Genomic DNA, 50953 nt, shown 5'->3' on the forward strand with positions numbered 1-50953 from the left:
GCGCGTGGGCGACTTCGTCAGCGCCGCCACGGAGCTGACCAGCGTGGCGCAGGCGGACGTCCTCGAGGTGAGCGTCTCCGTGCCGTCATCCCGCGCGCGCTCGATGAAGCCCGACACGGTGCTGGAGGTCCTCGACGCCCAGGGCAGGGTGCTGCTCACCAGCACCGTCTTCTTCATCGCGCCCCAGGCGGACCCGCGCACCCAGTTGGTCGAGGTGAAGGCAGCCTTCCACAACACCATGGGCCTGCGCCCCAGCGAGCTGGTGCGCACGCGCATCGTCTACTCCCATCGTGATGCCTTGCAGATTCCAGCGCTCGCGGTGGTGCGCCAGAGCGGCCAGCCCTTCGCGCTGGTGGTTCATGAGGAAGGGGGCAGGACGGTGGTGGCTCGCCGCCCCATCACCCTCGGTGCGCTGGGGGATAGGACCTACGTCGTGGAAGGAGGCCTCAAGGCGGGAGACCTCGTGGCCGTCTCGGCCATCCAGGCGCTGCGCGACGGCATGCCCGTGAAGGTGAAGGCCACCGCGTCCGCACCGCGCGCGGAGGCCCCGAAGAACGCTCCGCACGAGCGCCGTCGCTGAACCCAGGGGACCGAGCACGCCATGTTCATCGACTTCTTCATCCGCAGGCCTGTCTTCGCCATCGTCTGCTCCATCCTGCTGACGCTCGTGGGTGCCATCGCCATCCCGACGTTGCCTATTGCCCAATACCCGGACCTGGCACCACCGCAGGTGACGGTGACGGCCACCTACGTGGGCGCGAGCGCCGAGGTCGTGGAGAGCGCTGTCACCATCCCCCTGGAGCAGGAACTCAACGGCGTGGAGGGCATGCGCTACATCACCTCCACCAGCAGCAACGACGGCTCCAGTCAAATCACCATCACCTTCGAGTCCACGCGCGACATCGAGGTGGCCGCCGTCGACGTGCAGAACCGCGTCAGCCGCGCGGCCTCGCGTCTGCCCTCGCAGGTGAACCAGACGGGCATCGTCGTCAACAAGGCCTCCAGCCAGATTCTGTTGTCCGTGGCGCTCTTCAGCCCGGATGACCGCTACGACGTGAAGTTCCTCAGCAACTACGCCGACGTGAATCTCAAGGACGCCATCAAGCGCGTGCGAGGCGTGGGCGAGGTGCGCATCTTCGGTGAGCGCAAGTTCTCCATGCGCCTGTGGTTGGACCCGACGGAGCTCGCGCGCCGCAAGCTCACCCCTCAGGACGTGACGCGGGCGTTGCAGGAGCAGAACCTCCAGGTGGCCGCGGGCCAGGTGGGCCAGCCTCCTTCCGCGGCGGACCAGCCCTACCAGCTCGCGGTGCGGGCCCGGGGGCGACTGGTGGAGCCGGAGGAGTTCGGAGACATCGTCCTGCTGCGCCAGCATGACGGCAAGAGCGTCCGGGTGAAGGACGTGGGCCGCGTGGAGATGGGCGCGGAGAACTACAGCACGCTCTTGCGCTTCGACGGGAAGCAGGCCGTGGGAATCGTCACCTTCCAGTTGCCCACCGCCAATGCGCTGGACGTGCGTGACGCCGTCTTCAAGGAGCTGGAGCGGCTGTCCGCGCAGTTCCCTCCGGGGATGACGTATCGGACGGGCACGGACACCACGCTCGCGGTGCGCGCCACCGTGCACGAGGTGCTCCGGACGCTGGTGGAGGCGATTGTCCTCGTCATCCTCGTCATCTTCCTGTTCCTGCACGGCTGGCGCAGCGTGCTCATCACCGCCCTCACGCTGCCCGTCTCGCTGGTGGGCACCTTCGCCTTCGTGCGGCTGATGGACTTCTCCATCAACACCCTCACCTTGTTCGGCCTCACCCTGGCCACGGGCCTGGTGGTGGATGACGCGATTGTCGTCATCGAGAACATCGAGCGGCTCATGGTGGAGCGGAAGCTGTCGGCCGAGGAGGCCGCTCGCGAGGGAATGAAGGAGGTGGCCGGCGCGGTCATCGCCATCTCCATCGTGCTGGTGGCGGTGTTCGTCCCGGTGGCGCTCTTTCCTGGCACCACGGGCGCCATCTACCGCCAGTTCGCGCTGACCATCGCCGCGTCGGTGGCGCTCTCCACCTTCTGCGCCTGCACCCTCACTCCCGCGTTGAGCGCGCGGATGCTCGTGCACCACTCGGGCGCGAAGTGGGTGGTCTTCCGCAAGGTGGACCAGGTGCTCGACGGAGTTCGGGTCGTGTATGGCCGGAACCTGCGCAAGCTGCTCCAGCGGCCGGTCATCATCCTGGTGGCGTTCTTCCTGTGCATCGGCGCCACGCTGGCGCTCGTCCGGGCCACGCCCAAGGGCTTCATTCCCGACGAGGACCAGGGCTACCTCCTGGTCTCCGTGCAGGGGCCGGAGGGGACGTCGCTGGCCGAGACGGAGAAGGTGATGGAGCAGGTGGAGGAGATACTGAGAGCGCAGCCGGAGGTGCGCGCCATCTTCGCCAACGGTGGCTTCTCCTCCCATGGCACGGGCCCCAACATGGCCAACATCTTCGTCCCGCTGAAGCCGTGGGACGAGCGGCCGGGGAAGGACCAGTCGGTGGCCGCGCTGGTGGAGCGGCTGCGCGGACCGTTCGGGCGCATCGACGGCGCGCGGGTGATGCCCTTCCAGCCTCCGGCCATCCGGGGCGTGGGCAGCGTCGGCGGCTTCCAATTCATGGTCGAGGACGTCGCCGGCACCTCCTCGCTGGACCAGCTCGCCGCCACGGTCCAGGAGTTGATGACGCGGGGCAACGAGGAGGGCCAGCTGCGCGGCGTCTTCACGGGCTTCAACGCGGACACGCCGCTGTTGGACGTGGAGGTGGACCGGCAGAAGGCCAAGGCGCTGGGGGTCCCCATCGAGCAGATCTTCAGCACGATGCAGGTCTACATGGGCAGCCAGTACGTCAACGACTTCAACTACGCGAACCGCGCGTACCGCGTCTATGTCCAGGCCGAGCAACAGTTCCGCGACAGCCCGAATGACATCGGCGCCTTCTACGTGCGCAGCGACAGCGGAGACATGATTCCGCTGGAGTCACTGGTGAAGGTGGAGCCCATGGTCTCCGCGCAGGGCATCCGTCACTACAATCTCTTCCGGGCGGTGGAGCTGAGCGGCCAGCCGGCGCCGGGCGTGTCCTCCGGCCAGGCCATGGATGCGATGGAGTCACTCGCCGCACAGGTCCTGCCGCAGGGGATGAGCGCGGAGTGGACGGGCATCAGCCTGGAGCAGCGGCAGAGCGGCGGCGAGACGCTGGTCATGTTCGGCCTGGGGCTGCTGTTCGTATTCCTGGTGCTCGCGGCGCAGTACGAGAGTTTCAGCTTGCCGCTGGTCATCATCCTCTCGGTGCCACTGGCCATCCTGGGGGCGCTGGGCTTGCAGTGGATGCGAGGGTTCGCCAACGACGTGTTCTGTCAGTTGGGGCTCGTCATGCTGGTGGGCCTGGCGAGCAAGAACGCCATCCTCATCGTGGAGTTCGCGGAGCAGCTGCGTGAGAGCGGCAAGAGCGCCGTCGACGCGGTGGTGGAGGCGGCGGAGGTCCGCCTGCGCCCCATCCTCATGACGTCGTTGGCCTTCCTCCTGGGCGTGGTGCCGCTGATGACCGCCGAGGGTGCGGGCGCCGCCTCGCGCAACTCGCTGGGGACTGCCGTGTTCGGCGGCATGCTCGTGTCCACGGTGGTGAACTTCGCCTTCATCCCTGGCCTGTATGTGCTGATGCAGAAGCTGCGCGGCGAGGCGCGGCGCCCCGTCGGTGATACGGGTGACAAGTCTCGGCAAGAGACGAGGTGGGTCGAGGGACAGGGCTGACTCGTGGACAGACGCCAGCCATTGTTCATGGCGCGCTCCTGGTTCCTCGCCTTGGTTGAAGGCTGCTCGCTGGCATATCGTCCTGGGATGGTCTGGCCGTGGTCTCGTTCGAAGCGGATTCTGGGGAAGGCGCAGGAGGCGGAGCTGGTGGATGCCATCCGCCGCGCCGAGGCTGGCAACCGGGGGGAGGTTCGCGTCCACCTGGAGCACACCTGCGAGGGCGGCAATCCCTTGGCGCGTGCCAGGCTCCTCTTCGCGCAGCTGGGCATGCGCCACACCGCGAAGGACACGGGCGTCCTGCTCTACGTGGCCGTGAAGGACCGCAAGGCCGCCGTCTACGCGGGCCGGGGTGTCCATCGCGCCGCGCTGCCGGGCTTCTGGCAGGAGGTGGTGGACCTGGTGGCGAAGGGCTTTCGTGAGGACGCGGCCGTCCCTGGGATGGTGTCGGCGGTGGAGCGCATCGGCGAGCTGCTGCGCAAGTCAGCCCCGGGGCTCGATGTCGCGGGGAACGAGCTGCCGGACCAGGTGAGCCAGTCATGAGCACGTCGCAGCGCACCCAAGGGGCGCCGCCGACACACGTGGCCTATGACGACGTCAACGAGCTCATCGCCACCGCCACGCGGCTGATGCAGAAGGACGCGGCGCCGGAGACGCTCACGGCGGAGGACCTGCGGCGCATTGGCGCGGAGCTGGACATCCCCGCGCGCTACGTGGACCAGGCGTTGGAGACCCTGGCGCGTCGTCGCGAGGAGCAGGTCCAGGAGGCTCGCGCCCGCGAGGAGCAGGCCCGGCTTCGGTCGGTGAGGCTGCGGCGGGGTGCCTGGGTGGGGGCCGCGTTCATGGGGCTGCTGGCCATGTCGGGGCTCGTGGTGCGCAACGGCCTCACGTCCTCGCTGTCGGAGGTGGCGCGGCAGCGGGCCCAGGTGCGCAACGTCCTGGAGCGTCGCGAGGCGCTGCGCGCGCGACAGGACACAGTCACTCCCGGACCCGAGCGCGACGCGGAGCTCTCCGGCGCGGACAACCGCGTGTCCCTGGAAATGCGCCGGTACGACGAGCGCGCCGCGAATTTCAATGCCTCCATCGCGTCATTTCCCACCGGCTGGGTGGGGCGCCTGAGCGGCCTGCCTTCCGTACTCCCGCTGTCGTCGGAGCTCTCCACATGGTGAAGGCCGCCCTGCTGACGCTGTTGCTGCCCGCCGTGCTGCTGGGCGCCCTTCCGAGCATCGAGCGGCCCGTGACGGACACGCACGGGATGTTGAGCGCCCAGGAGAAGGAGGCCGTCGCCCAGTCCTTGGTGTCATTGCGCTCCGAGCAGCAGGTGCAGCTCGCCGTCCTGCTCGTGCCGACGACGGAGGGCCAGCCCATCGAGGACTTCGCGGAGCAGGTCTTCCAGACGTGGAAGGGCGGTGAGGCGGGCCTGGACAACGGCGTCCTGCTCGTCGTGGCGCGCGACGACCGGCGGATGCGCCTGGAGGTGGGCTACGGCGTGGAGACTCGCCTGACGGATGGCGAGGCGCGGGCCCTGTTGGATTCGCAGGGGCCGCTCATGCGCGAAGGCCGGCTCGCGGATGCGCTGTTGGCCATCGTCTCGGGGGTGCGGGAGGAGGTCTCGGAGGCGGAGCCGCTGGCACCCGTCGAGGATGCGCACGCCGGACATGTCCATGAATCCGAGCCCGCTGACGCCCGCCCGCTCGTCTACGGCATGCTCGTGGTGAACCTCGTGTTGGGCGGACTGCTGGCCCGCGCGAAGCTCGGTTCCATCCTGGTCCAGTGGAAGGAGGCGGGCGTGCGGCCTGGATGGACGGCCTTGAGCCCCGAGGACCGAAGAGTCGTCTCCCAGGGCGCGACGTTCGCGGGGGGCGCCATGGGCCTGGCTGGCGCGCTCGCGGCGGCCCAGGGGCTCTCACCCATGGGAGCGATGCTCGGGTGTGTGGTGATGCTGACCCTGGTGTCCTGCGGGTGGCATCAGTGGCTGTGGGGCTCATGGCCCTGGGGCATCTCGCTGCTGCTCGCGCCCATCAGTCTCGTCGTCGTCAACGAGTCGGAGAAGTTCCCCCTCACCGACCTGCTGGGGCTGCTGGGTTGGGGGTTCATCCTGTCGATTTTCGCCGCGACCCCGTTGCTCGTCGGCACGCACATGCTCCAGGGAATCATCGAAGGGCTGGAGCCGCACCTCCGGCGGGCGGCCCGGGTCTCCTCGGGACATCGTCCCGCCTCCTCCAGCGGGAACCCACGGTCCTCCAAGAAGAAGCGCTACAAGAAGGGGAAGCGGCGCGCTGGCTCGGGGAGAGGACAGCAGTTCCAGGGCGCGGAGCCGTCCCGCCCCGTCGGCGGGAGCAGCCGGCCCTCGTTCCTCTGGGCCTTCTTCTCCTCCCTGTTCTCGTCTTCGGGTTCTTCTTCGTCGTCCTCGTCTTCCTCTTCGTCGTCCTCCTCGTTCAGCAGCAGCTCGTCGTCCTCCTGGTCCTCTTCTTCCTCCTCGTCCTCCTCCTGGAGTGGCGGAGGTGGCTCTTCGGGCGGTGGGGGGGCGAGCAGCTCCTGGTAGTCGCCACCAGTTCTTCGCCGCGGCGAGCGCGGTGATTCAAATCAGCGGCGTGCCGCACTAGAAGGTGTTCCAGGAGTCCCCACGCATGCAGCCCACTGAACCCCGACGTCGTCGAGAGCAGCACCGCTCCTGGTGGTCGCGGTTCCTGGACTTCATGGAGCTGGAAACACCCGAGGGCCGGTGGGGCCTGGGGCTCGTGGTCGGCCTGCTCGTCATCGGCTTCTGGCCGCTGTTGCTGCTGGCGGTCCTCGACGTGAGCGGCACGCCGCGCAAGCTGCTGGTGGCCCTGGGGCCCGCATCCATCTGCCTGGGGTTGGCGCTCCTCATCCTGGTGTGCGGCCACCGGTATGGAGAGTCGCTCCGGTGGTCGCGCCGCCAGACGTGGGGGCTCGCCGCGCTGTTCCTGGGCCTGGGCCTGCTGGGCGGCCTGGGCCTGTGGTTCAGCGAGAGTTGAAGGCGAAGCGAGGGCGCGCTCGCGAGCCGCGCCTCGGCCTCAGCCTTGCTCCGCACCCTCGAAGGTGACCTGCGACTTGTTCATGACGTACTCCACGGCGAGCAGGTACCAGGCCAGCTCGGTCAGCCGCTTCGTCGTCTCCGGCGACTCGCGCAGGGCGGCGTGGACGTCCTCCGCGGTGAGCCCGAAGGGCGCCGTGTGGTCGCGGACAAGCTTCTCGAGCTTCTCCGGCGTGAGCTGAAGCTTCTCCGCCTCGGTGACGGCCTTCAGCACGACTCCGATGTGCAGCCGGCGCTCGGTGTCCGCGCGCGTAAAGGGGTCCGTGAGCCAGCCCTGGAGCGCCTCGCGCTGCTCATCGACATCGAACTGGTACTCGACCATGGCCTGTCCCTCGGCCTGGACCCAGCGGCGCCGCAGCTCTTCGTCCACCAGCGCGCGGGGCAGCTCCACCGGCGCACGCCGGGCCACCTCGTCCAGCACCATGTCCCGGGCCTGCACCCAGAGCTCCGCCGCGCCCTCGTCCTCCAGCTCGTCACGCAGGCGGAGCATCACTTCGTCCAGGGTGCCGCCCATGCCGAGCTTCTCGAGAAACTCGGGGCTGCTCTCCGACAGCATCGTCACCTCGTGGGCGGCGATGATGTCCACGAGGAAGCGCGCGGGTTTCCCCTGGAGCGACTCCACCGGGTAGATGTCCGGCAGCTCCAGGGCGATCTGCATGGACTCGCCCACCTTCCCGCCTTCGGCCACGGCCTCGCAGAACCCGGGCAGCGCCTCGATGGGCGCCAGCTCCGTCTTCATGCCGAAGCGCGCGGAGAAGGGGATGAGATGTCCATCGCAGTAGCCCACGATGTTGAGCTGCACGTCGTCGCCCAGCTCCAGCGACTCGCCCGGTTGACGCTCGCGCGTGGTGGCCAGGGCCCGGCGCTTCTCGTGGAAGGCGCGCAGGAGCTCTTCTTCCGTCAGGTCGTCCGGGGTGGGGACGAGCACGGAGATTCCCTCCAGGGAGGGGGCCTCCACGCTGGGGAGCTTGAGGGCCTCCTCGGAGACGGTGCTCACCACCGGGCTCATCTTGAGAAGGCGCTCGACTCCGCGACCAGGTCCTTGCGTCCGTTTCTTGCTGCTCACGAATGCTCCCGGGAGATAGGCGTGCCAGCGTCCGCGCCAATGGGGGGAAAAGCGACGGCTCGGCATGGACTAAGGCTTAGTCCAGCCGAGCCGCTCTGACAAACCCCGAAGGGAGGTGCGCTGATTAGAAGAAGGCGCCCACGATGCTGGACACCGTGGAGATCGCGGCGCCCACCTGGCTGACGATGGGGATGTTGGTGGCCGCGGCGATGGAGCCCACGGCGGTGATGACGGACGTCACCTTCTTGCCCGTGCTGGCGTTCTTGTCCATCAGCGTCGCGCCCGCGTTGGCCACGTCGATGGCCGCGATGGCCACGTTGACGCCCGGAGCGAAGCGGCCCAGCGCCTTGGCGGCGGTGGTGCCAGCGGCCTTCGCGCCCTGCTTGAGGGCGGCCTCGCCGACCTCCGTGCCCACCTTGGTCAGCGCGGCCTTGGCGGCCTTGCGCGTGCCGGTGCCGAGGATGTTCTCGGCGATGGTGCCGCCCGTCTTCGCCACGTCGAGCGCGGCCTCCTTGGCGCCCTTGGTGATGGCCTTCGCCGTGGCGCCCTCGAAGACGCCCTTGGTGGCGACGTTCTTGACGGCCTTGAGCACGTCGTCGCTGGCGTTGGGGAGCGTCTTCTTGAAGGCGTCGACCGCCTTCTTGCCGGCCTCCAGCTTGTCCTTGAAGACGGTGCCGCCGAGCACGCCGCCCATCACCTTGCCGCCGAGGATGCCGCCCGTCGCGGCGGTGATGCCGGACTTGGCCGCGTCGAGGGTCGACCGCGTGGCGGAGATGATGTCGTCCTTGCTACCGGTGCGGATGGCCTGGCGGATGTCCTTGACGGCCGTGGAGCCGGCCATGACCGCGCCGGGGATGCCCGCGTAGCGCGCGAAGGACTTCATGCCCGCGCCCAGCTTGGTCAGGCCCTTGAACTCGCCCTTGCCGTAGGTGGGGTTGCTGACGAAGTCGAGGTTCTTGCCCGTCAGCAGGCCCTCGGCGCCCTTCTTGATGTTCTTGATCTGCTGGAAGGCGTCCTTGCCGAAGCCGAAGGCCTTCGCGCTCTGGGTCGCGACCGCCGTCCCACCCTTGATGAGCTCCTTGTTCTCCTGAACGGTCTTCTGGACGGTGTTCTGGACGTCCTGAACCTTCTTCTGAACGGTGGCGCGGGCGGTGTTGAGCGTCTTGCGGATGTCGAAACCCATGGGGGGCCTCACGAATGATTGGATGGAACTTGCCTGGATTATCGCGATCACCCGGTGTGAGTTGCGTCCGACATTCCTTCTTTTCGGCAAAAGCCGAGACAGAGCGGATGACGCATCAAGTCATTGAAATCATGGGGGTTTAGAGGGGCTGGCCGCGTCGAAATTGACCGCGGAAGGCCTCAAGATTATGAACGCGTTCAAATTTGAACGTGTTTAATATGTCCCTGCGCGAGCGAGCCAAGAGCGAGAAGTGGGAGCGGATCCGCGCCGCGGCGAAGCGGCTGTTCGTGGAGCGCGGGTATGCGGGCACGACGGTGCGAGCCATCGCCGAGGAGGCGGGCGTCGCGACGGGCACGGTGCTGGTGTACGGCGAGACGAAGGACGCGCTGCTGCATGAGCTGTGGCGCGCGGAGGCGATGCCGCTCGTGGAGCAGGCCGTGTCGTCCCTGCCGGACGGGGCCTTCGTGGACCGGTGCATGCACCTGTTCGCGCCGCTCCTGGCGCACTACGCCTCGCAGCCGGAGCTGGCCCGCGCCGTGGTGAAGGAGCTGCCGTGGCTCACGGGCGCCGCCGAGGCGCTGCACCGCCCCGCGCTGGCGAGGCTGCTCGGCGCGCTGGCCCGAATCGTCGACGAGGCGAAGGCGAGCGGAGAGCTGCGAGCGGACGTGGAGCGCGAGCTGGCGGCGGAGCTCGTCTTCTCCGTGTACCACGCGGCGGTCCTGCGGATGCTCTCGCCGCTGACGAACCTGACGGCGGCCGAAGCGCGAGACGTCCTGCGCCGCACCCTGGCCATGCTGCTCGTTGGACTGGATTCCAGGAGGTCGTCGTGAAGGTCTTGATTGCCGGCGGTGGAATCGGTGGGCTCGCGCTGGGCGCGGCCCTGGCGCGTCGCGACGTGGAGGCCGACATCATCGAGCGGCGGCCCGCCTATGGCGACGAGGGCGCGGGCATCGTGCTCGGTCCCAATGTGATGTCGGTGATGAAGGGCCTCGCGTTGCACGAGGCCGTCGTCGCCGCCGGGCATCCGGTGGGCCTGGCCCGAATCACCGACGCTTCGGGACGCGTGCTCCAGCAGACGGCGTACTCGATGCCGGACCTGCCGCTCCCGGCGACGACGATTCACCGCAACCACCTGCTTCGTGTCCTGCGTGCCGCGTCTCCCGCGCCGCGCCTCGGCGTCGCGCTCGCGAGCCTGGAGCGTGGCGCTGACGGTGTGGACGTCGCGTTCTCCGACGGCACCACGGGCCGCTACGACGTCGTGGTCGGCGCGGATGGCATCCGCTCCGCCGTGAGGAGTCAGGTCTGTGGCGCCGAGGTGTCCTCGCGCTACTCCGGTTACACCTGCTGGCGCGCCGTGGTCGACGGGCACTTCGGGGACGCCGTGGTGGAGATGTGGGGTCGTGGCCAGCGCGTGGGCGTGGTGCCGCTGGGCGAGGGAAGGTCCTACGTCTTCCTCACGCTCAACGCTCCCCGTCGCGCGCCTCCGCCGTGGACAGACCTCGCTGGCTTCCGGGCCACCTATGCGGGGTTCGCGGACCCGGCCCGCTCCGCGCTCGCGGCGCTCGAAGGCCTCGGGGGATTGCTGCACAACGACATCGAGGATTGCTCCGCGCCGCGCTGGTGGGTGCCCCGCGTCGTGCTGCTGGGCGACGCCGCTCACGCCGTGACGCCCAACCTGGGGCAGGGGGCGGGGCTGGCCATCGAGGACGCCGCCGCGCTCGCACAGCTCCTCGCGACGCTGGGCCCCACGGACGCGGCGCTGGCCCGCTATGAGAGCCTCCGCCGCCCGCGCGCCGAGCGGATCCGCGACCGCTCGTGGATGCTCGGGAAGGTCGCTCAATGGGAGAGCGGCCTCGCGCGCCGACTGCGCGATGTGGCGATGGCGTGGACGCCGGAGTCCGTGGCCCGCGCCGAGATGGAGCGGGTCGTCCGCGACATGCCCGGTGTGCCCGTCGGCTGATCCGTTCAGGTCCCCTTGCAGGATGGGCGTTCAATGCCTAACTCCTCCCGGCATCCAGGAACCTGGATCTTCGTACCGTGAGCGGGAGGCATCTTGTCGAGTCGCGACCCCGAAGAGCTCTTGACGCCGACCGAAGCCGGGCATGTCCTGGGCCTTTCGTCCGACACGGTGCGCGTGCTCTGCGACAAGGGCCGCCTGCCAGCGCTGCGCACCATGAGCGGCCGTCGTCTCGTTCGCCGTGCTGACGTCGAGCGCCTCGCTGAAGAGCGCCGCCGCACTGTTTCGCCTTCGGTGCAGGGGCGCGGGTCGTAAGACCCTGGTTCACGTCACCGCGAGGCGCAGCGGGGCGAGGACGCCGGCCGAAGGTAGCGACAGCGGATTGGCTTGGGGCTGCTCTCATGGGCCCGAAAAGGATGGCCCGTGAATGTGAAGAGTGAGCGGCCTCAAGGGACAGAGGCAGTCGAGCCGCCCGATTGTGAGGCCGCGGTGCTGTTCGAGGTCCTCTGGGCGGCGCTGGTCGATCTCCTGGGGACCTCGGCCACGGCGACCCTCATCCGTCGCAGCCTGAAGCGCGCCGCGCAAGCCATGCCTGAACTCGAAGGCATCTCCGTCAGCCGGGAGCGCTTCGACTATCGCCTGGTCCTTCCCCCCGAGTGGAAGGCGGGCACCACCGGAACGATGGATGGCCTGCGCGAAGTCGCACGTGAACTGCAGCCTCTCCTGCGGGAGCTGACAGGGCCCGTGGTCCTCCGCCGGCTCCGCGGGATTCCCGAAATCGAGCGCTGTCGCCTGTTCCCTCCAGAGGATGCGTCATGATCGCCAAGAAGACCTCTCTCGAGTCCGAGACCACGGGTGATGAGGCACTGGACCGGATTCTCGGAGGGGGAATTCCCTCCCGCTCCATGGTGGTCATCGCCGGTGAGCCCGGGTCCGGGAAGACGGTCCTGACGCTCCAGATGCTCTTCCATGCGGCGCGGCAGGGAAAGAAGTGCCTCTACTTCACGACGCTCTCCGAGCCGGCCCTCAAGGTCATCCGCTACATGCAGCTGTTCGACTTCTTCGACGTCGAGCTGCTCGACAAGCAGGTCATCTTCGTCGACCTCGGCTCCTGCGTGCGCCAGGGGGCGGAGCAGACGCTCGCGGAGATCGAGGCGCGCGTGGAGAAGCATGAGCCGGGCTTCGTCGCCATCGACAGCTTTCGCGCCATCGGCGAGCTCCTCCAGGGCCAGGGCGGAGGGGCGCGTCCCTTCATCTATGACCTCGCGGTTCAGACAGCGAGCTGGGGCGCGACGACGCTGCTCGTCGGCGAATACACCCGGGACGAGTTCCCGGTCTTCGCCGAGTTCGCGGTGGCCGATGGAATCATCCGGCTGGGCAGTGAGCGGCAGGAACTCACCTCGGTGCGCGAGCTGGAGGTGCTCAAGCTGCGGGGCGCGGGCTACACGTCCGGCCGGCACTTCTTCGACATCAGCAAGGCGGGCGTCGCGTTCTATCCTCGCGTGAGCACTCCCGAGGACATCCAGGTGCAGCCCAGCGTGGACACCGGAGCGCGCGCCACCGTGGGCGTCGAGGGCCTGGATGACCTGCTCGGGGGCGGGCTCCCGAGCGGAAGCGCGACGGTGGTTCAGGGCGGAACGGGAAGCGGAAAGACGTTGCTCAGTCTCCAGTTCCTCCTGGAGGGGGCACGCAAGGGAGAGAAGGGCGTCCTCTTCACCCTGGAGGAGACCCCCGACCAGCTCCGCTCGATTGCGCGCAGCGTGGGCTGGGACCTGGCCGCGCTCGAGGCGCAAGGCAAGCTGGTCATCAAGTACACCTCACCGGTGGAGCTGTCGACGGACCGCTTCCTCTATGAGGCTCGCAAGGAGGTGAGCGCGCTGGGGGCCACCCGGGCGGTGTTCGACAGCCTGACCACCATGTCCCTGGGGATACCCTCGGACCGTCGCTACAAGGAGATGGTCTACGCCATCGCGAAACACATGCGAGGCGCCGGAGTCACGCTCCTGATGACCGTCGAATCCGAGCAGCTGCTGGGCACCGCGACCATCTCCGGTCACGGTGTCTCCTTCATCGCCGACAACCTCATCCAGCTGCGCTACGTGGAGATGGGGAACAAGCTCGAGCGGGCCATCTCGGTGCTCAAGGCGCGCGGCATCAAGCACGACTCCGAGCTCCGGTCGCTGACCGTGGGGGCCGACGGCTTGAAGGTGACCGCGGGGCGCTTCAAGGACCTGCGCGGCGTGCTCACGGGCCTGCCCACCCGGGAGCCGAGGGACACTCCATGAGCGCCGACTACGAAGCCGAACTCGGTCGCATCGCGCGGACCCTCTCCGAGATTGCGCGCACGCTCGAATCGGCCGACGGGGCCGAGGAGCGCGTCCAGCGCACGCTGGAGCTGACGCGGGAGCTCGTCCCCTATCGGCGGGTTTCGCTGCTGAGGGCGTTCTCGGGCACTCCGTACACGCTGTTCGTCGTCCCCGAGCTGCCCGCCCCGGAGCGGGGCGCGCTGCTGTCGACCCTCATCCGGCTCTTCCGTCTCATCGCGCACTCCGACGAGATTGGACGCTCGTCCGACGCGCATCCGCACCTGACCTTGCCGTTGATGGGGCTGGACGAGGTCATCGGGCTGGTTCGCATGGAGCCGTCAGCGAACGTCTCCTACGACGTGCAGCATCTTCGACTGCTCTCGGTCATCGCGGCGCAGCTCGGCGCCTATCTGACGATGATCAAGCTGCGCGACGAGGACGCGCAGCGGACCCGGGAGCTCGCCGCGGCCCATGACTTCCAGCAGATCCTCGTGGGAGTGGTGAGCCACGACCTGCGCAATCCGCTCTCGGTCATCACCACCGTCGCCTCCCATCTGTTGCGCAAGACGGAGGACCCCCAGCGCGCGAAGGCCATCGAGCGAGCCCTCCGGAGCGCGGAGCGAGCCAACCTCATCATCAACGACCTGCTGGACGTCACCCATGCGCGAGTGACCAGTCACCTGCCCGTGTCCCGGCAGCGCATCGACCTCCTGGCGCTCCTCCAGGAGGCGCTTGACGACCTGAGCCTGTCCAATCCCGGGCGGGAGATTCAGTTGGTGGCGGAGGAGGAGGGGGTCCTGGGCGATTGGGACCCTGGCCGCCTCATGCAGGTGGCGACCAACCTCATCACCAACGCCCTGCAGTACGGAGCGGCGCGGACGCCCGTTCGGGTCACCCTCCAGGCGGACGACGACGAGGTCGTCCTCTCGGTGCACAACCGAGGGCCCGCGATTCCCGAGGAGCTGGTGCCGGTGCTCTTCAATCCCTTCCGACAGGGACAGCACGCGCAGCAGCGGGTGGCTGGCGGAGGGTTGGGCCTCGGGCTCTACATCGTCGAGCAGATCGCTCGAAGCCACGGAGGCAGGGTTTCCGCACGCTCCTCCGAGGCGGAGGGGACGACCTTCACGGTGGTGCTCCCACGGTCCGTGACGAGTCAGCGTGCGCGTGAAGACGCTCCCCAGGAGCGCGGTGCTCGTGGACCCGTGCTTGCGTCCACGGAGCGTGGGAATGCCGTTTCAACCACGGTGATGGTGGTCGAGGACGAGGAGGATGTCCGACTCGGCATTTCGGAGATTCTGGAGGGCAGGGCCTACAAGGTGATAGCCGCGTCGAATGGCCAGGAGGCGCTCGAGTTGCTTCAACAAGGACTGCGCCCCAGCCTCATCCTCTTGGACATCCGAATGCCAGTCATGGATGGCGAGACGTTCTACCAGGCCTGCCGTGATGCCCCGGAGCTCTCCTCGATTCCGCTGCTGATCCTCTCCGCGGATGCCGCCACCGCAGTGAAGCTGACTCGAAGTGGGGCGTCGGGCTACCTGCCGAAGCCCGTGCAGCCGGAGACCTTGCTGCGCGCCATCGAGAGCTTCGCGCAGTAGCTCTTCGCCTCGAAGCTCACGGCTTCGAGGCGAGTCCCGCACGGCCTACTGCTGCGGCGCGACGGCGGCGGGGTCCATCCAGAAGCTCTCCCACTGGTGGCCGTCCAGGTCCTCGAAGCTGCGCTGGTACATGAAGCCCTGGTCCATCTTCTCCTTGGACTCCTTCGCGCCCGCCGCCAGCGCCTTCTCCATCAGCGCGTCGACGGCCGCGCGGCTGTCCACCGTCAGCGCGATGATGACCTCGGTCGACTTCGTCGCATCGGAGATCTCCTTCTTGATGAAGCTCTTGAAGAAGGGCTTCACCAGCAGCATCGCGTAGATGTCCTCGCTGATGACCATGCACGTCGCGTTGGCGTCGGTGAACTGGGGGTTGAACGTGTAGCCCAGCTTCGTGAAGAACCCGACCGCGCGCTCCAGCGACTCGACGGGGAGGTTGACGAAGATCTTGGTGCCCATGGTGTGTCTCCTTCGAAAGGTTGGAAGAGGTGAACGTCGCCTTCAACCTCACGACGAACGGGTTTCGGGGAGATCGACACGGGATTTATTTTTTTGCCGAAGGCCGCGCGCGCCGCTCCCCTTGACGTTCTAGGGGAGTGGCCGGTACTGTCCCCTAGACACTCTAGGGGACTCGATGCAAGTCGACTTGCTGCAGGGGACGCTGGACATGCTCGTCCTCAAGACGCTCACCGGCGGGCCCATGCATGGCTACGCGGTGGCGAGCTGGCTCCAGCGCACGACGGACGACGCGCTGCGTGTGGAGGAGGGCTCCCTGTACCCGGCGCTGCACCGGATGACGCGGCGGGGTTGGGTGAAGGCGGACTGGGGTGTGTCCGAGAACAACCGCCGCGCGAAGTTCTACACGCTCACGGCCGAGGGACGGCGACAGCTCAAGGAGGAGTCCTCCTCCTGGGAGCGGCTGACTCAAGCCGTGTCCAAGGTACTCCACGCGCAGCCGGCGACGCAGGGCGCGTGAGCGCGAGGACCCACGCCCATGCGCTGGATTGAAGACCGCTACCACGCGCTGCGCGCCCTCGTGCGGCGCGGGCAGTTGGAGGCCGATGTCTCCGATGAGCTGGAGTTCCACCTCGCCATGCGCGCCGACGAGTACGTCGCGCGTGGGATGACGCCCGAGGCGGCGCGCGCGGAGGCGCTCAAGCGCTTCGGCAGCGTGGAGGCCTATCGCAAGGAGACGCGCATGATTGACCAGGGCATGGCGCGCGAGGTGCGCCGCACGGAGCTGTGGGACATGGCACGGCGTGAGACGCGGCAGGCGCTGCGCTCGCTGGCGCGCAGCCCGTCCTTCGCCTGGATGGCGGTGCTCACGCTGGCGCTGGGGCTGGGCGCGACGACGGCGCTGTACTCGGTGGTGGACGTGGTGGTGCTGCGCCCGCTGCCGTACGCGGCGCCGGAGCAGCTCGTCTGGCTCGACAGCCCGGTGCCCAAGCTGGGACCTGACGCGAAGTGGGACTTGTCCGAGGCGGGCTTCCACCACTTCGCGAAGGAGGCCCGCGCCTTCGCGTCGCTGGGGGCGTTCGACCAGTACAACGGCAGCCTCGCCGCCGACGACGGCGCGACACGGGTGGACGTCGCGACGGTGTCGGCGGGCATGATGGACGTGCTGCGCGCGCGCCCGGCGCTGGGTCGGCTCATCACCCCGGACATCGACACCCCCGGCTCACCGCGTGTCGTGGTGCTGGGCCACGACTTCTGGGTGCGGCGGTACGGCGCGGACCCGCGCGTGCTCGGCACGTCGATTCGCCTGGACGACGAGCCCACGGAAGTCATCGGCGTCATGGCGCCGGGCCTCCATCTGCCGGATGACACCGTGGACCTCTGGGCGCCGCTGCGAATGGACCCGGCGAGTCCGCCGGTGAACTCGCACTGGGTGCGCGCCATCGGCCGACTGAAGGAGGGCGTCACGGTGGAGCAGGCCCAGGCCGAGCTCACCGGGTTGACCGGGCGCCTGACGGAGCTGTTCCCCCGGGCGTACCAGGAGAGCTTCATGCGCGAGACGGGGTTCACCACGCGGGTCGTGCCGCTTCCGCGGCACGTGGTGGGCGACGTGGGCCGGGTGCTGTGGATTCTGCTCGGCTCGGTGGCCCTGGTGCTGCTCATCGCGTGCGCCAACGTGGCCAACCTCTTCCTCGTGCGCGCGGAGGCGCGCAGGCGCGAGCTGGCGGTGCGCTCCGCGTTGGGGGCCGGGCGCGGGGACCTGGCCTGGCATGCGCTCACGGAGAGCCTGCTGCTGTGCGGAGTCGCGGGCGCGCTGGGACTGTTCCTCGCGCACGGGGCGCTGCGCCTGCTGGTGTCGTTGGAGCCGACGGGGCTGCCGCGCCTGCGGGAGGTGGGGCTGGGCTGGCACGGCGTCGTGTTCGCCGGAGGGCTGGCGCTGCTGGCCGGGGTGGTCTTCGGACTCTTCCCGCTGCTGACGGGCAACAAGGACCTGGCGCGGTTGCGCGAGTCGGGTCGGGGGCTGACGTCCTCGCGCCGGAGCAACCTGGTGCGCGGGGGGATGGTGGTGGGGCAGGTGGCGCTGGCGGTGGTGCTGCTGGCCGCCGCGGGGCTGATGCTGCGCAGCTATTGGACGCTGCACCGCGTGGACCCAGGGCTCGACGCGAGGAACGTGCTCACGTTCGACATCGTGCTCCCGCGCACGCGTTATACGAACTACGACGAGGTGAACCGCTTCCACCGCGAGATGCTCGCGCGCATCGAAGCCCTGCCGGGCGTGACGAGCGCCAGCGTCTCCACGCACCTGCCGCTGCGTCGCTTCGGAGGATGCGCGGCCATGGCCGCCGAGGGTCAGACGACGGAACCCAACAAGCAGCCCTGCGTCACGTTTCCGGGGATGGCACCCGGGTACTTCGCGGCCCTGGGCATCCCGCTGGTCCAGGGGCGCGAGTTCACCTGGGATGACCTGGAGCAGAAGGCGGATGGCGTGCTGGTGACGAAGGCGCTCGCCGAACGGCTCTGGCCGGGCGAAGACGCGCTGGGCAAGGGCATTCGGGGCAATGGCCTCGGGCCGCCGTACTACCGTGTCATCGGCGTGACGGGGCCGCTGCGGGCCCATGGGTTGGACAAGCCTCCTTCGGAGGCGGTGTTCTTCCCGCTCGCGCCGGCCGAAGGACTTCCGCTGTGGGGGCCCCGCCGTTCGCCCACCGTGGTGGTGCGCACGGCGACCTCGCGCCCGGAGCTGCTCACGCCCGAGGTGCGACGCATCCTGGCGGAGCTGGACGCGACGGTGCCGATGGCCAACGTGGAGACGATGGAGCGCGTGGTGGCGAGGTCGCCGTCCGTGGCGCGGGCGTCCTTCACGCTGTTCCTGCTCGGCATCGCCGGGGGAATGGCGCTGCTCCTGAGCGCGGTGGGACTCTACGGCGTCATCGCCTTCATCGTGGGGCAGCGGCGTGGAGAGCTGGGCATCCGCCTGGCCCTGGGCGCCCGGGCGACGCAGGTGGCCGGCATGGTGGTGCTCCAGTCGCTGCGCTTCACGGGGCTGGGCATCCTGCTCGGATTGCTGGGCGCGCTGGCGATGGGACAGGTGCTCGGCGCGCTGCTCTTCGAGGTGAGCGCGACGGACCCGCTCGTCCTGGCGGGGGTGTGCGGGCTGCTCGTCACCCTGGCCGTGCTTGCCAGCTACGGGCCCGCGCGCCGCGCCTCACGCGTGGACCCGGCCGAGGTGCTGCGCTCGGAGTAGCGGGGCGAGTGAGTGGCGGCTCGTACTCATGCGCTCGCTTTCACCCGGAGCCATGACAGGGCCTGGAGCGACGAGAACCAGGCTCCCGCGACCAGGAGGTGGCGCAGGTGGTTGAGCCGCGCCCAGAGCATCGCGCTCTCCACGGACGCGGAGGTGTCGGGCGCCTGCATCAGCCGCACCATGGTGGGGATGAAGTACGAGAAGGTGACGAGCCTGTCCACGAGCGCCACCAGGGCGGCGGCGAGCCACCAGAAGCGCAGCGGCCCCGTGGCGCGGGTGGCGAAGTAGAGGCTCGCCAGCGTGAGCAGCGTCAGCGGCCCGGTGCTGACGAAGGCCCAGAAGCGCAGCCCCACGTTGTCCTGTCGCGCCGCCTCCGCGAACCAGTGCGCGTCCGTGGCGTCGAGCCACCTGGGGAGCAGGATTCGGTGCTCGTAGAGCCCCGCGCCGAACGAGACGCCCAGGTTGAGCACGAAGAGCCACAGGAAGATTTCCGCCGCCGACGGCTTCAGGTTCATCATGCACGCAGGATGCGTCCTGGGCATGTGAGCGTCTTTCGTGCCCTTGTGCTGTTTTTCTGAATCCTGCGGTGTTCCTCATGGGTCCCCGACACTCACTCCTCGAGCAGATTGGCACCGACATCGTCCGCTTCCAGGAGGCCTCCGCGGAGTTCGACGCGGCCGTCGGGGAGGTGCTCGCGCTCGGCCGCGCGGAGTTGGTGTGTCTGGCGCAACTGCACTTCGGCGGGCCCACGCCCTTGAGCGCCGTCGCGCGAGGCACCGACGTGGCGCGACTCGAACTCGCTGGCTACGTCCGACGGGAGGCCGCGGGAAGTGGCAGGCGGCTCGCGCTCACGGGGCATGCGCGCGAGTGGATTGAGGCGCTCTGGGGGCCCCTCCGCGTGGACGGGTTCCAGTTGATGTCCTCGCTGCCGGACGCGGACCTGAAGGTCATCGCGGCCTTCCTGACCGCGGCCCGTGCGGCCCAGGACCGCCATGCCTCCCGTGTGGCGAAGCTGCTCCAGGCACCTGGAGGTTCGAGGGCGGCGCGACGGCGGGGTGGTCTCTCCGCCGCGGCGCTCCACCGCGTGCAGCTCTTCATCGAGGCGCATCTCGCGCGGAAGATTCGGGCGGAGGAGCTGGCCCAGCGCTCGGGGTTGAGCGTCTTCTACTTCACCCGCGCCTTCCGGCAGTCCACGGGGATGACGCCGCACGCCTATGTGCAGCAGCGGCGGGTGGAGCGGGCGCGCGAGCTGCTGAGCCGCACGTCCCGCTCATTGGGGGACATCGCGCTGGAGGTCGGCTTCAGCTCGCAGAGCCACTTCACCACCGTCTTCCGCCGACTCACGGGGCTGACTCCCGCTGTCATCCGGCGAGGAGGAGGGTGAGCCGCGCCGGGAGGGGAGTGCCCTCGCGGCGCGGCCTGCCCCGACGAGCGGGCGCTGCCCGGGCCTAGGTGGCGTGGGGCCTCGTCGCTGACATGGGTTCCTCCTGAGCTCGCTGACGGCGTTGGAGGTGCCGCAGGGAGGTCAACGTCACCACGGCCATGAGGGAGGCGTACCCCACCAGTGGCCACGCGGTGTCACCGTCGAGCGTGACGACCATCAGCGTACCGACGACGCCGACGATGAGGCTCTGGATGCAGAAGTAGAGGGCGACGGCCGTTCCCGCCATGGCGCCAAAGGCCTGGAGTGCGCCATTGGCGGTGACGGAGGCGGCGAACACGATACCGGCCGCGATGACCCACATGGGCGCGACGAACGTCCAGAATGACGGGGCCGTGAGGAGCTGTCCGGCTGTCAGCAGCGCCGCGCCGAGCAACAACAGGAGCATGCCCCGGGTGAGGCTTCCCGCGAGCCCCCACGTCGCCACGAAGCGCTTCGCGAAGCGTGTCGCGAGAATCATCGCGAGCGCGGCGGTGGCGAAGGCCAGGCTGAACCCGAGCTCCGAGAAGCCGGCCTGTCCGATGAGGACCCGGGGCGCGGTGGAGAAGAACACGAAGAACGAGCCCATGGCCGCGCTGAAGCCCAGGGTGTACGTCCAGAACGCGGCGCTGCTCAGGATGGGCTGGAACGCCACGCGGTGATGAGGCCCGCCGGATGGGCGTGTCTCGTGCCATCGCGGCAAGGCATTCAGCAACGCCGCTGTCGCCAGGATGCCGAGCGTGACGAAGATGGCTCGCCATCCGAAGTGCTTCGCGAGCACGGCCCCGGCGATGGGTCCGAGCGCGGGAACGAAGGCCAGCATGGCGCTGAACAGGCTGTAGATGACCGCGCTCTCGGGCCGGTCCGCATAGACATCACGGACGGTCGCGAACGTGGCGACGAGGGCCGCCGACGCTCCCATGGCCTGCAAGAGCCGGAGGCCGACGAACATCGCGGCATCGGAGGTGCCCGCGAGCAGGAACGAGGTGGTCGCGAACACCAGCGCGCCTCCCAGCAGGACTCGGCGCCGGCCGATGCGGTCCGACACCGGGCCGAACACCACCTGCCCGAGCCCGAGCACGGCCATGTAGAGGCTCAGCGTGAGCTGGATGACGGCGGGGGAGGTGCTGAGGATTCCGGTCATCGCCGGAACCACGGGGAGGTAGATGTCCATGGCCAGTGAGGCCAGGAGGTCGAAGGGGGCCATCAGCCACAGCGCTGCTGGCACGGAGTGCTTCCACGACAGGGTTTTGGGGTCAGGCACGATTGCATCCGCACAAATGAGGAACATCTGGCGGCGCTCTGCCTCTCCACGGGTACCGGGATGAGCTGGGACAGAGGGCCGCGGCAACGGTTGACGTGTCGCCGCGGCTCACTCATCTGCGGATTTGGTGGTTCCCATCCGGTGTGGCTCCTGTGGGCATCGTGTGCACGCACGAAAGCCGGGTGCGGGTATAGCAACCGCGACCGTGCTGCTCAATCACCCAGCCAGGGGCTCAGCCACAACACCATCCATGCCGAACGCAGGTCAGAAGCTCCCCTCGACGAAGAAGAGGGTGACGCCCGCGGCCGCCGCCACGCCCGCCACGCCATACAGGACGTTCGCCGTCCGCGACTTGCCTTGCGCCGAGTCGCGCAGTGTCTGGACCTTGGCTCGTTCGTGCGCACGACTGGTCAGCTCCCGGGCATCGGCGCGCGCCATGCTCCCGAGCAGCACCGCCCCCGCTGTCGCGGCTCCGGTCACCCCAGCGGCCACCCAGGTCCAGGTTCGTCCCCGCGATGGCGCTTCGTCCGTGACGACGGGCACCGGTCCGGCGGCCACCGCCGGTGTCGGCGTGAGCACCAGCTGCAACTGGACGGGCTCGCTCGCGCGCACCTCCAAGCCTCGCTTCAGGGACAGGTGGTCTGGCAGGGTCAGCTCCAGCTCGTGTCTGCCCACCTCCACCGGCTCGCTCCAGGGCGTCCGGCCACGGGCCTGACCATCCAGCAGCACCTGGGCTCCCGAGGGCTCGCTGGTCACCGTCACGAGCGGCCGACGCGCGGCCTCGAGCCGTGTCTCCAGGTTGGTGATGAGGTTCTGGACCCCCTCGCGGTCCCGCGCCTTGGGCTCCAGTCGCAGATACTCGCGATAGGAGTTCAGCGCCTTGTCCAGCGCACCGAGCTTCTCGTAGCACTGGCCAAGGTTGTAGAGGACCACGCCGTTGGGCACCCGGCCATAGGCCTCCTCGAAGGCCGTCGCTGCCTCGGCGTAGCGGGCCTGGTCGTAGAGGCGGGTTCCTTGCTCGAAGGCACGGCGTGCCTCGGTCCGAGCCGCGGCATTGGCCGCGAACGCCGCCGTGCCCGTCAGGGTCAACAACAGCGCGAGGAGGACGCGAGACGTGGCTCTGGAAAGGCAGATCATCATCGGCTCAGAAGGGGTTGGGCTTGAGCTCCCGCACCTTCTTCAGCTCGGAGGCGGGAGGTTTGGGGGCGCGCGGCGCGGGCAGCTTCTTCAACGTCACTTCCACCTGTCCGCTCGGCGGCAGGCGTTCCACGGAGGCCGGAGCATGGCCCGCCAGCGAGAGGCCCCACGGCCCTCCATCCTCCGTGCTGTCCAGCTCCAGTGGCGTCGTCCCGAGGACACGGCCTCCCACGCTCACCGTGGCGCCCGGAGGCGCGGAGACGATGGACACACGAGCCCGAGGCGTGGGTGTCGGAGTCGGAGCCCGCACCGGGGCTGACGGCGCGGGAGTCGGAGGAAGAGGGCGCGCGGCGACGGGAGGCGTTGTCGCCGGAGCTGTCTGCGTCGCCGTCATCGGAGGCTCGCGGTGGGCGAGCAGCCAGGCCGAGGTGACGAGCAAGGCCAGCGCTCCCCCCGCCATCACCCACCGTGAGGCCCGCTTCGGGGACGAGGTGCGCGGAGGCGCCGCCACGGGGACCCGGGACGACGGCCCCGTCATGGGAGCGGCGGCCACGGCCCACCCTGTCACCCGTTCGAGAGGCCGGGTCTCCGACGCGAGCGCCTCCAGCTCCGCGCGGAAGCACGCCATGGAGGGGCGTGCTGGGGGCTCCTTGGCGAGCGCTCTCAGCACCAGCTCATCCAGCGCCTCGGGCAGGCCCAGGTCCGGGCGTCGCTGGCTGGGAGGCTCCACCTTCGCCTCCAGGTGCTGGAGCATGGTGGCGAAGGAGTTCTCCCCATGGAAGGGCGTCGTGCCGGTGAGCAGCTTGTAGGCGAGGGCGCCCACGGCGTAGACGTCCGTGTGCGGACCCACCGCGCCTCCAGAGACCTGCTCGGGCGCCATGTAGTCCGCGGTGCCCAGGATGGCGCCCGTCTGCGTGAGCTTCTCTCCCTCCGGCAGGTTCATCTTGGAGATGCCGAAGTCCACCACCTTGACGAAGTCCGGCCTGCCTTCGCGCGACACCATCATCACGTTCTGCGCCTTCACGTCGCGGTGGATGATTCCGCGCGCGTGAGCCGCCTCCAGCGCCCGGCATATCTGCGCGAGGATGGGAGCGGCCCTCGCCAGCGGCAGCACGCGCTCACGCCGCAGCAGCGCACCCAGGCTCTGCCCTTCCAAGAGCTCCATGACATAGAAGAGCTCGCCGCTGGTGGTGCGCCCCAGGTCCGTCACGTCGACGATGTGCTCGTGGCCAATCTGGCTGGCGGCAATGGCTTCCAGCTCGAAGCGCCGGCAGAAGGTGGCATCGCGAGACAGCTCGCCCCGCAGCACCTTCACCGCCACGCGCTTGCCCAGCCCCATGTGCTCGGCCAGGTAGACGATGCCCATGGCCCCCTCGCCGAGGGGAGACAGGAGCCGGTAGCGCCCCTCCAGCATCATGGGCAGCAATGCGTCGCCGTCCTGGGCGCAGTAGACGATTCCCTCCCCATACTCGCTCTGGCACCTCGGGCACCGCGGCATCGTGAAGCGGGACGTTAGCACGCGGGATGTTCCTCGCAGGGGACTCAGCGCACCGCGTGTTTGCGCAAGAGCTTGATGACGTGGGCCCGGTCCACCTCGGCTTCGCGCGCCATCTGACTCACATTGCCGCCAGCGGCGCTCAGGCGCTGGCGCAGGTACGTCTCCTCGAAGTGGGCCAGCCAGGCCTCCTTCGCGTCCTTGTACGGGAGGTCCACGCGCACCGAGGGCAGGCCCTGCGCGGAGAGGGGTGGGGCCAAGCCCTGGACGAACGCCGCATCCAGCGCGCCGGACATGGCCACGCTGCGCTCCACGAAGTTGCGCAGCTCGCGCACGTTCCCTCGCCAGGGCAGTGACATGAGCTGGTGCAGCGTCTCCGTGCTGGGGGGCGTGTAGGGGCGCGGCGGCAGCCCGAGCGTGTGGAAGGTCTCCTCCCACAGGTGTCGGAGCAGCAGCGAGAGGTCCTCCAGGTGGGCCCGCAGCGGAGGCACGGCCACCATGCCCACGGCGAGGCGGAAGTACAGGTCCTCCCGGAACTCGCCCCGGTTGACGCCAGCGCGCAGGTCTCGATGGGTGGCGGCAATGAAGCGCACGTCCACGGGCCGGAAGGCATCCGCGCCCACGCGCTTCACCTGGCGGCGCTCCAGCGCGCGCAGCAGGCGGGGCTGCACCGCGAGGGGCAGCTCGCCAATCTCGTCGAGGAAGAGCGTCCCGCCTTGCGCGGCCTCGAATGCTCCGCGCCGCTCGTGGGTGGCGCCGGTGAAGGAGCCCTTCTCATGGCCGAAGAGCTCGCTCTCCACCAGCTCCGAGGGGATGGAGCCGCAGTCCACCACCACGAAGGGGCCGGAGGCGCGCGGGCTCTGCTGATGGAGCGCCTCGGCCACCAGCTCCTTGCCCGTGCCGCTCTCGCCCTCGATGAGCACGGTGGCGTCCGTGACGGCCAGCCGCGCGAGCCGCGCGAACAAGGCCCGCATCGCCGGGCCCTCTCCCACCAGCCGGCCAAAGCGTGGCTCGGGGTGGAGCGGCACCACGTCCTGCTCGGCCACCCACGTGAAGCGCACCGTGGTGTTGCCGAAGGCCAGCGTGGAGCCATCCACCACAAAGGCATCCATCGTCCGGACGTGGTCCACCCGCGTGCCGTTGGTGCTCTCCAAGTCGCGCAGCCGATAGCCGCCGCGCTCCCTCACGAGCTCCGCATGGAAGCGGGACACGGTCGGGTCGCTCAGCGCCAGGTTGTTTCCTGGCGCGCTGCCGATGGTGAGCGTCTCGGAAGACGAGGACACCTCGGCGCCAGCGTCCGGGCCCGAGGCGACCTGGAGCCGCACCCGCCGGACCGACAGCCCTCCCGTCGGGGACTGGGAGGAGATGACCTCGGTATGGCCTGACATGTTCGCGCTCATCCCCTCATCACGGCGCGGAGCGTGTCCGACGCCAGCTGAACCCGCCGCTTCATGACTCGTCCTCGCGCAGCTCGAGCAGGGCGGCCGAGAACGGACCTCGGCTCACGGCCCCACGAGCGTCACCGGGCGCCGAGGCCTCCGAGGCGAGCGTCTCTGTCACCACCTCCGCCACGCGCCAGGGCTGCTCACTCTCTTGCGCTCCGTCCACTGTCGCCAGCGCTCGCGCCATCTCGCCCGCGGAGGTGTAGCGCTCCGCGGGATGACGCCGCAGGGCACGCAGCAGCACGTCCGCCAGGGCGGGGCCGGCCGCGCGCCGCAGGTCCTCCGTGGGCGCCAGCCGCGCATCACGCACGGCGAGCAGGAGCTGCGCGTCATTGGTGGCGGAGAACGGCCCCTGGCCCACCACCGCCTCATGGAGGAGCACCGCGAGCGAGAAGAGGTCCGCGCGGCCATCGAGTGGCCCTCCCTGGACCTGCTCGGGGGACATGTACCGGAGCCTGCCGCGCGTGCTGCCTGGCGCGGTGTGCGAGCGTGTCCGCAAGCCCTTGGCGATACCGAAGTCCGCCAGCTTCACATCCCCGGTGCGGCCGAGCAGCACGTTGGCCGGGCTGATGTCCCGATGGACGATGCCGAGCAGCTCGCCCCGGGAGTCTCGCAAGCCATGCACGTGCTCCAGCGCATGAAGCAGGCTCAGTCCCACGTAGCGCACCAGCGGCGGCGGCAAGGCGCGCCTCGCGGCGAGCACGCGCCCCAGGTCCACGCCGTCCACGTATTCCAGCACCAGGTAGGGGCTGCCGTGCTCCACGCCATAGTCCAGCGCGGAGACGACATGCCCGTGTCCGAAGGTGGCCATGAGCCGGGCCTCCTCGGCGAACATCTGTCGGTAGGAGTCCTGGGCGGCGAGCTGCGGCAGCATGCGCTTGATGACCACGGGCTTTTCGAAGCCGTCGGGCCCGGGGAGCACCGCGAGGAACAGCTCCGCCATTCCACCGCGCGCCAGACGTGAGCACAGCCGGTATCGGCCGAGAATCTCTCGTTGCTCTCGAAGCTCCGCCACGCCCACAGCCTACCTGATGCACGCGCACTCCAGCCATGCCGGACACTGGCCTCAAGGGGAAACTCTTCATGTTCCCAAGAGCAAGGTCCGGGCCTGCGCGCAAAGGCGCGAAAGGGCGAGCCTTGCCCACCCGGGCCTGTAGGCCGTGGACTACAACGCGCGGCGGAGTTGATGTCTGTCGCCTGCAATGAGCAGGGGCGTTGCGTCCAGGACAGTCGAACGTGCTCGCGTGGGCCTGGCCTTGTCTTCCATTGGTGACAGAGGCGTCCTGAGCGCCGCCAACCCCACTCAGGAGTTCCACATGGTCCGTCTGGAAGACGCGCGTCGCATCATCGCCGCAGCCGAGAAGAAGGCCCAGGAGCTGGGCCAGCCCATGAACATCGCCGTCGCGGACGAAGGCGGCAACCTGGTCGCGCACGTGCGCATGGATGGGGCGTGGCTGGGCAGCGTCGACATCTCCATCAAGAAGGCCTTCACCTCGCGCGCCTTCGACATCTCCACGCAGGACCTGGCGAAGAACGCCCAGCCGGGGGGCCAGTTCTATGGCATCCAGGTGTCCAACCACGGCCAGGTGATGATCTTCGCGGGGGGTGTGCCGCTGAAGAAGAGCGGCAAGGTCGTGGGCGCCGTCGGCGTCAGCGGTGGCTCCGGCGACCAGGACCATGCCGTCGCCACCGCGGGTGCTTCCGCCTTCTGAGTCAGCGCGGGTCGATGGCGGTACACGAGGCCGCGCGTGCACCGCCAGGGCCCGTTCTATTTCGCCGGCTGGAACGTCTTGGAGAGGGCATCGAAGATGTTGCTGTCGATGGCGAGGCCCAGGAACAGTCCTGGGCGCATGCCCGTCCAGGTCTTCTCCGTGGGGATGTCTCCATCGCCCGTGAAGCCGGCTCCTACCGCATAGCCCTCCGTCAGACGCTTGTTCTTGTGCAGGCTGAGCCCCGCCGCCAGGGAGAGCGACCCCGTGGGGGTCAGCGCGAGGCCCACCACGGCATCTTCCGTGGGCGAGGTGGGCTTCACCGCCACGAAGAGATTCAGGAAGTAGTTGTGATCGCTCATGGCCTCGTAATCCACGCCACCTATCATCCAGACAGCGCCGACATAGACCGCGAGGCCCTCCCGGTCCTTCACCTCCTGGATGATGTCGGACGCGTCTGTCTCGAAGCGGCGGTGAGTGGCCGTGTCGAACCCCAGCATCGCCGTGGCGGCGAGGTGGTAGCGCGGGCGCACGCGCAACTCGTGAGCCTCTTCCTGGGCGGAGGATTCCGTGACGGTGATGACGGAGCCTCCCTTCTGCTGTTGCCCTCCTGCTACGTAATGGGCAAGGGGGTGCAGTTGATAGGACATCTTGCCAGCGCCGCACCGGAACATCTCTCCCACGGCGACCAATTTGAACTTGTCCCCCGCGAATGATTGTTTGTTCTTGGGGCGCTTACCATTGGACTTCACGCCGCTCGTTTCGACCAGTTGCGCTGGCTTCTGGCGGAACGTGTGGATGACCTCGCAGTCCTTCCTGGTGACCGTGGGCAGGCGCTCTTCGCTCTCGGGGAGGAGGACGGCGACCTGAATCCACTTCCCCTCCGAGACCGAGTCCTTCGTGGGAGCGGCGACCGCACCCGATGGCAGGTGAACGCGCAAGACGAGGTCCTCGCCACCCAGAATCGCCGAGCGCGATTTCCATCCTTGATTCGTGGCCTCCAGCTTCGAGATCAGCGTCTTCTTGAGGTTCTCATCGAGCGTCTTGTCTATATTCGACCAGTAGTCGAGAGCGCTTCCGTCAGCTGGGGCCGCGTTGGAGGCGGAATGGGTCGCGGCATCGAAGAAATCCACCGAGTTCCCCGGCGCGGTCGTGCAATCGAAGAGCGGACTCAGCGCGCCCGCTGTATTCAGCTGGACCTGGAGGATGGCGGGCTTGATATCTCCGAATCCCTCGCGGTCGAGGGTGAGCACCACCGGGCCGCCAGCCGCCACTGGCTGGATCATGTCTTCCTGAGGGAAGGCGACCGCCTCCGGTGGGGTCACGGACTTGAGCAGGGAGGCACTCTCGAGCGTGGAGCCGTTCGGAAGGGTGACTTCGATGCGGAGCTGCCCCGTCGTCGTGGCCTCTCCTTGCTGGACCTGCGCACAGGTCGGCGTGCCTCCTGTTACATCGACTTTGTATGTGTATGGCTTCTCCTGGGCCCGTGCAGGGAAGGAGAAGAGGAGCACGCATCCGGCTGCTGCGAATCGATTCCAATGCATCGAAGACCCTCTCTGTGCGGATGACCCGTTGAGACACGACGCGGTGGTGCCAGCTCCCCCCGACTGCCCAGCACCACCGCGCCGACCCCCGGACCGTGGGTTGGGGGCGCTCTCGGGTTGAGCAAGCCGCGTGCCTGGGTCGTCCAGCAGTGGACAGCCCTTCGTCCACGGCGCGTTACCTCGGTTCCCGCCGAGGGGGGTGTCCAATCGCCTTGAATGAAGAGGTGTTGATGCGTCCACCGGGATGGACAGCCACGAGGACCCGTGCCTCGTGACAGGGGATGGCGCGCGAAATGCTTCGGTTCACCCCGCCGTCACTGTCACGACGGTGGATGTAGACCGAGAACGCAATTCATGGACGCAGTGATGGGAGGAGAAGAAATGCCAGACTTTCCCAAGGCTGACTCAACCAGTGCATTCGGCGCCGCTGACACCAAGCCCAAGGCAAGTGCCGAGGAGCTGAAGTACTGGTGGCACCGGAATACCATCGGACCCAGGTTCCATCCCTACATCGTCAAGCGGGTCCGCGAGGAGCGGACCGACGAGGGCCTGCGGAATTTCTACTTCCAGCTGGTGCGGATGGAGGCCTGGAAGGAGCCCGGGGATGAGACCCCGCTGAAGACCTTCCATGTGGAGCTGACCTCGCAGTATCAAATCTGCTGGCCGGACCTGCCGTCGACCGCGCCGCTCGCGACCGACGACAAGCCTTATGGCTTCCTCATGCTGTCGGAGAGATGGGAGGCCAACGCGAACGTCGGGCTTCGCGCGGGGCTCAGTGTCACCAGTCTGCGGGAGACGGGGAACAAGTGGCCCATCGCCGCGACGCCCCGGGCTCTGCTGCGGTCCCTGAGCGAGGACAAAGCCCTGGACGACATGCCGGTGCTCGATGCCCTCAACCACATCTTGAAGGCCCTTCGCTAGTGGAGACCACGCCCATGGAAACCCACCTCACGGTCATTTCTTATACGCGGCTGCTCGAGTCCCTCTTCGAGGACATTGATGACGTCGTCAAATTGAAAGGATGCCCCCCACAGGATGGCATCGAGGCGCGAGGGTCACTCTCCTCGACGTATGCCCTGATCGAGCGCTGCCAGAAGTGGCAGAACCTTCCCAACATCGCCCTGAACGTGGGCCGCCCCATCGACCTGCTCGACCTCGTGGGCCATGGCTCGTCTGAGCTCTTCGAACTGGGTGATGAGCCCTTCATGATGAGCCATGTCGAACCGCCCGAAGTCATCGCGGTCCTGAAGCGGGTCAGGCCGTACCTCGCGGAGAATGCCCGAGTCCGGCTGCTCGGCTGCGAGACGGCCGTGGGAAAGAGCGGGCTGCGGATGCTGAAGAGCGTCTCGCGGGCGCTGGAGCGAGAGGTGTTCGGCACGACGGTGGAGTTGTTCTCCACCGACTTCGGCCCCCAAGGGCTGGACGAGGATTTCGCTTCAAGCTGGCTGTACTCCTCGAAGAATGACACTCCGACCGAGGGAACGAGCCGCGAGGCCTCCTCGCTGTCTAAATCGAAGGAGGCCCATCCCTGGGAGCAGCGCTTGCCGGGTTACCGCGTGATTGGCCGTGGAGAGCCGTTCAGCGCTGCCGGGCTCAGCCTGCGTGTGCAGGGCCGGGACGTCACCTTCGCTTCCGACCGCCGGCTCGCGCTCGTCAAGGACTTGAGGGAGGAGGCGCCGCTGATTCTGCGCTGGAGCAAGCCCGAGCCCGCTCCCCCCTTGGAGAAGCTGTTGCCGTTGCTTCGCTGAGCAGGTGCGGTGGGAGCGCCGGAGGGCCGGCCGCATGGAGATGCGGCGGCGCGGCCCTTCGTCTCCCGGTCGGTCCGAAGCGACGCTTGCTCGCTCGCCGGGCAACCACCTCGTGCTGCTTGCTCGCCTGCCTGCTGGCTCCGTCGTGGACCAGGACCTGCCCTTCGGCACGGAGACCAGCGAGGGGGCGGGGCCGACCCGGCAGGCCACCGACGTCATCGTGTTCCTGCCCCGGGCCCACGCCCCTCGTTGAGGCGAGGAGGGTCGCACCGGGAGGCCGTGGCCAGGGGGCCCCGAGCGCAGCGAAGCCGTGCCCCTGTCGCCCTGCTGTGCTAATTCGAGCAGGCCGTAAGGCGACATCCCACCCCCAGCCGGAAAGATCTCCATGGCAGGCAGCAGCCTGATTGCGCTCCTCGACGACATCGCGACCATCCTGGATGACGTCTCCATCCTGACGAAGGTGGCGGCGAAGAAGACGGCGGGCGTGCTCGGTGACGACCTGGCGCTCAACGCGCAGCAGGTGACGGGCGTCAACGCGGACCGCGAGCTGCCGGTGGTGTGGGCGGTGGCGAAGGGCTCGCTGGTCAACAAGGCCATCCTGGTGCCCGCGGCGCTGGCCATCAGCGCGCTGGCGCCCTGGCTGGTGACTCCGCTGTTGATGGTGGGCGGCGCCTTCCTCTGCTTCGAGGGCTTCGAGAAGCTCGCCCACAAGTTCCTCCACAGCGAGGAGGAGGACAGCGCGCACCGCGAGGAGCTGCGCGAGGCGCTGGCGAACCCGACCGTGGACCTGGTGGCCCTGGAGAAGGACAAGATCAAGGGCGCGGTGCGCACCGACTTCATCCTCTCCGCGGAAATCATCGCCATCACGCTGGGCACCGTGGCCACGGTGAGCTTCGCCACCCGCGTCTCCGTCCTGGTGGGCATTGCCCTCATCATGACCGTGGGCGTCTACGGGCTCGTGGCGGGCATCGTGAAGCTGGACGACGCGGGGCTGTATCTCAGCCGTCAGTCCGGGGCCTTCCAGCGCAGCCTGGGCGCGGGCATCCTCCGCACGGCGCCGTGGCTGATGAAGTTCCTCTCCGTGGCGGGCACGGCGGCCATGTTCCTGGTGGGCGGCGGCATCCTCGTGCACGGCATCTCCAGCCTGCACCACGCGGAGGAGTCCTTCACCCTGTGGGCCTCGTCCGTGCCGGGCGTGGGCAGTGTCCTGGGCGGTCTTGCTCCCATGCTGCTCAATGCCGCGGTGGGGCTGGGCGCAGGAGCCGTGACGGTGTTGCTCTTCACCCTGGGTCAGAAGCTGGTGAAGGGGCGGGGCGCGAAGAAGTAGCGCCAGCCCGAGCGGCGGCGCGGGCCCTCGAGGAGGAGCGCCGCGCCGCTCGGGTGTCCACGCGCCCCAGCTCCCGTGGTGCGCGTGGAGCGCCGACCTGTTGTCTTCGAGCGGTGGTGCTCAACATTTCTTGCGTGGCGTTCCTGCTGTCACGCGAGGCCTCCGTTCCGCTCAGCCAGCAGCTTCTTGCTCCAGCTGTTCTCTGTTACGGATTGATGTGACGTATGTCTTTGCAGCCCCGTGGGAACCCCTTAGTCTGACATTCAATGACAAAAGTGACACGCCCGGGGCGCAAACATCCACGCATGCTGGAGTTTGTGGAATTGCTTGTTTCGATTTGAAATTAAATTGAGAGGGATGCTAGTAAGGAATTGGCTTCGGCCAACCCCGCACAAACATCACAGGAGAAGTCCATGACGAGGAACGTGAAGCGTTTCCTGGCTGGCTCGCTGCTGTCTCTCATGCCGTCGATCGCGCTCGCCGGACAGGTGGAGCATGGGTTCCCTGACCTGCTCTCCGAGCGGAACGAGTACGTCAGCCTCCGTCCCGAGGGAATTCCGCTCCCCGCTCGGGAAGATGCCGGTGGTCAGTCCATCGGGCCGGCGCTGGAGAACCTCCTGGTCACCAACCAGACCGGCGTCAACATCGCCCTGGGCATCCAGGTCCTGACGGGGACGCTGAACGGTGTCTTCAATCCCTATCCCATCCCCAACCTCCAGTTGGGCGGGTACCAGGTCAGCGCTCCCGCGCCCACCGTGGCGGCGCCGGTCATCCAGCAGTACTACTGGACGGTCAACGCGGCGGCTCCGGCGACCTCCAAGACGTGCGTCTGGCGCGTGGAGATCACCGACGTGGGTGGTGTCTGCACGGGGACGGTCTTCTTCGGCACCTACGGCGGCGCCACCTGCACCGTCGATCCCCTGTCTTTCATCAACCCGACCACGTGTCTGGCGGAAGTCCGCACCTTCATCCTGTAATCCCAGTCTCGTGCCGCCAGGGGCCTTTCGGGAGGCCCCTGGCGGTGCCGTTATACCTCCCTGGGGGTAGAGACAAGGTCGTCCCCGGAAGGCAATCCTCCCTTTCCATTCGTGGCATCTGGACTGGGAGCCGTCTTCAATGCGCTACATCACCGAAATCCATCTCGACGGCGGCGCGCTTCACGAGCACATCGCACGCCTTCGCTGGACGGAGGAGTCCGCGACGGGCGAGAGCAGCCGCGCGGAGCTCGTTCGGTGGGTCAAGGATGGAGGGGATGCGCGGGTGCGCGTCGGGTCCACGGACGTGAAGCTCGCCGTCGTGGACGCAACGTCGCCGCATCTGCGGACCAAGGCCAACGGCATCCTGACCGACAACCTGCTGGAGCTGCCGCGGTTCTAGGCAGGGGTGCCCGGTGGCGCGCCGACATGCGCGCGCTCACGGCGGGTCAGACAGGCTTGTTGAGGTGCGCGGCCTGGTAGAGGAAGTCCGCGCGGCTGTCGACGCCGAGCTTCTCGAAGATGGACCGCACGTGCGTCTTGATGGTCTGCACCGAGCGGCCCAGCTCGCTGGCGATCTGCTCGTTGGACCAGTTCCTGAGCATGCCCATGGCGACGTCGATTTCGCGGGGGGTGAGCTCCTGCCTCATCGCCTCGGGGAGGGGAATCGACAGGGGAATCTCGTTCAGGACGAGGGCCCACTGGCGAGGCCCCTCGGCTTCGGGCAGCTCGACGAAGCGGACGACCCGGTAGTCATCGGCGTGGAGGGAGACCCAGACGTTGTTCTTGAGCCGCGAATCCGCGTCCATGCACGCCAGGGCCACCAGCCGCTCCATGAGGACGGAGGGGATGCCCGAGGAGTGCAGCTCGCTGCTTGTGTACCACCTCGCCAGCATCGCGGCGGCGCGCGGCGAGCGCAGCACCTCGCGCGTGGGAGGGGCCGCGATGAGGAAGGCGGAGTCGGGGCGGCTGTAGAGCTCCTCCAGCAGGTTCGCGCTCGAGGTGGCCACCTGCATGGCGCGACAGTTGCGCACCGTGTTCACCAGGTGGGGCGTGAGGCTGGTCAACCGGGCGGCGTCCTGCTCGGAGAAGGCGAGCCGGCGGTCCCGGTAGAGGGTGAAGGCCCCGAGCAGCTCGGTGTGGGCCGGCAGGAGGATGGCCATGACGTGCTCCAGGCTCAGGTCCAGCTCGCGGCTGCGCTGGTAGAGGAGGCTGCCCTCCAGCTCCCTGCGCGTCAGCATGTCCGAATCCCGGAGGACCTCGTTGGGCCGGGCGAAGATGGGGGCACGCACGAAGTCATGGTCCACCCACTTGGAATACTCATCCAGGAGGGCGAGCCGGTGGCCGGGGACGAGCCATTGGAAGTCGACGACGGTGCCGAGGGTGATGAGGCACAGGCCCATGTAGTCGGCGGGGGTGAACTCCAGCAGGGGCCCCCGAGCGGACTCCAGGGCCTTGGGGAGGGACAAGGAGCTGTTGAGCGCCGTGATGACCCTGTCCCTGAGCACCCATTCATGCGCGGTGAAATTCATCGACGAGAGCGTCCTTCCTACCGGGTTGGCAACCCCTGGGGCTTTGCACGGGGTTGGCCAATCAATAGGCGCGAGCGCGCGGTCTGTCCCTCACCCCAGGGTGGTGGGGGCGGGTTTTGACTCGGGTACCGCGAAGTGGCGGTGGCACCCGCGTAGGGGATGCGCCATGACGACCCCGTCAGAATCAGGCGGGCCCGGATTTCGAGTTTCAGAGGGAGCGGCGCGCTGCACCGATATTGCACTGGGGGCCCGGCTCACTGAAGGGGGAGGTTCCCATGCGATGGATGCGCACGTTGACGGTGGGTGTGCTGGCGGTGGTGGGTGGCTGTACCGAGAGCAAGGTGGACAGCGGGCTGGATATCATCCTGAGCGGCCGATTCGTGGACGAGGCGGGCGCACCGCTCCCGGACGCGCAGCTGAAGCTCTACCGCAGCGAGAACTCCTCGTGCGCGTTCGCGGCCTTCACGTCGAGCTGGAAGTCGGTGAAGACCCGTGCCGATGGCACCTTCGAGCTGGCCCTGCTGGGAGCGGACACGCGCAGCGGGAGCATCGCGCGCTGCTTCGTCGCGCGTTCGCCCGAACATGCCCAGGGCAGGAGCCTCTCCGCCTACTTCCTCATCCAGGAGTCGAAGGTGGCGCTGCCCACCTTCCAGGAGTGGAGGGGCGCGCTGACGGCCACCGCGGAGGCGCAGGGGGTGAGCCTGGGCTTCAAGCCCCTCTCCGCCACCCACGGGGCCGGGAGCGATGAGCACATGCTGTCCGTCGGCCCTTCGAGCGTCGAGGTGGCCTGGCAGGTGCCCAAGGCCTCTTCGCCGGTCCGCCTGAGCGACTACGTCCTCGAGGACGCGGCGGGGCTCAAGGCCTTCGTCGGCGTCGAGCGCCAGGCGAAGGTGGGCGACGTGACGGTCGGCCTCGCCTGGTCCAGCGATGAGGTCGCCATGCCTCGTCGCGCGCTGGTCCCCGTGAGCCGTGGCGCGGCGTGCACCTATGTGAGCGTCGACGTGCCCTGCCGCCTCACCAGCGGTGACCTCAGTCGGCGCGTGCTCTTCCAGTCGGCGGTCCGAGAGGTCTCCGTGCAGCTCTCGCGGTCCGTGGTGCCGCGCAAGGCCGTGCTGCGCAACTTCGAGGTGTCGGGCGCCCTGAGCGAGCTGGTGCTGGAGGGGAGCGCCGACGGTGCCCAGTGGCTGCCCCTGGCCAACCTGCTCGCCGGTGCCGGCGTGAAGCCCTTCATGGAGGTGGACCTCACGGGCACGACACCTGTGTCGCAAGTCCGTGTGCGCGCCAACCCGAGGGATACGACGGGCGAGCTGCGCTCCCTGGGGCAGCTGTCCCTCTTCGAGTAGCGACGCGCCCACGGACACGGACGACGGCGGCTGGCGGCGGGCCCTAGTAGTAGTCGCGCAGGGTGAGCCCGCGCTTGCCGCCGTCCTTCAGCGTGAGCACCACCGTCTGCCCGGCGGGGCGATATCGCCAGCGCGCGAGCTTCGTGCTCGCGTAGTCGGGCCCGATGGGCTGTCCATCGATGGCGACGATTTCCTCACCCACCTTCCAGCCCGTGGTGGCGGCCGGGCTGCCGGGGGCCACAAGCTTCACCACGAGCCGACCCTCCGAGGGGAGGGCAATCAGTCCGGACCGGTCCTTGAGGAACGGCTGCCGCAGCGCGCGGGCATCGGGGACCAGCATCAGCGTGTCGGTCGCGTAGTCGGTGATCATCCGGAAGCGCCCGAGGACGGCGAGCCCCAGGTTGCCGTGGAGCCGGTCCGAGGTGGAGATGCTGTTGCCCGCGTCGTCGAACACCGTGGGCACGTCGCGCAAGGTGACGCCCGCGAACTGGACGCGCTTCAGCGTCGCCACATCCCGCTCCCGCAACCCGCCCACGGCGCCTGACAGCGTCTTGGAGGCGCGCCGGCCCTTGAGCAGCCCCGCCTGCTGCCAGTACGCCGGGAAGAGCGAGAGCGCCCCTCCATTGCCCACGTCGAACAGTACGGGAATGGCGGGTCGGCCCTCGATGGAGACCTGGACCTCGCGCTGCCCGCCCGCGGACTCGACCAGCGGGACGCGCACCGCTCGCGGGGGCGCCTTGAAGCTGGAGTGCTCATGGAAGGCGATGCGCCGGTTGGGGAAGTCCACGTCCACGACCAGCTGATGGAAGGCCTCCTTGCCCAGGATGACGGGCAGCGGATGACCTATCTGTCGCGCGACTTCGGCCAGGTCGATGACGGCGACCGTCAGTCCCGTCAGTCGCAGCTCGCCCAGGGTGATGTCCACGCCGCCAGCGAACTGGGCCTGCGCCTGTCCGCCGCTGCCGACCGCCGCGACCTGTCCCTGCGTCTTCAGCCCCAGCTCGCGCGCATATGCCGTGTCGACCACCGTCATCTCGGCGCCACTGTCCAGCAGCACCTGCGTCGCATGGCCGTTCACCCGGGCCGGGATGTAGACGCGGTTCTCGTTGAAGAACTCGAAGGGCATGAAGCCGGTGCCGTGGCGGCCGTTCGCGAAGCTCGCCTTGCGGACGTCCTCGGGCCGCTCGAGGACGGCGGACGCGAAGGGCACGTTCAGCTCCAGGGACTCCACCACCGTCCGTGAGTCGGAGTCCGGGTTGTCGGTGAACTCCTCCTCGAGGAAGGGCATGCGCACGCCTTGCACCTGACGCCAGTCTCCCAGCCGCACGAAGCGGGTGACGTTGTCCTCGCGGATGCGAAAGCCGTGGAGGGCCCCGCTGGTCTCATCGAGGAACACGTCATAGAGGTCCTCGTCGCCGAAGGTGACGCGCACCACCTTCCAGGCGCGGCCATCTCGCGTCGCGTCGGGTTGGGGGGCGAGCTTCGCGCCGGCACTCCCTCGCAGCGCCGTTCCGAAGTCGAGCGCCACCCGATGCCGTGCATCGCGCGCGTCGGTGGGCGAGGCGTCTTCGACCTGGCCGCTGGCGTTCAGCTTCCAGCCGCCCTCGGCGGTGACAGCCATCGATTCCCGCACCACGCCGTAGTCCGCATCCCTGCGGACCCGTCCGGCCCGATGGCTCCAGGACTCCATCGGGCCCTGGAGGCCGCCCGTCGAGGTCTTCCCCTTGGCGTGGAGACTCTCCAGGCGCGTGAAGGCGTCCCCGCCGCGCCACTCGAGGTGACGCGCGAGGAGTGTTTGCAGCGCGTCCGCCCGGGATGCGGCGGGGAGCACCAGGGTCAGGGCCATCAGGACGGGGATGAGGACTCTCATGAGGCGGCTCCGCGCTTGGCTGAGGAAGGGGGCTGTCCCACGAGCTGGCGCAGGCCGGGCGGGCTCGAGCCGATGAGGGAGAAGGACCGGGCCAGCCGCGCGCGCGTGGACGGTGGCGCGCTCAGCCGGACCTCCGCGGACAGCCCGCTGTGCTGCAGGCAGGACAGATAGGTGCTGTCGCTCCAGATGGCCTGCTTGACCCCGGTGCCATCCGGGGTGAGCAGCGCCACCAGGAACTCGCGGGCATCGACCACGAGTGTGAGCTGCGCGCCGGGCCAGCGCTCCCTCACGAAGTCCGCGTCGGACGAGCGCACGCAGTCGAAGGGCACCTTGGGCGTCTTGTCGTAGACGAGTCCCGCGATGGCCACGCCTCGGGCGCTCGCTTCGGTGAGCGCGGGGACGAGGGCCGCGAAGGGAGGAGGGAAGAGGTCGAAGAGCAGCCGCTCGGCGGCGCCGGCGATCATCACCCGGGCGCGCTCCATCACCTGCGCGGTGCTCTTGAGGTGGTAGATGCGGTCGTCCTGCGCCGGGGCGTGGAGCTTGCGAAGCGCGTTGGCGGCCTCGCGGCTGCGCGTCTCGAAGCCCCGCTGGAGCGCGGCCACCACCTCGTCCGGAGGCACGGGGCGGAAGGAGCGGGGCTCCCCCTCCTCGACGAGCACCGCCCCCTTGTGTTCGAGCGACGCGAGCGCCTGGTAGATGCTCGGAGGCGCCTTCCCCAGCGCCTGCGCGAGCCGGTACCCGGTGGCCGGCGCGCCCTTGAGCAGCTCGCAGTACACCCGCGCCTCGACTTCGGTGAACCCCAGGGCCACGAGCCCTTCATCCGCGTTCATGGGGTCTTGTTATTACTCAAGGATAATGACGGTCAAGTCCGAAGCGCTCACACGACCCAAAGCCGGTGCGGGGCTCGAAGCGCGGAATCCGGGGGGTCGACATCGATTTACGGAAATACCGCTTCGTCATCCTTTGACGCGCACTGCATCCTGAACCCAGGCAGGTGTCCGAACTCTGGATTGTCTGAGTGTCTTTCGCGTGGCGGAGCATGTTGTCGCCGGACGATATTTCCGTCACTGGGCGATGTTGAGTCTCCTGCTTGGGTTGGTGTTTTGTTTGTGTTAGAGACTGACTCGCAGTGAAGAAGTGCTTGCAGGGGGGGAATCATGAAAAACGATTGGCGTGTCATTGGCGCAGCCCAGGTCCTTGGGTTGCTCTCCTCTTTCCTCATGGCTTGCGAGCCCGCAGCCAGGTCCATCCCGGACCTGGAGGTCGTGGCCATGGATTCACAGCAGGATGCGCTCTACGGCAATCCCGCCGCCTACTGGCCCACGAGCGCCTCGGGGTTCACCGATGTGCCTGTGTGTTGGCTCACGGCGGGCTCGAACTCGGAGAAGACGTGGGTGAGACAGACTGTCGAGGCCCAGTGGGACACGAACAGCAGCGTGCGCTTCACGGGCTGGGGCACCTGTGATGGGAGCACTCCCGCCCAGGCCATCCGCATCCAGGTGGATGAGAGCGGCCCGCGCTCCTACGTCGGCCGTTCGAGCAACAACCCCAGCATGTGGCTCAACTTCAACTTCGCCACCTGGAGCCACGTCTGCAACGACGGCGTGGATGACGCGGCATATCCAGGCGATGACCGTGAATACTGCATCCGGGGTGTCGCCTTGCACGAGTTCGGCCACGCCCTGGGCTTCTGGCACGAGCAGGACCATCCGGGCAATCAACCCAACACGCCGGGCTACTGCAACAACACCATCGTCGTGCAGCCGAATGGTCAGATCATCACCGCGTACGACCCCAACTCGACCATGAATTACTGCGCCTTGTGGGGCCGGCCGACCTTGAGCGCCCTGGACCTTCAAGGCTTGCGCGAGGTCTACGGCGTGACTCCCGTGGAGTTCCAGTTCCAGTACTACGCGTTCCCCTCCGCGTGCACCCTGGTCAACGAGCCGGGCGACCCTCACGGCTGGCATGACAACTACCTCTGCACCGCCGGGCAGGAAGGGGTGACCTGGTCCTATGCGGGCGCCATCCCCGGCCAGCGCTGCACCCTCGTCAACGAGCTCTTCGACGCCAATGGCTGGAATGACAACTACCTCTGCGTGCCCAACCACAGTCCCCTGAACTTCGTCTGGTCCTCGTTGCTCCCGATTCCCTTGATGCGCTGCGCGCAGTGGAACGAGCCGGCGGACCCCGACTCCTGGAACAACAACCACCTGTGCTACACGCAGCGGTTCGCGTTCTCCCCAGCGGGCAAGATTGCCGGGACCACCTGTGTCTCGGTCAACGAGCCGTCCGACTCCGCGGCCTGGCGCGACAACTATCTGTGCTCCGAGACGAACGAAGGCGTGCAGTTCAGCTTCGGCGGGCCCATCTCCGGCATGCGGTGCACGTCCGTGAACGAGCCCGGTGACCCCAACACCTGGAACGACAACTACGTCTGCGTGCCCACCCTCAGCCTGCTCAACTTCCAGTGGTCCTATGCGGGCCCCATCTCCGGGAAGACCTGCGTCGCGTGGAACGAGCCCGCGGACTCCGCTCACGGCTGGAGCGACAACTACCTCTGCTATTGAGCCCAGGAGCCTGGGGCTTCCCACCGTTGGAGGCTCCAGGCTCGGTGGCGCGGTTCAGGCCTCCGAGCGCAGCGCCGACATCGGGTCCGCCTGAGCGGTGCGCCGGGTGGGGGGGGCGGCCCGGGTCACTCGATGTGGGGGACGATTTGCACCGCGCACGTGGCCGGGTCGATGGCGGATGAGCCCAGGGCGAGAGCGCAAGCTGCGCCGCCATGGGCGTACGGACCTCCCCGCGGCGCCGGTCTGCCGCTCTGCTGGCGGCGTGTCGGTGGCGTCGCACCCGGTGTCCGTCTCTCGGTGCTGCGCCATCTCCAGCGTCATGGACGATGCCCCACGGCTCTCCTAGCGTGTAGCGTGCCGTCCATGTCAAAGCCGACTGGCTTTCTATTGTTGGCGCTCGCGTATGCCGCCCTGGCGCTGGGCTGTTCGGGCTCGGCTCACTCCACGGCAAACCGCGACGCCTACGCCCAAGCCACCTGCATGGACAGCGAAACGTGTTGCATCCAGCGTTTCGGCTCCGAGGCGTGCGGCTTTACAAAAACAGAGGCCGCCATCCTCATGGCCGGCGCGAAGGAGGCCACCTCCGGCGCCAGTGATGCCGAGGAATGGGCCGATGCCCACAACGAGAACCTGCCGGAATGGAAGCGGCGCTGTATTCGGAACTACGGAGACTGCAAGGAAGGCCGATTTTCTGGGCCCTGCTACGACTGCATGCGTCGGTGTGAGGGACAGCAAGAATGGCCGCTCGACATGTGCGACGCGAAGCGAAAGAGGCGGTGAGGCATGGACGACCGACCCAACTGGGACCCATTTCGCGCCCTCGCTCGCCGGGTGCTGCGCGAAGGGGCGCCCCTGGAACTCACCGACACGGTGCGCGGACTGTTGGCGCGAACCGCACATGAGGTGGCCATCCGCGACGCGGAAATGGCCATGAGCACCGATGCAGGGGCCTTGTCGTTGCTGCGTGAGGCCGCACGCCGCATCACAGATGGGTCCAATCGCCTCACGGACGCTCTACACCTGATGTGGCGATTCCAGCAGGCTGGCGACTACGACAGCGCACGCCAGCAAATGCGCGATGTCCTCGCTGTCGAAGTGGTGCCGTACTACCGGGCGATGGCGCAGGGCCAACTCGACGACATGGCTGACGACCCGTAACGGAGCTGGGGTGTCGCCAATGCCTGCCAGGATGGTCGTTGATTGGAGGCCAGGACGGCTCCCACGTCGGTAGCACCGACCGTCCTGGCGAACTCCTCCGAATCGTGAACCCTCCTGGGGCCCCTCTTTGTGACCCTGGCTCCACCCGCCCTGCTTGAAAATTGTGGTACGAAAGGAACTTTGCTGGGAACCGGAGGCTTGCTTTGAAGTTGTTTCGAGGGTGTCTGACCGCGCTGCTGGTCTTGGTTGTTGCCTGTGGTGACTCGGAGCCCGAGGGGATTCCCGATGCGGGGGAGACCCGGACTGACGCGGGAAATGGGACGCCGGACGCGGGTGGTGGGACGCCGGACTCAGGTGGCGGGACTCCGGATTCGGGCGAGGTGGCGCCTGACGCGGGCGGAGAGCTTCCGGACGCGGGTGAGGTGACTCCCGATGCGGGCGGAGAGCTTCCAGACGCGGGCGAGGTGTCGCCGGACGCGGGAGGCGAGCTTCCCGACGCGGGTGAGGTGACTCCCGACGCGGGCGGAGAGCTTCCGGACGCGGGTGGGGTGACGCCCGACGCGGGCGGCGAGCTTCCGGACGCGGGTGGTGAACTCCCCGATGCCGGAGGTGAGACGCCGGACGCGGGTGGTGGGGCGCCTGACGCGGGCGGAGAGCTTCCGGACGCAGGCAGCGAGACGCCCGACGCGGGCAGCGAGACGCCGGACGCGGGTGTGCCTCCCGTCGTGAGCGTCATCGACAACTGGGGCTTCGAGGAGTGGCCCGGTGCGCTTCCGGCGCGGTGGTTCGGCGGCAAGTCGAACATCGAGTCCGCCGCAGTGCAGAAGGTGACGACGAATGCCTTCGAGGGCCTGAACGCGGTCCGGCTGACCAACGCCTCGGCCACGCACCGACGGTTCACGACGCTGGCGAAGTCGATGTCCGCCGGTCGCTACTCCTGCACCTTCCAGGCGCGGGGCACGGGCGACGTCCGGAACGCCTTCTTCGACGACGACTACTCCTCGTACTCGTCCTACACCTCCGTCAGCGCCTCGGCGTGGACCCAGGTGGCGTACAACTTCAACCTGGCCAACGACGTGTTCGACACGTTCGAGCTCATCTTCAGCGTTCGGAATACGAGCGGCGACCACCTGCTCATCGACGACGTGCGCTGCATGCGGGCCGCCGAGCCGTGTGACTCGGTCAGCTGCGAGTCGTGGGAGCGTTGCGTGAATGCCACCGCGACCTGCGAGCCGCTCTCCGGTCGCTGCAACATCGGCGGGGACTGTGCGTCGTGGGAGGCCTGCGATGACACCAACACGTGCGTGGTCGCGGAGGAGCGCTGCGTCCGCCACGCCGACTGCGCGAGCACTCCGCAGACGCCGGTCTGCGACCTCGGCACTCACCTCTGCGTCGCGGGAGACCCTTGCGCGGGTGTCGTGTGCAGCAACCCGGCGACGACCTGCAATCCGACGACGGGCGCGTGCGAGCTGGCCGCGGGGGCCTGCTTCACGACCTTCGACTGTCTGGGGGCCTTGCCCGCTTGCGACCCGGCGACCCGCCGCTGCGTCGCCGCGGACCACCCCGCGAACATCATCCGCAACGGTGGCTTCGAGTCCTGGAACATCTATTCCATTCCCTACCAGGGGAACCATCTCATCCCTGACTACTGGTACGGCATCGACAACGGCATCGCGGACCCGGGCACGGAGATCAAACCCTCGCGGCTGGTGCGCTACACGAACGCGGTGCATGGCGGCACGACGGCGCTCCAGTTCGTCGTCCCCATCCAGATCGCCGAGCGCTTCTCCATGGAGAAGTTCAACGTGCCGAGCGGCACCTGGTCCTGCTCGTACCGGGTGAGAGGCCACGGCAGCATCCGCCATCGCAGCTATTCGAGCGGAGGCTGGAGCCCGCAGACGGACTTCCTCATCGTCGACAGCGATGAGTGGCAGCCGGTGTTCTTCCGCTTCACCGGCAACGTGCGCGACTGGCGTCTGTTCTTCTATCCGAGCCGCAGCGAAGCCGACCGCGAGCACCTCCAGGTCGACGACGTCGTCTGCACGAAGGACTAGCGTCGCTCGGAGTCCTTGAGCAAGAGGGGCGAGCGCCGACAACGGTGCTCGCCCCTTCGTTCGTCAGGGGGCTTCGCGTCAGAAGCCGAAGAAGCCCTTGATGCTCTTGCTGACGTCCTTGGCGCCCTCGGCGACCTTGTCCGTCACGTCCTTGGCGCCCTCGGCGACCTTGTTCGTCACGTCCTTGGCGCCCTCGGCGACCTTGTCCGTGGCCTCCTTGACGACCTCGGAGGCCTTGCCGCCGGTGACGTTGTCGACCGTGTTCTTCAGCTTGTTGAAGTCGATGGTGTACGAGGTGCCGATGCCCAGGCCCACGCCCAGCGCCGCCTTGGCCTTGCCGCCGATGGTCAGCTTGCCGTCCTCGAAGGCCACCTTGCCGTCAATCGCCGCGCCCACGCCAGCGATGGCGCTGCCCGTCACGGAGCCCTGCACGGGGCCCAGCTCACCGCGGGCCGTGGCGCTCGCCTCGGCGCCCACCAGGGCTCCGGCTCCCGCCTCGAGGCCCACGTCGCCGTCCTTGAGGTTCAGGTCGGCCTTGGCCTTGGCGTCCGCGTTGGCGCCCACCAGCACCTCGCCGTGCACGCCGCCGTAGACCTTGCCGTCAATCTTATCCAGGCCCTTGATGTCCTGCAGGTCCTTGCCGTAGCCGGCGTCGCCGCGCAGGCTGACCAGGTTGGCCTCACCACCGGCCCGGGCGCCCACCTCCCACGGGAGGATGCGGTAGGACGCGTCGCCCTGGATTTCGGCCGCGCTCGCCTCGAACTGCGCGCCCGTGCCTTCCTTGTTGAAGCCCGTGCCCGTCTTGAACTCCGCGGCGTCCTTCTGCCACGCGACGTAGTTGCCGCTCTCGTTGCCCGCCACCTGGCCAGGGCCGGTGTTGCCCTGGGTGACCTGGCGCCCGTCCTTCCGCGCCGCGCTGTCCGCCGCCTTGTCGCCCTTGCTGGGGTCCAGGAAGATGTCCTGGCCCCACTGCTGGTTCCACTTCGTCTCCGGCTGGACCTTGTCGAGGACGTTGCCCTTCTTGTCGGGGGTCGCCGCGCCGGAGGAGGAAGCAGGGGCCGAGGCGGGGGTGGACACGGGGCGGTTGGCGACGCGCATGGGAGTGCTCCGGGGGCGACAGCGAGGTTGGGGATGAGCCGAGTTCGTCCGGCCCGTGATGTGACCTCCCTAGAGCACGGCGTGTGCCAGCCCCTCGCGAACCTCCCGATGCACCGTCTCCCCTCTGAAGCGCCTCAACCGGGACGGGCCCGGAGGGCCCTCCGCTGGTGTCCGCGGTCATCGAGGGTGGTGACCGCTGTCATCAGGCCCGGACCCGCTCCGAGTCCAGCTGCTCGGGCCTGGGGATGAGGTAGGCGCGGTCGATGGTCGCGAGCCCCAGCCGCTCCAGCGCGAGGCAGGCCACGAAGCCCAGGTCCACCTCGTGGCGGTGGTGCGAGAAGGACGCCGAGCCCGGGTAGGCGTGGTGGTTGTTCTGGAAGCCCTCGCCCATGATGAGCCAGGCCGTCAGGTGGTTGTTGCGCGAGTTGTCCCGGGTGTCGAAGTTGCGCCCGCCCACCGCGTGCCCCAGCGCGTTGACCAGGCCGCCCTGCACCGGGTGGCTCATCATCCCCAGGAAGTACGCGGCGCCCAGCACCCAGCCCACGCTCAGCGCCAGCGCGAGCCCCACGCCCGCGTGCAGCGCATACGGCAGCCACCAGAGGTTGTTGCGGTTGAGGGTGTTGAGCGGGAAGTCGAGGTCCTTCGCGTACTTCGTGTACTCGGGCTTCTCGCGCAGCAGCCCCACGATGACGCGCTTGTAGTTGCGGAGCTGCTCGCCCGCGATGCCCAGCAGCCCCACGTTCATGGGGGAGTGCGGGTCCAGCGGGGTGTCCGAGTGCTCGTGGTGCAGCCGGTGCATCACCACCCACGCCTTGGGGTCCAGCCCGGTGAACCAGTTGCCTCCCACCACGAGCAGGCGACGCAGCGCCGGGTGCAGCCGGACCGCCTTGTGAGCGAGCGCGCGGTGGTAACCCACGGTGATGACGAGGATGTTGAGCAGGTAGGCGCCGGTGAAGACGAGGCCGCAGAGGATGAGGTACACGGAAGGTCTCCCGAAAACCGGCGGGTAGCCTACTTGCCGGTAACTTACGATTCGGTAACCTACGCTCGGGTAGCTTAGAGGTCAAGGTGGCCAAGAAGCAGCGATTGACGGGGCCGCAGCGGCGCGCCCAGTTGCTGGAGGTGGGCCGCGAGCTCTTCGCCTCGCGGGGCTATGAGGCGACGTCCATCGAGGAGGTGGCGGCGCAGGCGGGGGTCTCCAAGCCCATCGTCTACGAGCACTTCGGGGCGAAGGAGGGCCTCTACGCGGCCATCGTGGAGCGGGAGATGGACGGGCTGGTGCAGCGCATGTCGGACGCCATCGCGCAGGGCGGTCCGCGCGAGCGCTTCGAGGCCGCGGTGCTGGTCTTCCTCACCTACGCGAAGGAGGAGCCCGCGGGCTTCGCCGTCCTCACGCGCGACTCGCCCACGTCCAGCGCCCGGCGCGGCCTCACGCGTGTCATCGACGACCTGGCGCAGCGGGTGGGGGACATCTTCCAGGCGGAGTTCAGCCGGGCGGGCTTCAACCCCAAGGTCGCGCCGGTGTACGCCAACGCGCTCGTCGGCATGGTGACGCAGGTGGGGGTGTGGTGGGCGGCGGAGGGCCGTCCCATCTCGCTCGAACACGTGGTGCGGCACGTGGGGACGCTGGGCTGGATGGGCCTGCGGCACCTGCCGCGAGAGTCCGCCGCGTCGGGTCCCCGGCCCAAAGGCAAACCCAAGGGCTGAGCGCGGGGCCTCGTCAGTGCTGGGCCGCCGGGAAGGGCGCGGCCACCCGCACGCGGAAGCCAAAGCCAATCCACATGTGGAGGGTGCGCTCGCGGAGGCTCTCGCTTCCCGCGCCGGTGCTCAGCTCCACGTCCAGCGTGCTGTACCGGCCGCCCGTGGCGCTGACGAAGAGCCCGGCCCAGAAGTTCCCGCCGAAGTGTCTGTCGAACCCCGCCTGGAGCGTGGCCTCCGGCCCGGAGTACGTGACGTCGGCGCCGCCAATCGAAAACGCGGCCTTTTCGTAGCCGAGCGCCACGCCTGCCCAGGGGTTGAAGGGGCCCTCGGGCTTCCAGTGGTAGTTGCCTTGCAATCCGAAGCGCAGGTTGCTGCCCGAGCACGTGCTGTCCGCGGAGCAGCGGATCCGCATCTGCGCGTGGGCCAGCTGAACCCAGGGCCCCACCTCGAGGTTCGAGCCGAGTCGGACGGTCGGCTCCACGATGGCGGCGAAGAGCCCCTTGTAGACCTCGTACAGGTAGAACGGGTCGGGGGAGCCATCCGTGCGCCCGCCCGGCATGAGGTAGCCCCCGCGCGCGGAGAGCGCGAGCCAGCGAGGAAAGCTCGCTTCACGCTCCGGGTTTTCCTCCGCGAATGTCGGCGAGGACACCAGGAGTGACAGCAGGACCAGCGCCTGCGCGGCGGGACGAGAGAGCGTTTGCATGCGCGGGTGTTTGGTTATTACGGTCACTCGACCGACGTCAACCCAGGGCCTCCGATGTTCCCCATGCGCTCCTTTTTCATCCCGCGCCTGTTCGCGCTGGTGGCCCTTGGCCTCCTCATCGCCTGTGGTGTCCCCTACGACGAGGAGGAGGACGCGCGCGTCTGCGCCGAGGTGGAGTGCGGCGCGGGCCGCTGCGTCGCCGACGAGGACGGTGCCCCCGTGTGTCGTTGCGGCGCCTGGGAGGAGGCCGCGGGGCTCAGGTGTTCCATCGTGGCCATGCGGCAGCCGGACGACCACGGTGACACCGTGGCGTCCGCCACGCCGCTGGCACCCTCCGTGGATTTCCTCGAGGGCACCCTCCAGCCGCCCTTCCGGGCGTGGAAGGACCGGGATGTCTTCGCGGTGCCCGCCCTGACGGGACATGGCTTTCGCTTCACCTACAAGCCCGGCACCCTGGCCAACCTGGCCGTGAACCTCCTGGATGCGAAGGGGAACGAGGTGCGCGTGAGCGGCTCCCGGCCGGGCGTCATGGAGTTCGTCTCCACGGAGGCGGTCCCCCGCTTCATCGTGGTGGCCGCGTCGAGTGCGGCCACGCCTTCGGGGACGTATTCCTACCGGCTGGAGGACATGGGCAAGGATGCGCACGGCGACACGCTCGCCACGGCGACGTCGATGGTGCTGGGGGGCGGGAGCTTCCCTGTCACGCTCGAGTTCGAAGATGACGAGGATGTCTTCACCTTCCGCACCGAGCCGGGTCACGGGTTCCAGTTCTCATGTGAGTCCGACAAGGTCTCCCTTTCGCTGATGAATGGCGCGGGCGTTGGGCTGGAGGCGAGTGGGTCGAGTGGCCGCGTGGGCCACAAGAGCCCGGACGCGAGCACGTGGTTCGTCCGTGCCTACACCTCGAACTACGGTCTGCCGTCCACCCGATGTCAGTTGGATGACCTGGGGGTGGATGAACACTCGGATGTGCGCGAAGGGGCAACCCCGCTGACGGTCGGTGTCCCCATCACGGCGCGGCTCCAGGGCAGCAACGACGTGGATGTCTTCTCCTTCTCCTTCACCGCGGGGAGGATCTACAAGATTGGACCCTCGGCCTCGCGCTCGTGGAACCTCAGGCTCATGGACGCGGACGGCAAGCCGCTGGTGGAGAGCATGAGGAGCGGAATCCTCTGGGAAGCCCAGGTGACGGGGACCTACTTCCTGCATTTCCTCAAGGACCTGGGTTGGGGGAGTGAGTTCCAGGTGCAGGTGGATGACCTGGGGACGGATGACCACGGGGGCACTCCCGAAACAGCCACCCACGCCGAGGTCGGGGAGACTGTCACCGGGTTTCTGCACCAGAGGTCGGACGCGGATGCCATCACGGTCCCCCTGGAGGCGGATGGGGTCTACCGGCTCACGTGTACGCCCGACTGCGAACTGTCGCTGCGCGCTCCCGCCAGGTCCATCTCCCTGTACAAGGGGTTCGAGTCGGATTTCTGGCATGGCCACATGCTGTCCTCGGCGGACGTCACCTTCGTCGTCAGCTCGCGGAGCACTCCTCACTCCTTCACGTTCAAGATGGAGCGGGTGGGCACGGATGACCATGGCGATGACGCGGCCCACGCCACGCCCTTGACGCTTCCGGCGACCTTGGACGGTGTCTTCGAGCTGGGCACGGACGTCGACGTGCTCTCCTTCTCCTCTGAGGTGAGCCAGACCTATGTCGTGGAGTCCAACAACGTGACGCTCCGGATTCTCGACCCGGCTGGCGCGGAGGTCCCCGTGGTGTTCGACGCGGTGACGAGGACCCGGCGCCTCGCGGCTGAAGCGGCGGGGACCTATATGGTGGAGGTCCACTCTTCCGACCCGCTCGTGGGCATCCCCAGGAACTGGAGTTTTTCTCTTCGCCCACAGTGAAGTCAGGGCGCTGTAGCACCGCGATAACTTCTATTCCCCGTGTCTCAAGTAGGCTGGTCAACAAACAGGGGAGCGTGGCTCGGGATTCAGAGCCTCCTCCGCCCGGTGGCTCGCATTAAGGTCGGCCCATGAAATTTCTGGGCGACTTGGACGAGGCCTCGCTGGCACGGACGCAGCGGTGCAATCGCCGCCTCGCGGATCCGAACCGGCTGCAGGCCATCCGGGACACCGGGCTGATGGACACGCCCCAGGAGGAGGCCTTTGATCGGCTCGCCCGACTGGCGGCGCAGCTCCTCGATGTCCCGCTGACCATCATGTCCCTGGTGGACGCGGACCGGCAGTTCTTCAAGGCGGACTTCGGCCTGGCTTCTCCCTTCAAGGAGAGCCGCACGTTGCCGATTGACGCTTCGCTGTGCCGCTACACGCTCGAGGGCGAGCCCATCATCTCCTCGAACGCGCCCGCCGATGTGTTCCTGAAGTTCCATCCCTCCACGGGGCCATGGGGAATCGTCGCCCTCATCGTGCTCCCGTTGATCAACCCGGACGGGCACGTGCTGGGGACCTTCTGCTGCATCCAGCCCAAGGTGCGCGAGTGGACCGAGCAGGACCTCACGGTGATGCGGGAGCTGACGGCGTCCATCATGACGGAGGTCAACCTCCGGAATCAGATCAAGAAGCTGAAGGCCGAGCAGAACCTCCGGGACACGTTCGTCGCGGCGCTCACCCATGACCTCAGAACGCCCCTGACGGCGGCGAAGATGAGCGTGCAGGTGCTGGGGCGGCGCCATGCGGACCTACCGAGCGTCCAGACCTCCGTGTCCCGGGTGAGCGGGAGCCTGGACCGCGCGGAGCGCATGATTCAGAACCTGCTGGACGCGAGCCGCATCCAGGCCGGCAAGCGGGTGGCGCTGGAGCTGGGCGAGTGTGACTTCCACGCAGTCACCGCGCAGACGCTGGACGAGCTCGCGGCGCTCTATCCGGAGCGCTTCGTCCTGAAGGCGGAGGGCGTGTTCACGATGAAGGCGGATCCGCTCGGGCTGAGACGCATCGTGGAGAACCTGGCCTCCAACGCGGCGAAGTACGGCGCGCCGGGCACCCCGATTGAAGTCCTGCTCGACCGGAGCGAGCGTCAGGTGACGCTCCAGGTGCGCAACCAGGGCACCCCCATCGCCCCGGACGAGTTGCAGACCATCTTCGAGCCGTTCCACCGCACCAGGTCCGCGACGGAGAGCGCCGAGAAGGGCTGGGGACTGGGGCTGCCCCTGGTGAGGGGCCTCGCCGAAGCACATGGCGGCAAGGCCACGGTGACGAGCTCCGAGGAGCAGGGCACCTGCTTCACCATCACCCTCCCGCTCGACACGACGTCGCAGCAGCGGCGCTCGGCCTAGCGCAGGCCGTCGAGGAGCGCGACGAGCGCTTCGGGTTGTGAGGCGAAGGGTGAGTGCGAGGCCTCCAATGACTCGACGGTGAAGGCATTGCCGGGCGTGAAGGCGTTGGCCTCGCGAATCATCAGCTCCTGGAGCGCTGGGGCCAGGGCGCGGTCCTGGGTGCAGCGGATGTAGCTGCGAGGAATGCGGCCCCAGCGCTCCTTCGTCGCTCCCACCTTGGAGGTCCAGAGCGACAACGGGAGGTCCGGCGTCAGGGAGAGCGCGAAGGGCAGGAAGTCCGCCATCGGCACGTCCTGGTAGTACGCCGCGCGAAGGGACTCCAGGTACTCCGTGCCGCCGCGAGGGTTGATGCGCACCGCGCCCAGCTTCCCCGGGTCGCCGAGGAACAGCGTCTCTCCGTAGCCGGTGCTCGCCTCGGGCAGTGCTCCGTAGCCACCGGGGCTTCCCAGGCGCAGGGGGCAATACGCGCTCAGGTAGACGAGCCGGCCGATGTGCTGTGGCGCCAGCTCGCCCGCCCGGGTGATGACGGCGCCGCCCACGCTGTGGCCCACGAGGACGGGCTTCATTCCGCCAGCCCCCTGGCGCAGCTTCTCCAGCGCGGCGACCACGGCGGTGGCGCAGTCTTCCATCGTGACCTCCGCCTGCGGTGAGCGCTCCTCGAGGAGGTTCGCCGCGTTGCCCGTCACGTAGGCCGTGGGGAAGCGCGCATTGAGGCCGTGCCCGGGCAGGTTGATGGCCACCACCTGATGGCCCCGCGCGGAGAGCGCCTCCGTGACGCGCGTCCAGTGGAGGGCGTTGTGCCAGGCACCATGCACCAGGAGGAACGCGCGACGGGGCCGCTTGCTCCGCTCGGGTGTGGCGGCGAGGGAGGCTTGCATCGGGAGCATGCCCGCGCCCACCAGGGCGGTCTTCATCAGGTCGCGACGATTCATGAGGCTCTCACTTTCCATTG

General features: G+C 68.3%; 47 protein-coding genes (1 of these 47 only partly in view). 30 read left to right on the forward strand and 17 right to left on the reverse strand.

Annotation, left to right across the window (positions count from 1 at the left end; genetic code table 11):
- The 6 genes from ACN469_RS35400 to ACN469_RS35425 form a co-directional block, all read left to right on the forward strand.
- Nucleotides 1–580, forward strand: partial view of an efflux RND transporter periplasmic adaptor subunit gene (locus tag ACN469_RS35400; RefSeq protein ID WP_498775371.1) — the 3' portion only. It extends 578 nt beyond the left edge of the window; only the last 580 of its 1158 coding nucleotides appear in the window; its start codon lies off the left edge, out of view; the stop codon is at nt 578–580.
- Nucleotides 581–601: 21 nt separating this feature from the next.
- Nucleotides 602–3763, forward strand: a complete 3162-nt coding sequence (locus tag ACN469_RS35405; protein ID WP_498775373.1) for an efflux RND transporter permease subunit — start codon at nt 602–604, stop codon at nt 3761–3763.
- 87 nt (nt 3764–3850) lie between these two features.
- Nucleotides 3851–4303 carry a TPM domain-containing protein gene (locus ACN469_RS35410; protein ID WP_498775375.1) on the forward strand — a complete coding sequence of 151 codons (453 nt, stop codon included), beginning with the start codon at nt 3851–3853 and terminating at the stop codon, nt 4301–4303.
- Nucleotides 4300–4929, forward strand: a complete 630-nt coding sequence (locus ACN469_RS35415; protein WP_498775377.1) for a hypothetical protein — start codon at nt 4300–4302, stop codon at nt 4927–4929. Before ACN469_RS35410 ends, ACN469_RS35415 begins: the two co-directional genes overlap by 4 nt.
- A complete protein-coding gene (locus ACN469_RS35420; protein ID WP_498775379.1) occupies nt 4923–6305 on the forward strand; it encodes a TPM domain-containing protein in 1383 nt (460 codons plus the stop codon). Before ACN469_RS35415 ends, ACN469_RS35420 begins: the two co-directional genes overlap by 7 nt.
- 85 nt (nt 6306–6390) lie before the next feature.
- A complete protein-coding gene (locus ACN469_RS35425) occupies nt 6391–6759 on the forward strand; it encodes a hypothetical protein (protein ID WP_498775381.1) in 369 nt (122 codons plus the stop codon).
- A 39-nt stretch (nt 6760–6798) separates the two neighbouring features.
- Here the strand turns inward: ACN469_RS35425 and ACN469_RS35430 are convergent, their stop codons facing one another.
- Both ACN469_RS35430 and ACN469_RS35435 read right to left on the reverse strand, forming a co-directional pair.
- Entirely contained in the window at nt 6799–7884 is a 1086-nt protein-coding gene (locus ACN469_RS35430; RefSeq protein WP_498775383.1) for a trigger factor, read from the reverse strand.
- 124 nt (nt 7885–8008) lie between these two features.
- The gene (locus ACN469_RS35435) at nt 8009–9067 is read right to left on the reverse strand and encodes a hypothetical protein (protein WP_498775385.1); all 1059 of its coding nucleotides are present in this window, start codon (nt 9065–9067) and stop codon (nt 8009–8011) included.
- A 218-nt stretch (nt 9068–9285) separates the two neighbouring features.
- Here ACN469_RS35435 and ACN469_RS35440 point away from each other — a divergent pair, with 218 nt between their 5' ends.
- From ACN469_RS35440 to ACN469_RS35465, 6 genes are all read left to right on the forward strand, one after another.
- Nucleotides 9286–9897, forward strand: coding sequence for a TetR/AcrR family transcriptional regulator (locus ACN469_RS35440; RefSeq protein ID WP_498775387.1), 612 nt, complete (start codon nt 9286–9288; stop codon nt 9895–9897).
- The gene (locus ACN469_RS35445; protein ID WP_498775389.1) at nt 9894–11027 is read left to right on the forward strand and encodes an FAD-dependent monooxygenase; all 1134 of its coding nucleotides are present in this window, start codon (nt 9894–9896) and stop codon (nt 11025–11027) included. The genes ACN469_RS35440 and ACN469_RS35445 overlap by 4 nt, the downstream gene beginning before the upstream one ends.
- A gap of 120 nt (nt 11028–11147) precedes the next feature.
- Complete coding sequence (locus ACN469_RS35450) at nt 11148–11339, forward strand: helix-turn-helix domain-containing protein (protein ID WP_498775473.1); 192 nt, start codon at nt 11148–11150, stop codon at nt 11337–11339.
- A 108-nt stretch (nt 11340–11447) separates the two neighbouring features.
- Nucleotides 11448–11843, forward strand: a complete 396-nt coding sequence (locus ACN469_RS35455) for a hypothetical protein (protein ID WP_498775391.1) — start codon at nt 11448–11450, stop codon at nt 11841–11843.
- On the forward strand, nt 11840–13309 hold the full coding sequence (locus ACN469_RS35460) for a DUF7125 family protein (protein ID WP_498775393.1): 1470 nt from the start codon (nt 11840–11842) through the stop codon (nt 13307–13309). Before ACN469_RS35455 ends, ACN469_RS35460 begins: the two co-directional genes overlap by 4 nt.
- Complete coding sequence (locus ACN469_RS35465) at nt 13306–14925, forward strand: hybrid sensor histidine kinase/response regulator (RefSeq protein ID WP_498775395.1); 1620 nt, start codon at nt 13306–13308, stop codon at nt 14923–14925. Before ACN469_RS35460 ends, ACN469_RS35465 begins: the two co-directional genes overlap by 4 nt.
- 45 nt (nt 14926–14970) lie before the next feature.
- Here the strand turns inward: ACN469_RS35465 and ACN469_RS35470 are convergent, their stop codons facing one another.
- Nucleotides 14971–15381, reverse strand: coding sequence for a VOC family protein (locus ACN469_RS35470; protein WP_498775397.1), 411 nt, complete (start codon nt 15379–15381; stop codon nt 14971–14973).
- 175 nt (nt 15382–15556) lie between these two features.
- Between ACN469_RS35470 and ACN469_RS35475 the strand changes: the two genes are divergently transcribed.
- Nucleotides 15557–15898, forward strand: coding sequence for a PadR family transcriptional regulator (locus ACN469_RS35475; protein WP_498775399.1), 342 nt, complete (start codon nt 15557–15559; stop codon nt 15896–15898).
- An 18-nt stretch (nt 15899–15916) separates the two neighbouring features.
- Nucleotides 15917–18622 carry an ABC transporter permease gene (locus ACN469_RS35480; RefSeq protein ID WP_498775401.1) on the forward strand — a complete coding sequence of 902 codons (2706 nt, stop codon included), beginning with the start codon at nt 15917–15919 and terminating at the stop codon, nt 18620–18622.
- 26 nt (nt 18623–18648) lie between these two features.
- Here the strand turns inward: ACN469_RS35480 and ACN469_RS35485 are convergent, their stop codons facing one another.
- Nucleotides 18649–19140, reverse strand: a complete 492-nt coding sequence (locus ACN469_RS35485) for a DUF1772 domain-containing protein (protein WP_498775403.1) — start codon at nt 19138–19140, stop codon at nt 18649–18651.
- Nucleotides 19141–19217: 77 nt separating this feature from the next.
- Between ACN469_RS35485 and ACN469_RS35490 the strand changes: the two genes are divergently transcribed.
- Complete coding sequence (locus tag ACN469_RS35490; RefSeq protein WP_498775405.1) at nt 19218–20006, forward strand: helix-turn-helix domain-containing protein; 789 nt, start codon at nt 19218–19220, stop codon at nt 20004–20006.
- Between the two features lie 64 nt (nt 20007–20070).
- Here the strand turns inward: ACN469_RS35490 and cml are convergent, their stop codons facing one another.
- The 5 genes from cml to ACN469_RS35515 all read right to left on the reverse strand — a co-directional run bounded on the left by cml (nt 20071) and on the right by ACN469_RS35515 (nt 26395).
- The gene (gene cml / locus ACN469_RS35495; RefSeq protein ID WP_498775407.1) at nt 20071–21306 is read right to left on the reverse strand and encodes a CmlA/FloR family chloramphenicol efflux MFS transporter; all 1236 of its coding nucleotides are present in this window, start codon (nt 21304–21306) and stop codon (nt 20071–20073) included.
- 264 nt (nt 21307–21570) lie between these two features.
- Nucleotides 21571–22446, reverse strand: coding sequence for a PEGA domain-containing protein (locus tag ACN469_RS35500; protein WP_498775409.1), 876 nt, complete (start codon nt 22444–22446; stop codon nt 21571–21573).
- Between the two features lie 4 nt (nt 22447–22450).
- Nucleotides 22451–23962, reverse strand: a complete 1512-nt coding sequence (locus ACN469_RS35505; RefSeq protein ID WP_498775411.1) for a serine/threonine-protein kinase — start codon at nt 23960–23962, stop codon at nt 22451–22453.
- Between the two features lie 23 nt (nt 23963–23985).
- Nucleotides 23986–25326: a sigma 54-interacting transcriptional regulator gene (locus ACN469_RS35510; protein WP_498775413.1), complete on the reverse strand. Its 1341-nt coding sequence runs from the start codon at nt 25324–25326 to the stop codon at nt 23986–23988.
- 61 nt (nt 25327–25387) lie between these two features.
- Nucleotides 25388–26395, reverse strand: coding sequence for a serine/threonine-protein kinase (locus ACN469_RS35515; RefSeq protein ID WP_498775415.1), 1008 nt, complete (start codon nt 26393–26395; stop codon nt 25388–25390).
- Nucleotides 26396–26696: 301 nt separating this feature from the next.
- On the opposite strand from ACN469_RS35515, the gene ACN469_RS35520 reads away from it, so the two are divergent.
- Nucleotides 26697–27092, forward strand: a complete 396-nt coding sequence (locus ACN469_RS35520) for a GlcG/HbpS family heme-binding protein (RefSeq protein ID WP_498775417.1) — start codon at nt 26697–26699, stop codon at nt 27090–27092.
- 56 nt (nt 27093–27148) lie between these two features.
- Here ACN469_RS35520 and ACN469_RS35525 read toward each other — a convergent pair whose 3' ends face one another.
- A complete protein-coding gene (locus tag ACN469_RS35525) occupies nt 27149–28375 on the reverse strand; it encodes a hypothetical protein (RefSeq protein WP_498775419.1) in 1227 nt (408 codons plus the stop codon).
- Between the two features lie 639 nt (nt 28376–29014).
- Here ACN469_RS35525 and ACN469_RS35530 point away from each other — a divergent pair.
- The 6 genes from ACN469_RS35530 (at nt 29015) to ACN469_RS35555 (ending at nt 33085) form a co-directional block, all read left to right on the forward strand.
- Nucleotides 29015–29554: a hypothetical protein gene (locus ACN469_RS35530; RefSeq protein ID WP_498775421.1), complete on the forward strand. Its 540-nt coding sequence runs from the start codon at nt 29015–29017 to the stop codon at nt 29552–29554.
- 14 nt (nt 29555–29568) lie between these two features.
- The gene (locus tag ACN469_RS35535; RefSeq protein WP_498775423.1) at nt 29569–30381 is read left to right on the forward strand and encodes a DUF4347 domain-containing protein; all 813 of its coding nucleotides are present in this window, start codon (nt 29569–29571) and stop codon (nt 30379–30381) included.
- A gap of 34 nt (nt 30382–30415) precedes the next feature.
- Nucleotides 30416–30634, forward strand: a complete 219-nt coding sequence (locus ACN469_RS35540) for a hypothetical protein (protein ID WP_498775425.1) — start codon at nt 30416–30418, stop codon at nt 30632–30634.
- A 132-nt stretch (nt 30635–30766) separates the two neighbouring features.
- Nucleotides 30767–31708 carry a DUF808 domain-containing protein gene (locus ACN469_RS35545; protein ID WP_498775427.1) on the forward strand — a complete coding sequence of 314 codons (942 nt, stop codon included), beginning with the start codon at nt 30767–30769 and terminating at the stop codon, nt 31706–31708.
- A gap of 413 nt (nt 31709–32121) precedes the next feature.
- A complete protein-coding gene (locus ACN469_RS35550) occupies nt 32122–32685 on the forward strand; it encodes a hypothetical protein (protein ID WP_498775429.1) in 564 nt (187 codons plus the stop codon).
- A 139-nt stretch (nt 32686–32824) separates the two neighbouring features.
- Entirely contained in the window at nt 32825–33085 is a 261-nt protein-coding gene (locus ACN469_RS35555) for a DUF3892 domain-containing protein (RefSeq protein ID WP_498775431.1), read from the forward strand.
- A gap of 46 nt (nt 33086–33131) precedes the next feature.
- Here the strand turns inward: ACN469_RS35555 and ACN469_RS35560 are convergent, their stop codons facing one another.
- Nucleotides 33132–34214 (reverse strand): helix-turn-helix transcriptional regulator, encoded by a 1083-nt coding sequence (locus ACN469_RS35560; protein ID WP_498775433.1) that lies wholly within the window; start codon nt 34212–34214, stop codon nt 33132–33134.
- A 275-nt stretch (nt 34215–34489) separates the two neighbouring features.
- On the opposite strand from ACN469_RS35560, the gene ACN469_RS35565 reads away from it, so the two are divergent.
- Nucleotides 34490–35557, forward strand: coding sequence for a hypothetical protein (locus tag ACN469_RS35565; RefSeq protein ID WP_498775435.1), 1068 nt, complete (start codon nt 34490–34492; stop codon nt 35555–35557).
- A 43-nt stretch (nt 35558–35600) separates the two neighbouring features.
- On the opposite strand, the gene ACN469_RS35570 is transcribed toward ACN469_RS35565, so the two are convergent.
- Nucleotides 35601–37427: an aspartyl protease family protein gene (locus tag ACN469_RS35570; protein ID WP_498775437.1), complete on the reverse strand. Its 1827-nt coding sequence runs from the start codon at nt 37425–37427 to the stop codon at nt 35601–35603.
- Nucleotides 37424–38257: a TrmB family transcriptional regulator gene (locus ACN469_RS35575; protein WP_498775439.1), complete on the reverse strand. Its 834-nt coding sequence runs from the start codon at nt 38255–38257 to the stop codon at nt 37424–37426. Before ACN469_RS35575 ends, ACN469_RS35570 begins: the two co-directional genes overlap by 4 nt.
- 441 nt (nt 38258–38698) lie before the next feature.
- Between ACN469_RS35575 and ACN469_RS35580 the strand changes: the two genes are divergently transcribed.
- From ACN469_RS35580 to ACN469_RS35595, 4 genes are all read left to right on the forward strand, one after another.
- The gene (locus ACN469_RS35580; RefSeq protein ID WP_498775441.1) at nt 38699–39997 is read left to right on the forward strand and encodes a hypothetical protein; all 1299 of its coding nucleotides are present in this window, start codon (nt 38699–38701) and stop codon (nt 39995–39997) included.
- Between the two features lie 363 nt (nt 39998–40360).
- The gene (locus ACN469_RS35585; protein ID WP_498775443.1) at nt 40361–40777 is read left to right on the forward strand and encodes a hypothetical protein; all 417 of its coding nucleotides are present in this window, start codon (nt 40361–40363) and stop codon (nt 40775–40777) included.
- 3 nt (nt 40778–40780) lie between these two features.
- Nucleotides 40781–41155, forward strand: a complete 375-nt coding sequence (locus tag ACN469_RS35590; RefSeq protein WP_498775445.1) for a DUSAM domain-containing protein — start codon at nt 40781–40783, stop codon at nt 41153–41155.
- A gap of 203 nt (nt 41156–41358) precedes the next feature.
- A complete protein-coding gene (locus tag ACN469_RS35595; RefSeq protein ID WP_498775447.1) occupies nt 41359–43209 on the forward strand; it encodes an invertase recombinase-like protein in 1851 nt (616 codons plus the stop codon).
- 78 nt (nt 43210–43287) lie between these two features.
- Here ACN469_RS35595 and ACN469_RS35600 read toward each other — a convergent pair whose 3' ends face one another.
- Both ACN469_RS35600 and ACN469_RS35605 read right to left on the reverse strand, forming a co-directional pair.
- Complete coding sequence (locus ACN469_RS35600; RefSeq protein WP_498775449.1) at nt 43288–44307, reverse strand: hypothetical protein; 1020 nt, start codon at nt 44305–44307, stop codon at nt 43288–43290.
- Between the two features lie 202 nt (nt 44308–44509).
- Entirely contained in the window at nt 44510–45289 is a 780-nt protein-coding gene (locus tag ACN469_RS35605) for a fatty acid desaturase (RefSeq protein WP_498775451.1), read from the reverse strand.
- 86 nt (nt 45290–45375) lie between these two features.
- Between ACN469_RS35605 and ACN469_RS35610 the strand changes: the two genes are divergently transcribed.
- Nucleotides 45376–46014, forward strand: a complete 639-nt coding sequence (locus tag ACN469_RS35610) for a TetR/AcrR family transcriptional regulator (protein ID WP_498775453.1) — start codon at nt 45376–45378, stop codon at nt 46012–46014.
- A 13-nt stretch (nt 46015–46027) separates the two neighbouring features.
- Here the strand turns inward: ACN469_RS35610 and ACN469_RS35615 are convergent, their stop codons facing one another.
- Nucleotides 46028–46711 carry a hypothetical protein gene (locus tag ACN469_RS35615; RefSeq protein WP_498775455.1) on the reverse strand — a complete coding sequence of 228 codons (684 nt, stop codon included), beginning with the start codon at nt 46709–46711 and terminating at the stop codon, nt 46028–46030.
- A gap of 63 nt (nt 46712–46774) precedes the next feature.
- Between ACN469_RS35615 and ACN469_RS35620 the strand changes: the two genes are divergently transcribed.
- Entirely contained in the window at nt 46775–48613 is a 1839-nt protein-coding gene (locus tag ACN469_RS35620) for a hypothetical protein (protein ID WP_498775457.1), read from the forward strand.
- A gap of 128 nt (nt 48614–48741) precedes the next feature.
- The gene (locus ACN469_RS35625; RefSeq protein ID WP_498775459.1) at nt 48742–50001 is read left to right on the forward strand and encodes a GAF domain-containing sensor histidine kinase; all 1260 of its coding nucleotides are present in this window, start codon (nt 48742–48744) and stop codon (nt 49999–50001) included.
- Here ACN469_RS35625 and ACN469_RS35630 read toward each other — a convergent pair.
- Nucleotides 49998–50953 (reverse strand): alpha/beta fold hydrolase (locus tag ACN469_RS35630; RefSeq protein WP_498775461.1); only part of this gene is annotated, 956 nt, incomplete at its 5' end. The two genes, ACN469_RS35625 and ACN469_RS35630, sit on opposite strands and share 4 nt — an antisense overlap.

Origin of the sequence: Corallococcus terminator, from assembly GCF_049194865.1 — a bacterium.
Lineage (GTDB): Bacteria > Myxococcota > Myxococcia > Myxococcales > Myxococcaceae > Myxococcus > Myxococcus terminator_A.

Coding starts and splice junctions, on each gene's coding strand:
- ACN469_RS35405 (WP_498775373.1), top strand. CDS start 602: ATGTTCATCGACTTCTTCATCCGCAGGCCTGTCTTCGCCATCGTCTGC.
- ACN469_RS35410 (WP_498775375.1), top strand. CDS start 3,851: ATGGTCTGGCCGTGGTCTCGTTCGAAGCGGATTCTGGGGAAGGCGCAG.
- ACN469_RS35415 (WP_498775377.1), top strand. CDS start 4,300: ATGAGCACGTCGCAGCGCACCCAAGGGGCGCCGCCGACACACGTGGCC.
- ACN469_RS35420 (WP_498775379.1), top strand. CDS start 4,923: ATGGTGAAGGCCGCCCTGCTGACGCTGTTGCTGCCCGCCGTGCTGCTG.
- ACN469_RS35425 (WP_498775381.1), top strand. CDS start 6,391: ATGCAGCCCACTGAACCCCGACGTCGTCGAGAGCAGCACCGCTCCTGG.
- ACN469_RS35435 (WP_498775385.1), bottom strand. CDS start 9,067: ATGGGTTTCGACATCCGCAAGACGCTCAACACCGCCCGCGCCACCGTT.
- ACN469_RS35440 (WP_498775387.1), top strand. CDS start 9,286: ATGTCCCTGCGCGAGCGAGCCAAGAGCGAGAAGTGGGAGCGGATCCGC.
- ACN469_RS35460 (WP_498775393.1), top strand. CDS start 11,840: ATGATCGCCAAGAAGACCTCTCTCGAGTCCGAGACCACGGGTGATGAG.
- ACN469_RS35465 (WP_498775395.1), top strand. CDS start 13,306: ATGAGCGCCGACTACGAAGCCGAACTCGGTCGCATCGCGCGGACCCTC.
- ACN469_RS35470 (WP_498775397.1), bottom strand. CDS start 15,381: ATGGGCACCAAGATCTTCGTCAACCTCCCCGTCGAGTCGCTGGAGCGC.
- ACN469_RS35475 (WP_498775399.1), top strand. CDS start 15,557: ATGCAAGTCGACTTGCTGCAGGGGACGCTGGACATGCTCGTCCTCAAG.
- ACN469_RS35480 (WP_498775401.1), top strand. CDS start 15,917: ATGCGCTGGATTGAAGACCGCTACCACGCGCTGCGCGCCCTCGTGCGG.
- ACN469_RS35485 (WP_498775403.1), bottom strand. CDS start 19,140: ATGATGAACCTGAAGCCGTCGGCGGCGGAAATCTTCCTGTGGCTCTTC.
- ACN469_RS35490 (WP_498775405.1), top strand. CDS start 19,218: ATGGGTCCCCGACACTCACTCCTCGAGCAGATTGGCACCGACATCGTC.
- ACN469_RS35500 (WP_498775409.1), bottom strand. CDS start 22,446: ATGATGATCTGCCTTTCCAGAGCCACGTCTCGCGTCCTCCTCGCGCTG.
- ACN469_RS35510 (WP_498775413.1), bottom strand. CDS start 25,326: ATGTCAGGCCATACCGAGGTCATCTCCTCCCAGTCCCCGACGGGAGGG.
- ACN469_RS35520 (WP_498775417.1), top strand. CDS start 26,697: ATGGTCCGTCTGGAAGACGCGCGTCGCATCATCGCCGCAGCCGAGAAG.
- ACN469_RS35525 (WP_498775419.1), bottom strand. CDS start 28,375: ATGATCCAGCCAGTGGCGGCTGGCGGCCCGGTGGTGCTCACCCTCGAC.
- ACN469_RS35530 (WP_498775421.1), top strand. CDS start 29,015: ATGCCAGACTTTCCCAAGGCTGACTCAACCAGTGCATTCGGCGCCGCT.
- ACN469_RS35535 (WP_498775423.1), top strand. CDS start 29,569: ATGGAAACCCACCTCACGGTCATTTCTTATACGCGGCTGCTCGAGTCC.
- ACN469_RS35540 (WP_498775425.1), top strand. CDS start 30,416: ATGGAGATGCGGCGGCGCGGCCCTTCGTCTCCCGGTCGGTCCGAAGCG.
- ACN469_RS35545 (WP_498775427.1), top strand. CDS start 30,767: ATGGCAGGCAGCAGCCTGATTGCGCTCCTCGACGACATCGCGACCATC.
- ACN469_RS35550 (WP_498775429.1), top strand. CDS start 32,122: ATGACGAGGAACGTGAAGCGTTTCCTGGCTGGCTCGCTGCTGTCTCTC.
- ACN469_RS35555 (WP_498775431.1), top strand. CDS start 32,825: ATGCGCTACATCACCGAAATCCATCTCGACGGCGGCGCGCTTCACGAG.
- ACN469_RS35560 (WP_498775433.1), bottom strand. CDS start 34,214: ATGAATTTCACCGCGCATGAATGGGTGCTCAGGGACAGGGTCATCACG.
- ACN469_RS35565 (WP_498775435.1), top strand. CDS start 34,490: ATGCGATGGATGCGCACGTTGACGGTGGGTGTGCTGGCGGTGGTGGGT.
- ACN469_RS35570 (WP_498775437.1), bottom strand. CDS start 37,427: ATGAGAGTCCTCATCCCCGTCCTGATGGCCCTGACCCTGGTGCTCCCC.
- ACN469_RS35575 (WP_498775439.1), bottom strand. CDS start 38,257: ATGAACGCGGATGAAGGGCTCGTGGCCCTGGGGTTCACCGAAGTCGAG.
- ACN469_RS35580 (WP_498775441.1), top strand. CDS start 38,699: ATGGATTCACAGCAGGATGCGCTCTACGGCAATCCCGCCGCCTACTGG.
- ACN469_RS35585 (WP_498775443.1), top strand. CDS start 40,361: ATGTCAAAGCCGACTGGCTTTCTATTGTTGGCGCTCGCGTATGCCGCC.
- ACN469_RS35590 (WP_498775445.1), top strand. CDS start 40,781: ATGGACGACCGACCCAACTGGGACCCATTTCGCGCCCTCGCTCGCCGG.
- ACN469_RS35600 (WP_498775449.1), bottom strand. CDS start 44,307: ATGCGCGTCGCCAACCGCCCCGTGTCCACCCCCGCCTCGGCCCCTGCT.
- ACN469_RS35615 (WP_498775455.1), bottom strand. CDS start 46,711: ATGCAAACGCTCTCTCGTCCCGCCGCGCAGGCGCTGGTCCTGCTGTCA.
- ACN469_RS35620 (WP_498775457.1), top strand. CDS start 46,775: ATGCGCTCCTTTTTCATCCCGCGCCTGTTCGCGCTGGTGGCCCTTGGC.
- ACN469_RS35625 (WP_498775459.1), top strand. CDS start 48,742: ATGAAATTTCTGGGCGACTTGGACGAGGCCTCGCTGGCACGGACGCAG.